The organism is Synechococcus sp. CCY 0621 (assembly GCF_019038465.1).
Taxonomy (GTDB): domain Bacteria; phylum Cyanobacteriota; class Cyanobacteriia; order PCC-6307; family Cyanobiaceae; genus Cyanobium.
Window position 1 is genome coordinate 1 of sequence record NZ_JAFKRH010000031.1, and the last position, 54532, is coordinate 54532.

Annotated in this window: 59 protein-coding genes and 1 tRNA gene (1 of these 60 cut by a window edge); 33 read left to right on the forward strand and 27 right to left on the reverse strand. The window is 70.0% G+C overall.

Annotated features, from left to right (window positions below):
• Window positions 1-639: photosynthetic reaction center family protein (locus KUG43_RS09240; RefSeq protein WP_502988598.1), on the reverse strand; the 639-nt coding region annotated here is incomplete at its 3' end.
• A 157-nt stretch (window positions 640-796) separates the two neighbouring features.
• Window positions 797-2194 carry a YcjF family protein gene (locus tag KUG43_RS09245; protein WP_353617986.1) on the reverse strand — a complete coding sequence of 466 codons (1398 nt, stop codon included), beginning with the start codon at window positions 2192-2194 and terminating at the stop codon, window positions 797-799.
• Window positions 2195-2330: 136 nt separating this feature from the next.
• Here KUG43_RS09245 and KUG43_RS09250 point away from each other — a divergent pair, with 136 nt between their 5' ends.
• The 4 genes from KUG43_RS09250 to KUG43_RS09265 all read left to right on the forward strand — a co-directional run bounded on the left by KUG43_RS09250 (window position 2331) and on the right by KUG43_RS09265 (window position 5417).
• Entirely contained in the window at window positions 2331-2897 is a 567-nt protein-coding gene (locus tag KUG43_RS09250) for a hypothetical protein (RefSeq protein ID WP_353617987.1), read from the forward strand.
• Between the two features lie 15 nt (window positions 2898-2912).
• On the forward strand, window positions 2913-3455 hold the full coding sequence (locus KUG43_RS09255; RefSeq protein WP_216908364.1) for a DUF8668 family protein: 543 nt from the start codon (window positions 2913-2915) through the stop codon (window positions 3453-3455).
• Window positions 3452-4489 carry a tryptophan--tRNA ligase gene (trpS, locus tag KUG43_RS09260; RefSeq protein ID WP_216908366.1) on the forward strand — a complete coding sequence of 346 codons (1038 nt, stop codon included), beginning with the start codon at window positions 3452-3454 and terminating at the stop codon, window positions 4487-4489. The genes KUG43_RS09255 and trpS overlap by 4 nt, the downstream gene beginning before the upstream one ends.
• A 382-nt stretch (window positions 4490-4871) precedes the next feature.
• Window positions 4872-5417: a glycoside hydrolase family 24 protein gene (locus tag KUG43_RS09265; protein ID WP_502988605.1), complete on the forward strand. Its 546-nt coding sequence runs from the start codon at window positions 4872-4874 to the stop codon at window positions 5415-5417.
• 6 nt (window positions 5418-5423) lie between these two features.
• Here KUG43_RS09265 and KUG43_RS09270 read toward each other — a convergent pair whose 3' ends face one another.
• A complete protein-coding gene (locus KUG43_RS09270) occupies window positions 5424-5957 on the reverse strand; it encodes a TM2 domain-containing protein (protein ID WP_286194593.1) in 534 nt (177 codons plus the stop codon).
• A gap of 119 nt (window positions 5958-6076) precedes the next feature.
• Here KUG43_RS09270 and thrS point away from each other — a divergent pair, with 119 nt between their 5' ends.
• The 7 genes from thrS to KUG43_RS09305 all read left to right on the forward strand — a co-directional run bounded on the left by thrS (window position 6077) and on the right by KUG43_RS09305 (window position 17342).
• Complete coding sequence (gene thrS / locus KUG43_RS09275; RefSeq protein WP_216908370.1) at window positions 6077-7891, forward strand: threonine--tRNA ligase; 1815 nt, start codon at window positions 6077-6079, stop codon at window positions 7889-7891.
• Complete coding sequence (gene glk, locus KUG43_RS09280) at window positions 7888-8919, forward strand: glucokinase (RefSeq protein WP_216908372.1); 1032 nt, start codon at window positions 7888-7890, stop codon at window positions 8917-8919. Before thrS ends, glk begins: the two co-directional genes overlap by 4 nt.
• A 53-nt stretch (window positions 8920-8972) precedes the next feature.
• Window positions 8973-9947: a homoserine kinase gene (gene thrB / locus KUG43_RS09285; RefSeq protein ID WP_216908374.1), complete on the forward strand. Its 975-nt coding sequence runs from the start codon at window positions 8973-8975 to the stop codon at window positions 9945-9947.
• A gap of 110 nt (window positions 9948-10057) precedes the next feature.
• Entirely contained in the window at window positions 10058-11653 is a 1596-nt protein-coding gene (locus KUG43_RS09290; protein WP_216908376.1) for an NAD(P)H-quinone oxidoreductase subunit 4, read from the forward strand.
• 61 nt (window positions 11654-11714) lie between these two features.
• Complete coding sequence (locus tag KUG43_RS09295; RefSeq protein ID WP_216908378.1) at window positions 11715-13829, forward strand: M3 family metallopeptidase; 2115 nt, start codon at window positions 11715-11717, stop codon at window positions 13827-13829.
• 73 nt (window positions 13830-13902) lie between these two features.
• Entirely contained in the window at window positions 13903-15153 is a 1251-nt protein-coding gene (locus tag KUG43_RS09300) for an NAD(P)/FAD-dependent oxidoreductase (RefSeq protein ID WP_286194594.1), read from the forward strand.
• Window positions 15150-17342 carry a dihydrolipoyl dehydrogenase family protein gene (locus tag KUG43_RS09305; protein WP_216908380.1) on the forward strand — a complete coding sequence of 731 codons (2193 nt, stop codon included), beginning with the start codon at window positions 15150-15152 and terminating at the stop codon, window positions 17340-17342. Before KUG43_RS09300 ends, KUG43_RS09305 begins: the two co-directional genes overlap by 4 nt.
• Here the strand turns inward: KUG43_RS09305 and KUG43_RS09310 are convergent.
• Genes KUG43_RS09310 through KUG43_RS09335 form a run of 6 tightly spaced genes read right to left on the reverse strand, consistent with a single transcriptional unit; the run spans window position 17304 to window position 22308 of the window.
• Window positions 17304-17852, reverse strand: a complete 549-nt coding sequence (locus KUG43_RS09310; RefSeq protein WP_216908382.1) for a tryptophan-rich sensory protein — start codon at window positions 17850-17852, stop codon at window positions 17304-17306. The two genes, KUG43_RS09305 and KUG43_RS09310, sit on opposite strands and share 39 nt — an antisense overlap.
• Complete coding sequence (locus KUG43_RS09315) at window positions 17849-18220, reverse strand: VOC family protein (protein WP_216908384.1); 372 nt, start codon at window positions 18218-18220, stop codon at window positions 17849-17851. The genes KUG43_RS09310 and KUG43_RS09315 overlap by 4 nt, the downstream gene beginning before the upstream one ends.
• 46 nt (window positions 18221-18266) lie before the next feature.
• Entirely contained in the window at window positions 18267-19646 is a 1380-nt protein-coding gene (glmU, locus tag KUG43_RS09320; protein ID WP_216908386.1) for a bifunctional UDP-N-acetylglucosamine diphosphorylase/glucosamine-1-phosphate N-acetyltransferase GlmU, read from the reverse strand.
• A gap of 29 nt (window positions 19647-19675) precedes the next feature.
• Window positions 19676-20602, reverse strand: a complete 927-nt coding sequence (locus KUG43_RS09325) for an MnmC family methyltransferase (RefSeq protein WP_216908388.1) — start codon at window positions 20600-20602, stop codon at window positions 19676-19678.
• Complete coding sequence (gene aroA / locus KUG43_RS09330; RefSeq protein WP_502988599.1) at window positions 20577-21923, reverse strand: 3-phosphoshikimate 1-carboxyvinyltransferase; 1347 nt, start codon at window positions 21921-21923, stop codon at window positions 20577-20579. The genes KUG43_RS09325 and aroA overlap by 26 nt, the downstream gene beginning before the upstream one ends.
• Before the next feature lie 55 nt (window positions 21924-21978).
• A complete protein-coding gene (locus KUG43_RS09335; protein WP_216908390.1) occupies window positions 21979-22308 on the reverse strand; it encodes a DUF2605 domain-containing protein in 330 nt (109 codons plus the stop codon).
• A 94-nt stretch (window positions 22309-22402) separates the two neighbouring features.
• On the opposite strand from KUG43_RS09335, the gene KUG43_RS09340 reads away from it, so the two are divergent.
• A complete protein-coding gene (locus KUG43_RS09340; RefSeq protein WP_216908392.1) occupies window positions 22403-23089 on the forward strand; it encodes a DUF547 domain-containing protein in 687 nt (228 codons plus the stop codon).
• A 3-nt stretch (window positions 23090-23092) separates the two neighbouring features.
• On the opposite strand, the gene KUG43_RS09345 is transcribed toward KUG43_RS09340, so the two are convergent.
• Complete coding sequence (locus KUG43_RS09345) at window positions 23093-23836, reverse strand: TIGR04283 family arsenosugar biosynthesis glycosyltransferase (RefSeq protein WP_216908394.1); 744 nt, start codon at window positions 23834-23836, stop codon at window positions 23093-23095.
• Between KUG43_RS09345 and ubiG the strand changes: the two genes are divergently transcribed.
• Window positions 23811-24596 carry a bifunctional 2-polyprenyl-6-hydroxyphenol methylase/3-demethylubiquinol 3-O-methyltransferase UbiG gene (ubiG, locus tag KUG43_RS09350; protein WP_286194595.1) on the forward strand — a complete coding sequence of 262 codons (786 nt, stop codon included), beginning with the start codon at window positions 23811-23813 and terminating at the stop codon, window positions 24594-24596. The two genes, KUG43_RS09345 and ubiG, sit on opposite strands and share 26 nt — an antisense overlap.
• On the opposite strand, the gene KUG43_RS09355 is transcribed toward ubiG, so the two are convergent.
• On the reverse strand, window positions 24565-25011 hold the full coding sequence (locus tag KUG43_RS09355; protein ID WP_216908396.1) for an RrF2 family transcriptional regulator: 447 nt from the start codon (window positions 25009-25011) through the stop codon (window positions 24565-24567). The genes ubiG and KUG43_RS09355 overlap by 32 nt on opposite strands.
• Complete coding sequence (locus KUG43_RS09360; protein WP_353617988.1) at window positions 25011-26585, reverse strand: UbiD family decarboxylase; 1575 nt, start codon at window positions 26583-26585, stop codon at window positions 25011-25013. Before KUG43_RS09360 ends, KUG43_RS09355 begins: the two co-directional genes overlap by 1 nt.
• A gap of 73 nt (window positions 26586-26658) precedes the next feature.
• On the opposite strand from KUG43_RS09360, the gene KUG43_RS09365 reads away from it, so the two are divergent.
• The 5 genes from KUG43_RS09365 (at window position 26659) to sds (ending at window position 31231) form a co-directional block, all read left to right on the forward strand.
• Window positions 26659-27414, forward strand: a complete 756-nt coding sequence (locus KUG43_RS09365; RefSeq protein ID WP_216908398.1) for a 2-phosphosulfolactate phosphatase family protein — start codon at window positions 26659-26661, stop codon at window positions 27412-27414.
• Between the two features lie 61 nt (window positions 27415-27475).
• Window positions 27476-28294, forward strand: coding sequence for a carbon-nitrogen hydrolase family protein (locus tag KUG43_RS09370; RefSeq protein WP_216908400.1), 819 nt, complete (start codon window positions 27476-27478; stop codon window positions 28292-28294).
• Between the two features lie 6 nt (window positions 28295-28300).
• Window positions 28301-29401 (forward strand): N-acetylmuramoyl-L-alanine amidase, encoded by a 1101-nt coding sequence (locus KUG43_RS09375; protein ID WP_216908402.1) that lies wholly within the window; start codon window positions 28301-28303, stop codon window positions 29399-29401.
• Window positions 29398-30222 carry a glutamate racemase gene (murI, locus tag KUG43_RS09380; protein WP_216908404.1) on the forward strand — a complete coding sequence of 275 codons (825 nt, stop codon included), beginning with the start codon at window positions 29398-29400 and terminating at the stop codon, window positions 30220-30222. The genes KUG43_RS09375 and murI overlap by 4 nt, the downstream gene beginning before the upstream one ends.
• Before the next feature lie 37 nt (window positions 30223-30259).
• Entirely contained in the window at window positions 30260-31231 is a 972-nt protein-coding gene (sds, locus tag KUG43_RS09385) for a solanesyl diphosphate synthase (RefSeq protein ID WP_216908406.1), read from the forward strand.
• Here the strand turns inward: sds and KUG43_RS09390 are convergent.
• The 3 genes from KUG43_RS09390 to KUG43_RS09400 form a co-directional block, all read right to left on the reverse strand.
• Entirely contained in the window at window positions 31225-31884 is a 660-nt protein-coding gene (locus KUG43_RS09390) for an HAD family hydrolase (RefSeq protein WP_216908408.1), read from the reverse strand. The two genes, sds and KUG43_RS09390, sit on opposite strands and share 7 nt — an antisense overlap.
• A gap of 14 nt (window positions 31885-31898) precedes the next feature.
• On the reverse strand, window positions 31899-32210 hold the full coding sequence (locus KUG43_RS09395) for a hypothetical protein (RefSeq protein WP_216908410.1): 312 nt from the start codon (window positions 32208-32210) through the stop codon (window positions 31899-31901).
• Between the two features lie 115 nt (window positions 32211-32325).
• On the reverse strand, window positions 32326-32778 hold the full coding sequence (locus KUG43_RS09400; protein ID WP_216908412.1) for a tryptophan-rich sensory protein: 453 nt from the start codon (window positions 32776-32778) through the stop codon (window positions 32326-32328).
• Between the two features lie 80 nt (window positions 32779-32858).
• Between KUG43_RS09400 and acs the strand changes: the two genes are divergently transcribed.
• Window positions 32859-34832 carry an acetate--CoA ligase gene (gene acs, locus KUG43_RS09405; protein WP_216908414.1) on the forward strand — a complete coding sequence of 658 codons (1974 nt, stop codon included), beginning with the start codon at window positions 32859-32861 and terminating at the stop codon, window positions 34830-34832.
• Between the two features lie 24 nt (window positions 34833-34856).
• On the opposite strand, the gene KUG43_RS09410 is transcribed toward acs, so the two are convergent.
• On the reverse strand, window positions 34857-35585 hold the full coding sequence (locus KUG43_RS09410; protein ID WP_216908416.1) for a DUF1350 family protein: 729 nt from the start codon (window positions 35583-35585) through the stop codon (window positions 34857-34859).
• Between the two features lie 31 nt (window positions 35586-35616).
• Window positions 35617-36081, reverse strand: coding sequence for a peroxiredoxin (locus KUG43_RS09415; RefSeq protein WP_216908417.1), 465 nt, complete (start codon window positions 36079-36081; stop codon window positions 35617-35619).
• A gap of 101 nt (window positions 36082-36182) precedes the next feature.
• On the opposite strand from KUG43_RS09415, the gene KUG43_RS09420 reads away from it, so the two are divergent.
• On the forward strand, window positions 36183-37049 hold the full coding sequence (locus tag KUG43_RS09420; RefSeq protein ID WP_216908419.1) for a 3'-5' exonuclease: 867 nt from the start codon (window positions 36183-36185) through the stop codon (window positions 37047-37049).
• Between the two features lie 111 nt (window positions 37050-37160).
• Entirely contained in the window at window positions 37161-37415 is a 255-nt protein-coding gene (locus KUG43_RS09425; protein WP_216908421.1) for a hypothetical protein, read from the forward strand.
• Between the two features lie 118 nt (window positions 37416-37533).
• On the opposite strand, the gene KUG43_RS09430 is transcribed toward KUG43_RS09425, so the two are convergent.
• The 7 genes from KUG43_RS09430 to KUG43_RS09460 form a co-directional block, all read right to left on the reverse strand.
• A tRNA-Pro gene (locus tag KUG43_RS09430) sits at window positions 37534-37607 on the reverse strand.
• A 14-nt stretch (window positions 37608-37621) separates the two neighbouring features.
• On the reverse strand, window positions 37622-37978 hold the full coding sequence (locus KUG43_RS09435) for a hypothetical protein (RefSeq protein ID WP_216908423.1): 357 nt from the start codon (window positions 37976-37978) through the stop codon (window positions 37622-37624).
• A complete protein-coding gene (locus KUG43_RS09440; protein WP_216908425.1) occupies window positions 37975-38136 on the reverse strand; it encodes a hypothetical protein in 162 nt (53 codons plus the stop codon). The genes KUG43_RS09435 and KUG43_RS09440 overlap by 4 nt, the downstream gene beginning before the upstream one ends.
• On the reverse strand, window positions 38133-38441 hold the full coding sequence (locus KUG43_RS09445; protein WP_216908427.1) for an MliC family protein: 309 nt from the start codon (window positions 38439-38441) through the stop codon (window positions 38133-38135). The genes KUG43_RS09440 and KUG43_RS09445 overlap by 4 nt, the downstream gene beginning before the upstream one ends.
• 11 nt (window positions 38442-38452) lie before the next feature.
• Entirely contained in the window at window positions 38453-39169 is a 717-nt protein-coding gene (gene msrA / locus KUG43_RS09450; RefSeq protein ID WP_216908429.1) for a peptide-methionine (S)-S-oxide reductase MsrA, read from the reverse strand.
• A 26-nt stretch (window positions 39170-39195) separates the two neighbouring features.
• Entirely contained in the window at window positions 39196-39474 is a 279-nt protein-coding gene (locus KUG43_RS09455; RefSeq protein WP_216908431.1) for a hypothetical protein, read from the reverse strand.
• 129 nt (window positions 39475-39603) lie between these two features.
• A complete protein-coding gene (locus KUG43_RS09460) occupies window positions 39604-41352 on the reverse strand; it encodes an ABC transporter ATP-binding protein (protein ID WP_216909014.1) in 1749 nt (582 codons plus the stop codon).
• A 55-nt stretch (window positions 41353-41407) separates the two neighbouring features.
• On the opposite strand from KUG43_RS09460, the gene KUG43_RS09465 reads away from it, so the two are divergent.
• From KUG43_RS09465 to KUG43_RS09515, 12 genes are all read left to right on the forward strand, one after another.
• Window positions 41408-41716, forward strand: a complete 309-nt coding sequence (locus KUG43_RS09465) for a DUF3288 family protein (protein WP_216908433.1) — start codon at window positions 41408-41410, stop codon at window positions 41714-41716.
• A gap of 195 nt (window positions 41717-41911) precedes the next feature.
• Window positions 41912-42952: an anthranilate phosphoribosyltransferase gene (gene trpD, locus KUG43_RS09470; protein ID WP_216908435.1), complete on the forward strand. Its 1041-nt coding sequence runs from the start codon at window positions 41912-41914 to the stop codon at window positions 42950-42952.
• Window positions 42949-44130 carry a glutamine-hydrolyzing carbamoyl-phosphate synthase small subunit gene (gene carA, locus KUG43_RS09475; protein WP_216908438.1) on the forward strand — a complete coding sequence of 394 codons (1182 nt, stop codon included), beginning with the start codon at window positions 42949-42951 and terminating at the stop codon, window positions 44128-44130. The genes trpD and carA overlap by 4 nt, the downstream gene beginning before the upstream one ends.
• 68 nt (window positions 44131-44198) lie before the next feature.
• The gene (locus KUG43_RS09480) at window positions 44199-44582 is read left to right on the forward strand and encodes an STAS domain-containing protein (protein ID WP_216908440.1); all 384 of its coding nucleotides are present in this window, start codon (window positions 44199-44201) and stop codon (window positions 44580-44582) included.
• 16 nt (window positions 44583-44598) lie between these two features.
• Window positions 44599-45006: a Mini-ribonuclease 3 gene (locus tag KUG43_RS09485; RefSeq protein ID WP_216909016.1), complete on the forward strand. Its 408-nt coding sequence runs from the start codon at window positions 44599-44601 to the stop codon at window positions 45004-45006.
• Entirely contained in the window at window positions 45003-46682 is a 1680-nt protein-coding gene (gene rlmB, locus KUG43_RS09490; RefSeq protein ID WP_286194596.1) for a 23S rRNA (guanosine(2251)-2'-O)-methyltransferase RlmB, read from the forward strand. The genes KUG43_RS09485 and rlmB overlap by 4 nt, the downstream gene beginning before the upstream one ends.
• Window positions 46683-46742: 60 nt before the next feature.
• Window positions 46743-46994, forward strand: coding sequence for a DUF1816 domain-containing protein (locus tag KUG43_RS09495; RefSeq protein WP_216908441.1), 252 nt, complete (start codon window positions 46743-46745; stop codon window positions 46992-46994).
• 30 nt (window positions 46995-47024) lie between these two features.
• Window positions 47025-48497, forward strand: a complete 1473-nt coding sequence (gene gatA / locus KUG43_RS09500; RefSeq protein WP_216908443.1) for an Asp-tRNA(Asn)/Glu-tRNA(Gln) amidotransferase subunit GatA — start codon at window positions 47025-47027, stop codon at window positions 48495-48497.
• A gap of 73 nt (window positions 48498-48570) precedes the next feature.
• Window positions 48571-48699 carry a hypothetical protein gene (locus tag KUG43_RS17055; protein WP_286194597.1) on the forward strand — a complete coding sequence of 43 codons (129 nt, stop codon included), beginning with the start codon at window positions 48571-48573 and terminating at the stop codon, window positions 48697-48699.
• Window positions 48696-49088, forward strand: a complete 393-nt coding sequence (locus tag KUG43_RS09505; RefSeq protein WP_216908445.1) for a hypothetical protein — start codon at window positions 48696-48698, stop codon at window positions 49086-49088. The genes KUG43_RS17055 and KUG43_RS09505 overlap by 4 nt, the downstream gene beginning before the upstream one ends.
• A gap of 200 nt (window positions 49089-49288) precedes the next feature.
• Window positions 49289-49726: a hypothetical protein gene (locus KUG43_RS09510; protein ID WP_216908447.1), complete on the forward strand. Its 438-nt coding sequence runs from the start codon at window positions 49289-49291 to the stop codon at window positions 49724-49726.
• Window positions 49727-49797: 71 nt separating this feature from the next.
• Complete coding sequence (locus KUG43_RS09515) at window positions 49798-53325, forward strand: DNA polymerase III subunit alpha (RefSeq protein ID WP_216908449.1); 3528 nt, start codon at window positions 49798-49800, stop codon at window positions 53323-53325.
• Here the strand turns inward: KUG43_RS09515 and KUG43_RS09520 are convergent.
• The 3 genes from KUG43_RS09520 to ruvA form a co-directional block, all read right to left on the reverse strand.
• The gene (locus tag KUG43_RS09520; RefSeq protein WP_216908451.1) at window positions 53305-53724 is read right to left on the reverse strand and encodes a PAM68 family protein; all 420 of its coding nucleotides are present in this window, start codon (window positions 53722-53724) and stop codon (window positions 53305-53307) included. The genes KUG43_RS09515 and KUG43_RS09520 overlap by 21 nt on opposite strands.
• Before the next feature lie 10 nt (window positions 53725-53734).
• On the reverse strand, window positions 53735-54004 hold the full coding sequence (gene rpsO / locus KUG43_RS09525; RefSeq protein ID WP_216908453.1) for a 30S ribosomal protein S15: 270 nt from the start codon (window positions 54002-54004) through the stop codon (window positions 53735-53737).
• Between the two features lie 77 nt (window positions 54005-54081).
• On the reverse strand, window positions 54082-54532 hold the 3' portion of the coding sequence (ruvA, locus tag KUG43_RS09530; RefSeq protein ID WP_216908455.1) for a Holliday junction branch migration protein RuvA. The gene runs 203 nt beyond the window's last position; only the last 451 of its 654 coding nucleotides appear in the window; its start codon lies beyond the right edge, outside the window — the gene reads right to left on this strand; it ends in the stop codon at window positions 54082-54084.

Genomic DNA, 54532 nt, shown 5'->3' on the forward strand with positions numbered 1-54532 from the left:
CATGGCGGAGAACAGGGAGCCACCGAACACACCGGCCACACCCAGCATGTGGAAGGGGTGCATCAGGATGTTGTGCTCAGCCTGGAACACCAGCATGAAGTTGAAGGTGCCGCTGATGCCGAGGGGCATGCCGTCGGAGAAGGAGCCCTGGCCGAAGGGGTAGATCAGGAACACCGCGAAAGCGGCCGAAAGTGGCGCTGAGTAAGCGACGCAGATCCAGGGGCGCATGCCCAGGCGGTAGGAGAGCTCCCACTGGCGGCCCATGTAGGCCGAGATGCCGATCAGGAAGTGGAAGACCACCAGCTGATAGGGGCCACCGTTGTACAGCCACTCATCGAGGCTGGCGGCTTCCCAGATGGGGTAGAGGTGCAGGCCGATGGCGTTGCTCGAAGGAACAACGGCACCGGAGATGATGTTGTTGCCCTGGATCAGGGAGCCGGCGACGGGCTCACGGATGCCGTCGATGTCGACGGAGGGCGCCGCGATGAAGGCGACGATGAAACAGATGGTGGCGGCCAGCAGGCAGGGGATCATCAGCACACCGAACCAACCGACATAAATGCGGTTGTTGGTGGAGGTGACCCAGCTGCAGAAGCTTTCCCAGCTTCCGGAGCGGCCGCTGCGGAGGGCAGTGGTCATGGAAGTAAGACGGGTGGAAGAGTTCAGGAATACCTCCACGAGGGAGGTCGATTCACATTAAGTAACGCCTTTCTGGATGCGGCGATCCCGCAATGATCCTTCAGGCAATCGGCCTGCGGCTCAATGAAAAGTCATGAAGAGACTTCATGAACATTCTTTATGGGCTGGCTGGCAGGGAGCCGCTCGCCGGCGACGCCAGCTGCTGGCCGAGCCAGTCGCGTCCCTGCTGCAGGAACCCCGGCCAGTCGAGCTTTTCGGCCTCGGCCGCCCGCGCCACCAGCAGGGGCGCCTCCCGCTTGATGCGCTCCAGGTCAGGCGCCTCCACGCCAGCCGAGAGGGCCAGCACATCGGCCATGGCATGGCTCACCACCCGGGTGAGGTAGGCCGCGCTCAGGGCCTGAAGCGCCCCGCCCACCAGCCAGGTGGCGCCGTGGAGACGCACCGCCGCCGCCAGGGCCTGGCTGCTCCACTCCACCACCCCCAGCAGCAGCGAGGCCTTGGCCAGCTCGACGGCGGCGGCCTTGAGCTGCTCCACGCTCCAGGGGCAGTCCCAGAGACGGGCCATCTCCTGCAGCATCAGGCCGTTGGCCGCTGCCAGCACCACCAGATCCAGCGAGGGCAGGGGGGCGGCGAACACCCCCGCCGCCACCAGCCACTGGGTGCGCTGCTGCAGCTGAACGAGTTGTTGCCGCCGCAGGCGCTCCAACTCCGCCTGCCAGTGGCGGTGCAGCTCTTCGCTGCGCCGCAGCGGGGTGCCCCGACGCAGGGCCGTGGCTTCGCTGTTCAGCCAATGGCCCAGCGGCTGCAGGCTGTCGATCAGGCTTTCGGGGTTGCCATCCCAGGGCAGCAGCCGCTCCGGCACGGCGGCCGGCCATTGGGACACCAGTTCGGCCGTCAGGCCCTGGAGGTCGCAGGGAGCGTCCGGTTGCACCAGCAGCCAGATCGGCTGTCCCGCCGGTACCGCCTCCAGCCAACGCAGATCGGCCGCCCGCAGGGGAGTTTTCAGGTGAAACAGCACCACGTCGGCGGCGGCCAGGCCGTCCGGCCAGCGGCGCTCCGGGCTCACCGCCGGCAGGGCTTCGCCCCAGCGCAGGCAGAGGGCCAGCCGGCCGCGCAGGGCCCGCTGCAGCTGGGGCGCCCAGGCGGGGTCCGGTGCCATGGAGCCCACCAGGGCCAGATGCAGACCGCTCCGGGCCCCCTCCTCGCGCAGGGCGGCGAGGGCCTGTCGGCGTCGCGCCTGGCCCGCGCCGGGTTCCCCTTCCAGCTGCTCGAACTGGAGCAGCAAGGCGTCGCAACGCCGCAACCAGGCCTCGAAACTGCTCGGCAACGTGGGCCCCGCCAGCCGGGAGGGCCGCCGCCCCAGCCACCACCAGCCGGCGGCGAGCCCCGCCAGTCCCATCAGGCCCCAGCTTTCTCCGGGCAGCGCCCGCAGGATCAATTCGCCCCCCAGCACGCCCCCGCCCAGCAGCAGGGCCTGCCGGCCCCAGCCGGCGGACAGCGCTGAGGACAGCAGCGAGGACAGTGCGGCTGGGCGCAGGGGATCCTGGGGCGTCACGGGGGGCTGCCGGCGGCGATGCCTCTCTAGCTCAGAAGTGCTGGGGCTCACACCCCCGACCAGCTCCCTTCAGCCGACGCCCCTGCAGACCCCGGCGGGACGCAGCATGATTTGTGGTGTCGTCCGGGTCCCCACCGTGCCGTCTTCCGATGCCCGTGCCGGCCTGGCCGCGACGGTGGATGGCCTCTTCCTGCTGGAAGACCATCTGCAGCAACTGCGCCGCGCCCACGAGGAACTGCGCCGCTCAGACCATTGGCATGGCGGCCTGCCGGTGCTGTTGCTGGAGCGCTGCTGGCTGCGCCTGAGCCGGGTCTCGGTGGAGCATCTCGCCCAGCGGCTGCCCCCGGATTGCAGCCAGGAGGCCCCCGAGTTGTGCCGTTACCGGGAGCTGGTGGCGGCCGGCCTTTCGGCGTGGGAGGCCGAACGGGTCTGCTGGGAGGACTTTGGAGCCGACGCCTGCCGGGACGCCCTGCGCAACTACTGGACCGCCCAGGAACGGGGGACCCAGGGCTGGACCCTGGAGACCTACCTTGAGCTTCTCCAGCAGTACCGACAGCGCTTCGCCCTGGAGAGCCCACGGCCCGTGCCGCTGCTGGTGCTGGCCCGGCGGGAGGGCCCAGCACGGCTGGGCAGGCATCGGCTGCTGTGGCTGGGCCCTGGGACGGCCGGCGGTCGGCCGTCGATGCGCGACACTTGCCCCTGATTGCAGGCTGCGGCCATGGGCGACGACACCAACACCCCTCAACCCGTGGGCTCCGGCCGGGGGGACTCCCCCGAGCGCGGCGGCCGTTCCGGGCCGAACCGGGAGCCGGGCGGCTTCCGCATCCGCCTCAGCGATAACGAGCTGCAGGCGGCCCGCGCCCTCCAGGACGCCTTCGGCCTGCGCTCCACCGTGGCGGTGCTGGGATTTGCCCTTCGCACCCTGGCCGACCAGCTGGAGAAGGGTCAGCTCGAGGCCCTGGTCGCCGAGTACAAGGCCCAGGCGGGCTCCCGCGCCCCCGTCTCCCGCGGTGGTGGTGAGCCACGCCGCGTCATCGGCGGCGACGGCCAACCCCGCTCCGGCGGCCGTGGCGGCCAGGGAGCCGTCCGCATCGATCCCTTCGCCCGGCCCAGCAAGCCCCCGCTCCCCGTCGAGGTGAGTGAGCCCGAAGCCCCTGCGGAGGAGCAGGCGGCTGAAGCGACTGCTGAGGCCGACGAGGTGGCTCCGGACGCCGTCGCTGAGCCTGCCGAAGCTGAGGTCGACGCCACCCCGGACGCGTGAACCAGACCAGCACCGCGCCGGCGCGGCCCCGGGTGCTCTCCGGCGTCCAGCCCACCGGCGCCCTGCACCTGGGCAACTGGCTCGGGGCGATCCGCAACTGGGTGGATCTGCAGGACAGCCACGAGACCTTCTTCTGCGTGGTCGACCTGCACGCGATCACGGTGCCCCACGATCCGAAGCGCCTGGCCGAGGACACCCTCACCACCGCCGCCCTCTACCTGGCCTGTGGCATCGACCCGCAGCGGGCCACGGTGTTTGTCCAGAGCCAGGTGAGCGCCCACAGCGAGCTGTGCTGGCTGCTCAACTGTGTGACGCCGCTCAACTGGCTGGAGCGGATGATCCAGTTCAAGGAGAAGGCGCTCAAGCAGGGCGACAACGTCTCCGTCGGGCTGCTGGATTACCCGGTGCTGATGGCCGCCGACATCCTTCTCTATGACGCCGATCGCGTGCCGGTGGGGGAAGACCAGAAGCAGCACCTCGAACTGGCCCGCGACATCGCCCAGCAGCGCATCAACGCCCGCTACGCCCCCGACCCGGAGCACCCGATTCTCAAGGTGCCCGAGCCCCTGATCCTGAAGGAAGGCGCACGGGTGATGAGCCTCACCGACGGCAGCGCCAAGATGAGCAAGAGCGATCCCAATGAGGGTTCCCGCATCACCCTGCTGGACCCTCCTGAGCTGATCACCCGCAAGATCAAGCGGGCCAAGACCGATCCGGTCATGGGCCTGGAGTTCGGCAACCCGGAGCGGCCGGAGGCCGACAACCTGCTGGGGCTCTACGCCCTGTTGTCCGGCGTCGGCCGCGAGCGCGCGGCAGCGGAGTGCGCCGCCATGGGCTGGGGTGGCTTCAAGCCCCTGCTGGCGGAGGCCACGGTGGAAGCCCTGCGGCCCGTGCAGCAGCGCTACGCCGAGTTGCGCAGCGATCCGGCCAGCCTGGAGGCCGTTCTGCGGGACGGACGGGAGCGGGCTGCGGCCGTGGCCGGAGCCACACTGCAGCGGGTGCGCGGCGCCCTGGGATTTCTGGCAAAGAATTGAAGCGTTGCGACGTTCCGATGGCAAGACGCTGTCGCAAAGCGCGAATCATTCGTTGTGTATTGATCACCACAGCTGATCGTTTAGCGAGGTTGTAGGGCGTCATGGGTGGTGCCGGGTTGGCGCGGGCGGCGGCCAGCAAGGGGTCGGCGATCGCCCGCTCCTAACTGAAGTTTTGCTGAGAGATGGTCTCCCGCCAGGGCGGCCCATGCACGTTGGGCCCCGTTCTGTCCAGTACGGGCGCAGGGGTCTCGCTTTCGGGGGCTGGGCCTGGGCAAGGTCAGGGTCCCCTGACGACCGCTTGCCCTTGCGTCGCCCTTTCCAGTCACCGCCGAAGCCCCACCAGCACGGCCCGCTCGCCCTGGTGCTGCTGCTGCTGCTGCCGATCGTGCAGCGGCCGTCCGCGCCGGTGCCCCCGGCGGCGACGCCGCACGTGGTGCAGTCCGCAGCCCCTTACGGCATCACCCCCGAACGGCGGGCCCTGCTCAACACGATCCGCTTCGCCGAAGGCACCTGGATCGGTGGCAGCCAGGAGGGTTACCAGGTGCTCTACGGCGGTGATCGCTTCAACGATCTCAGCCGCCATCCGGACATCGTCGTGCGGCGCCGTTACGCCAGCGCCGCCGCCGGGGCCTATCAGTTCCTCCCCACCACCTGGGACCAGGCCGCCTCGGAGCTCCAGCTCCGGGATTTCCGTCCCGCCAGCCAGGATCAGGCAGCGCTGCACCTGGTGCACGAGCGGGGGGCGCTGCAGCGCTTCGATCGCCATGGCCTGACGGCTGAGGTGCTGGCGCGGCTGGCGCCGGAGTGGGCCTCCCTGCCGACGCTTGATGGTGTCAGTCACTACGGCCAGCCGGTGAAGGACCGCAGCGAGCTGCAGCGCTTCTACCAGCGGGAACTGGAGCGGCTGCGCCGGCTCGCCAGCGCCTGAGCGGGCTCAGGGTTCCCGGTAGACCACCCGTCCCCGTTCGTCATTGCCCACATCGAGCAGGTCGCTGATCAACAGCTTCTCGATCTCGGCACTGACCACGCTGCTGTTGGCCTGGGGGGGCAGGTGGAGTTCCAGCAGCGCATCGTTGAGGGTGAAGCCGGCCTTGCCGGCCCGTCGGGCCAGTTGCAGCAACTGCCGTTCGATCGGTGGATAGGCCGCCGTGTCGCTCCCGGCCAGGGCTTCCTCCAGCAGCAGGGACTGGTTGGCCTGACGCACCATGTCCGGCACCAACACCAGATCCAGCAGCTGGCCGATGCCGCAGAGCCCGAAGGTGAGCAGCCAGAGGGTGCCGCTGAGGGGTTTGCGGTTGTAGAAGCGCGGCAGGCCGCACAGCCCCACCAGGCAGGTGCACCACAGCAGGTAGCTGAGGGCGACACTGCGCCGTTCGGCGGCGCGGTTCAGTGCCAACCCCGCGGGGCGGCTGGGGGCTGGCCGCTGTTCCGGGCTCTGGACGGGTCCTGGCGTGGGTTGGGCAGCCATCACGGTGCTCAGCTCCCCCAACTTAGGGCCGCTGCTGGGCGTCAAAGGTCCCCGGTGGCGGCGTGGGGGGAGGGGCCCACCGGTGGGCCTCGATACCATGCCTTCAACAGGTGCCCTTTATGACGTCCGCGCCCCCTTCACCGGTGCCACCGGCCTCCAGCGCCGCCATCGCGCTGCCGAAAACCAGCGAAAGCCCCCAGTTGCTGCGGATCCGCCACTCGATGAGCCATGTGCTGGCGATGGCGGTGCAGAAGCTGTTCCCCCGAGCCCAGGTCACCATCGGTCCCTGGACAGAGAGCGGCTTCTATTACGACTTCGACAATCCGGATCCCTTCACCGAGGCCGACCTGAAGGCGATCCAGAAGGAGATGGGCAAGATCATCGCCCGCAAGCTGCCTCTGGAGCGGATCGAGGTGAGCAGGGAGGAGGCGGAGCGCCGCATCCGGGGCCAGAACGAGCCTTACAAACTGGAGATCCTGGCCGGACTGACCGAGCCGATCACCCTCTACACCCTGGGGGACCAGTGGTGGGACCTCTGCGCCGGTCCCCACGTGGCCAACACCGGCGAGCTCCATCCCAAGGCCTTCGCCCTCGAGAGCGTGGCCGGGGCCTACTGGCGCGGCGACGAGAAACGCGCCCAGCTGCAGCGCATCTATGGCACCGCCTGGGAGACCCCGGAGCAACTGGCGGAGTACAAGCGGCGCAAGGAAGAAGCCCTGCGCCGCGACCACCGGCGCCTCGGCACCGACCTGGATCTCTTCTCGATCGAAGAGGAGGCGGGCGCTGGCCTGGTGTTCTGGCACCCCCGCGGCGCCCGCATGCGCCTGCTGATCGAGGACTTCTGGCGTGCGGCCCACTTCGAGGACGGCTACGAGCTGCTGTACACCCCCCACGTGGCCGACCTCAGCCTCTGGAAGACTTCGGGCCACCTCGACTTCTACAGCGAGAGCATGTTCGGCCCGATGGCGGTGGACGAGCGGCAGTACCAGCTCAAGCCGATGAACTGCCCCTTCCATGTCCTCACCTACGCCAGCCGGTTGCGTTCCTACCGGGAGCTGCCGATCCGCTGGGCCGAGCTCGGCACGGTGTACCGCTACGAACGGCCCGGGGTGATGCATGGACTGATGCGGGTGCGCGGCTTCACCCAGGACGATGCCCACGTGTTCTGTCTGCCGGAGCAGATCTCCGATGAGATTCTGCGGGTGCTGAACCTCACCGAGCGCATCCTCTCCACCTTCGACTTCCGCAGCTACGAGATCCACCTCTCCACCCGACCGGAGAAGTCGATCGGCGAGGACGCCGTCTGGGAACTGGCCACCGCCGGCCTGGTGGAGGCCCTGGAGCGCAAGGGCTGGGCCTACAAGGTGGACGAAGGGGGCGGGGCCTTCTATGGCCCCAAGATCGACCTCAAGATCGAGGACGCCATCGGCCGGATGTGGCAATGCTCCACCATCCAGCTCGACTTCAACTTGCCGGAGCGCTTCGATCTCCACTACGTGGCGGCCGACGGCAGCCGCTGCCGGCCGATCATGATCCACCGCGCCATCTTCGGCTCCCTGGAGCGCTTCTTCGGCGTGATGGTGGAGAACTACGCCGGCGATTTCCCCTTCTGGCTCGCCCCCGAGCAGGTGCGGCTGCTGCCCGTCACCGATGAGGCCCTCCCCTGGGCCGAAGAGCTCAAGGGCCAGCTGGCGGCCGCCGGCATCCGCGCCGGCATCGACCACAGCGGCGATCGGCTGGGCAAGCTGATCCGCAACGGCGAGCAGATGAAGATCCCCGTGCTGGGGGTGATCGGTGCCCGGGAGGCCGAGACCCGCAGCGTCAGCCTGCGCAGTCGCCGCCAGGGGGATCTGGGCAGCGTCGAGGCGGATGCTCTGGTGTCCGCCGCCTCGGCAGCCAATGCCGGCCGGCTGGCCACCCTGGCCCTGGCATGACCCTCCTGCTGGCGGGCGACATCGGTGGCACCAAGACCCTGCTGAGCCTCTGGCGCTCTGGCAGCGACGGGCTCGAACGGCTGGTGGAGGAGCGCTTCGTCTCGGCGGCCTGGGACGACCTGGCTCCGATGGTGCGCCACTTCCTGGCCACCGCCGGAGTGGCTGGCGGAACGCCTCCCGCCGCCGCCTGTTTCGCCGTGGCCGGACCGGTGGAAGGGGGGCAGGCCCAGCTCACCAACCTCCCCTGGCGCCTCGACACGGACGGCCTGGCCCGCAGCTGCGGTCTGGCGAATCTGGAGCTGGTCAACGACTTCGCCGTGCTCATCTACGGCCTTCCCCATCTCGAGGCCGCCCAGGTGGCGCCCGTGCGGGAGGGTCGCCGCGACCCGCAGGCGCCACTGCTGGTGCTGGGGGCCGGCACTGGGCTGGGGGTGGCCATGGGCCTGCCCACCGGCGCTGGTCTGCGGGCCATCCCCAGCGAAGCGGCCCATGGGGAATTCGCCCCCCGGTGCCAGCCGGAGTGGGAGCTGAAGCAGTGGCTTAAAGACGATCTGGACCTCGAACGGGTCTCGATCGAGCGGGTGGTCAGCGGTACGGGCCTGGGCCATGTGGCCCGCTGGTTGCTCGGCTGCCGCCACCCCGACGGCGACCATCCCCTCAGCGCCAGGGCCCGGCTCTGGCGCGACGCCGGCGATGGGCCCGCACGCGCCGACCTGCCCGCCGAGGTGGCCATGGCCGCCGCCGCCGGCGACCGACTGGCGGCCGACGCCCTGGACCTGTGGCTGGGTGCGTATGGCAGCGTCTGCGGTGATCTGGCCCTGGCCTCCCTGAGTCGGGGTGGGCTCTGGCTGGCGGGGGGCACGGCCGCCAAGCTGCTCGACAGCCTGCGCACGCCCTCCTTCCTGGAGCCCTTCCTGAACAAGGGCCGGCTGCGCTCCACCCTGGAGCCCATGCCGATCACCGCCGTGCTGGATCCGGGGGTGGGCAGCTTCAGCGCCGCCTGCCGGGCCCGGATGCTGCTGGGCTGAGGCCAGCACAGCAAAGCGTCGGCTGCAACACTGAGCCCAACGACAGGTCACGTATGGTCCGGCCCCAGATCGGCCAGGGGGTGGTGGTGGAGGTTCCGGCCACCACAGCCAACATCGGCCCGGGATTCGACTGCCTCGGCGCTGCCCTGGCGCTCGGCAACCGCTTCGAACTGCGCGTGATCGAGGGGGGCGGTGAGCGCTTCGAGCTGATCATCGAGGGCCCGGAGGGGGCCCACCTGCGTGGCGGACCCGACAACCTCGTCTACCGCTCGGCCCAGCGGGTCTGGCGGGAGGTGGGCCTGGAGGCCGTGGCCCTGGAGGCGCGGGTGCAGCTGGCCGTGCCACCCGCCCGGGGTCTGGGCAGCAGCGCGACCGCCATCGTGGCGGGCCTGATCGGCGCCAACGCGCTGGTGGGGGAGCCGCTCAGCCGGGAAAAACTGCTGGAGCTGGCCATCGACATCGAAGGCCATCCCGACAATGTCGTTCCTTCTCTGCTGGGGGGCCTGTGCCTGACGGCGCGGGCCGCCTCCCATCGCTGGCGGGTGGTGCGCTGCGAGTGGAACCCACTGGTGAAGGCGGTGGTGGCGATTCCCACGATCCGGTTGAGCACCAGCGAGGCACGCCGCGCCATGCCCCGCAGCATCCCGATCAGCGATGCGGTGATGAATCTGGGGGCCCTCACCCTGCTGCTGCAGGGGCTGCGCACCGGCAACGGCGACCTGATCGCCGATGGCATGCACGACCGCATCCACGAGCCCTACCGCTGGGGGCTGATCCAGGGGGGCCGTGCCGTGCGTGAAGCGGCCCTGGAGGCCGGCGCCTGGGGCTGTGTGATCAGCGGCGCCGGACCCAGCCTGCTGGCCCTGGCCCCCGCCGGCTGCGCCGAGGCGGTGGGGGAGGCCATGACCCGCGCCTGGCAGGGGGAGGGGGTGAGCAGCCACAGCGCCGTGCTTGGAGTCCAGGATGGCGGCAGCAGCTGGGCTCCCCTGGCCGAGGGGAGCCGCCCACAGGCCATCGCGGGCGACTAGAACAGCCCCGCTGAGTAGATCTACTCAGCTGATAGGCTCTGCCGCTTCGGGGCAACCTCCCTGGAGGCCGCCTCGACCGCCATACTTCCTGCCTGGAGCACCCCTCAGTGATGGACGCCAGCCTGCCTCTTTCGCTCGCGTCCTCTTCGTTACCTTCCGTCCTGCCTGAGGGTGGTGCTTTTCCCTGGCTCAGCCTGATCGTGCTGCTGCCAGCCACCGCGGCGCTGGTGATGCCGCTGCTGCCCGGTGATGGCAGCGATCCCCGCCTGCCACGCACGTTTGCCCTGGGGGTGCTCGGGGTGGATTTCGCCCTGATCCTGTGGGTGTTCGCCCGCCATTTCGATGGCGGCCTGTCGGAACTGCAGCTGGTGGAGCGGGTGTCCTGGGTGCCGGCCCTCGGCCTGGAGTGGTCCCTGGCGGCCGATGGTCTCTCGGCCCCGCTGGTGGTGCTCAGTGGGCTTGTCACCCTGTTGTCGGTGGCGGCCAGCTGGAACATCCGCCTCAAGACGCGCCTCTATTTCGGGCTGCTCCTGGTCCAGGCCACCGCCCAGAGCCTGGTGTTCCTCTCCCAGGATTTCCTGCTGTTCTTCCTGGCCTGGGAGCTGGAACTGGTGCCTGTCTACCTGCTGATCGCCATCTGGGGCGGCAAGCAGCGCCAGTACGCCGCGACCAAGTTCATTCTCTACACCGCCACCGCCTCCCTGCTGATCCTGATCAGCGGCCTGGCCCTGGCCCTCTCCGGCGATAGTTTCACCCTCAACCTCAGCGAACTGGCGGCCCGCTCCCCCGGGGGCACCTTCGGCCTGCTCTGTTATCTGGGCTTCCTGGTGGGTTTCGGTGTGAAGTTGCCGATGTTCCCTCTGCACACCTGGTTGCCCGATGCCCACGGCGAGGCCAACGCGCCGGTGTCGATGTTGTTGGCGGGCGTGCTGCTGAAGATGGGGGGCTATGCCCTGCTGCGCTTCAACGTGCAGATGCTTCCCGAGGTGCATCTGCGCCTGGCCCCGGCCCTGATCGTGCTCGGCATCATCAACATCGTCTATGGGGCGCTGAACGCCTTTGCCCAGGACAACGTCAAGCGCCGCATCGCCTGCAGTTCGGTGAGTCACATGGGCTTCGTGCTGCTGGGCATCGGCGCCATCGATGCCCTCGGCATGAGCGGCGCCATGCTGCAGATGATCAGCCATGGCCTGATCGCCGCGGCGATGTTCTTCGTCACCGGCGTCTTTTACGAGCGCACCGAAACCCTCTCGATTCCCAACATGGGTGGCCTGGCCAAGGTGCTGCCGATCACCTTCGCCTTCTTCCTGGCCAGCTCCCTGGCCTCCCTGGCCCTGCCGGGAATGAGCGGCTTCATCAGTGAGATCACCGTCTTCCTCGGTGTCACTTCCTACGAGGGCTTCACGATTGGCTTCCGTGTCATCGCCATCTTCCTGGCCGCCATCGGCCTGGTGCTCACCCCCGTCTATCTGCTTTCCCTGTGCCGGCGGGTCTTCTTCGGTCCACGCATCCCGGCGCTGGCGGTGGTGGGCGACATGAAGCCCCGCGAGCTTGTCATCGGACTCACCCTGCTGGTGCCCACCCTGGTGATCGGCTTCTGGCCGCGGGTGGCCATCAACCTGTACGAGGCCAGCACCAACGGCCTGGCGTCCGAACTGGCCAGCCATGGGGCCGTGGCCATGGGACGGTTGGCCGCCCTCGGCTGACCCGCCATCCGGCACCGGGGTGGGCTGAAATGGGGTCTTCCATCGAAGCGGCCACCCGGCGATGACCAGCACCCTCCAGAGTCCCCCTGCCCTGCTGGCCGGAGAGGGTCTGCCCCGCTTCGAGGCCATCACCCCCGACCAGGTGAGGGCCCACATCCCTGAACTGCTGAGCGGCCTGCAGGCGGAGCTGGACCGGGTGGAGACCGACCTGGCGGCGGCCGCCGCCGCGGCGCGGCCCCTGAGCTGGGCTGAAGTGATGGATCCCCTGCACCGCCTGGGCGAACGGCTGCGCTGGAGCTGGGGGGTGGTGAGCCACCTCAACGGCGTCTGCAACAGCCCCGAACTGCGGGAGGCCCACGCCAGCCAACAGGCGGCGGTCGTGGCCTTCGGCAACCGTGCCGGCCAGAGCCGGGTGCTGTTCGAGGCCCTGCGGACCCTGCAGAGCCAGGGGGGGCTGGATGCCACCCAGGAGCGGATCCTCACGGCGGAACTGCGGGACATGGAGCTGCGAGGCGTGGGCCTGGAGGGCGCCGCCCAGGAGGCCTTCAACGCCGCCAGCCAGGAGCTGGCGGAGCTGGCTACGGCCTTCGGCAACCGGGTGCTGGATGCCACCAACGGCTGGACCCTGAAGCTCACCGACCCGGACGAGGTGGAGGGACTGCCCGAAAGCCTCAGGGAGCAGCTGGCCCAGGCCGCCCGCGACGCTGGCGATGGCCAGGCCACGGCCGCTGCGGGGCCCTGGTTGCTGGGGCTCGACATGCCCCGCTTTGGCCCTTTCCTGAAGTACAGCCGCCGCCGCGACCTGCGTGAAATCGCCTACAAGGCCCATGTGAGTCGCGCCTCGGGCGAATCCGATGGCAACTGGCCGGCGATCGAGCGGATTCTCACCCTGCGTCGGCAGCAGGCCCAGCAGCTCGGCCATGGCTCCTGGGCCGAGGTGAGCCTGGCGTCCAAGATGGCCGGCTCAGTGGCGGAGGTGGAGGCCCTGCTGGAGGACCTGCGCACCGCGGCCTACCCGGTGGCCCTGCTGGAACTGGAAGCGTTGCGCGCCTGCGCGGCCCGGGAGGGGGCGGCTGAAGCGGCGGATCTCAAACCCTGGGACGTCAGCTTCTGGGCCGAGGTGCGACGCCAGGAGGCCTTCGATCTCGACAGCGAGGCCCTGCGGCCCTGGTTCCCCCTGCCCCGGGTGCTCGATGGGCTGTTCGGCCTCTGCGATCGCCTGTTCGGCATCCACATCCACCCCGCCGATGGCGAGGCGCCCGTCTGGCATCCGGATGTGCGTTTCTTCCGCGTCGATGACGCCGGCAGTGGCGAGCCGCTGGCGGCCTTCTATCTGGATCCCTACAGCCGGCCGGGCAGCAAGCGCGGCGGCGCCTGGATGGACGAGTGCCTTGTGCGCTCGCTGGATGCCGCGGGGCAACCCGTGCTGCCGGTGGCCTACCTGATCTGCAACCAGAGCCCGCCGGTGGGTGAGACCCCCAGCCTGATGACCTTCGAGGAGGTGGAGACCCTGTTCCACGAATTCGGCCACGGGCTCCAGCACATGCTCACCACCGTCGAGCGCCCCCAGGCGGCCGGCATCAACAACGTGGAGTGGGATGCCGTCGAGCTGCCCAGCCAGTTCATGGAGAACTGGTGCTACGACCACGCCACCTTGATGGGCATGGCCCGCCACTGGCAGAGCGGCGAACCGCTGCCGGAGGTGGAGTTCGCCAAGCTCCAGGCCGCCCGCACCTTCATGGGCGGTGCCGCCACGCTGCGACAGGTGCACTTCGCCCTCACCGACCTGCGGCTGCACAGCCAATGGACGCCGGAGTGCGGCAGGACGCCGGAGCAGCTGCGCCGGGAGATCGCCACCACCACCACCGTGCTGGAGCCGATCGAGGAGGACGCCTTCCTCTGCTCCTTCGGCCACATCTTTGCCGGTGGGTACTCCGCCGGCTACTACTCCTACAAGTGGGCCGAGGTGCTCAGCGCCGATGCCTTCAGCGCCTTTGAGGAGGTGGGCCTGGAGAACGAGGCGGCGATCCAGGCCACCGGCCGCCGCTTCCGCGAGACGGTGCTCAGCCTCGGTGGCAGCCGCCACCCCGGCGAGGTGTTCGAATCTTTCCGGGGCCGGGCCCCCAGCCCGGAGGCCCTGATCCGGCACTCGGGGCTGGTGGCGGCCGGGGGCTGAGGGCGGTGGCCTCGATAGCCTGATTCGGGACATATCCATACCCGGTGATGCCCCCTCCCCTGGCCGGAGACAGATGATCGGAGCCCAGCGAATCCTGGTGCTGGGCGCTGGCTTTGCCGGACTCTGGAGTGCCCTTGCGGCCGCTCGGCAGCTTGACTTGATGGGGATCGGCCCTGACACCATCGAGGTGCTGCTCGTCAACCGTGATGCCTTCCATGGCCTTCGCGTGCGCAACTACGAGGCCGACCTCTCGTCGCTGAGGATTCCGCTGGAGGCGGTGCTGGCTCCTGCCGATGTGCACTGGCTGGTGGGGGAGGTGGGCCACCTGGACACGGCCGCCCACACCGTCAGCGTGCTGAGCGAGGCGGGCCCCCAGGACCTTGCCTACGACCGGCTGGTCTTTGCCCTGGGCAGCCAGCTGCTGCGGCCTCCGGTCCCCGGCCTGGCCGAGCACGGCTTCGATGTGGACACCTATGCCGGCGCCTCCCGGCTCGCGCAGCACCTGGAGGCCCTGGCGGAACGTCCCGAGGGTCCGGGCCGCTTCACGGCCGTGGTGGTGGGGGCCGGCCTGACCGGAATCGAGGCCGCCTGCGAGCTGCCGGCACGGCTGCGGGCCGTGCAGGAGCGCGCCGCTCTGGCCGGGCCGGTGCGCGTCGTGCTGGTGGACCACAACCCCCAGGTGGGCTCCGACATGGGGGACTCGGCCCGGCCCGTGATCGAAGAGGCCCTGGCCGCCCTGGGCGTGGAGCTGCGGCTCGGGGTCCGGGTGGACGGCCTCGATGGGTCGTCGATCCGCTTCGATTCCGGCGAAGTCATCGCAACGGAGACGGTGCTCTGGTGTGCCGGCATGCGGGCCAGTCCGCTGGCGGCCGGCTGTGGCGTGCCCACCGATGCCCTCGGCCGGCTGCCGGTTGACGCCGCTCTGCGGGTCGAGGGGCTGAGCGGTGTGTTCGCCGCCGGTGACAGTGCCCGCCTGGCCCTGGAGGACGGCCACAGCACGGTCATGTCCTGTCAGCACGGCCGGCCCATGGGCCGGTTCGCCGGGCACAACGCCGTCTGCGATCTTCTGGGTCTGCCGCTGTTGCCGCTGCGGATCGACTGGTACACGACCATCCTGGATCTGGGTCCCTGGGGGGCCCTTTACACCGAGGGCTGGTACCGCCAGGTCGTCGCCACCGGGGAGACGGCCAAACGCACCAAACGGCTGATCAATGGCGAGCGCATCGTCCCGCCCCTGACCGGGGACCGGGCTGAAATCCTCGCCGCTTCGGCTCCGGTGGTCCAGCGCCCACCACCGCTCCAGCCCGAGGGGAGGCAGCCGTGAGCTCCCCAGCCCAGGAGGTTCCCCCCGGCGCACCCTTTGGGCGCCTGCTGGCGATTGCCCTTGTGCTGGCTGGGGTGATCCTGTTCTTCAGCCAGGGGTGGTATCGCCAACTGGATCTCGCCGCCCTGCAGGCCTCCCGTGCCCAGCTCGTGGCCTGGCGCCAGGCGGCCCCGCTGGCCACCGCCGCCGGCTACCTGCTGGTGTACGTGCTGGTGACGGGTCTCTCCCTGCCCGGCGCCACCGCGCTCACGCTGGCGGGCGGCGCCGTCTTCGGCCTGCTGCAGGGCACGGTGCTGGTGTCGCTGGGATCCACCCTCGGCGCCACCGCGGCCTGCCTGCTGGCCCGCACCCTGCTGCGGGAGCCGGTGCGGCGCCGCTTCGGCCACCGCCTGGGGCCGATCGAGGCGGGCGTCCGCCGTGACGGGGCCGCCTATCTGCTCAGTCTGCGGCTGGTGCCGGTGGTGCCGTTTTTCCTGGTGAACCTGCTGATGGGCCTCACCCCCATGCCCCTGCGTTCGTTTGCCGTCGTGTCCCAGCTAGGCATGCTGCCGGCCACCTTCGTCTACGTGAACGCTGGCACCCAGCTGGCCCAGCTCACCAGCCTGACGGGCTTGCTCTCGCCGGCCCTGGTCGGTTCCTTCGCCCTGCTGGGCCTGCTGCCCTGGATCGTGAAGCTGCTGCTGGGCCGCTGGCGGCTCTGGCGGCTTTACCGCCCCTGGAGCCGCCCCCGCCACTTCGATCGCAACCTGATCGTCATTGGTGCCGGGGCGGCTGGCCTCGTCACCGCCTACATCGCCGCGACGGTGCGGGCCAAGGTGACCCTGATCGAGCGGGCCCGCATGGGCGGCGACTGCCTCAACACCGGCTGCGTGCCCAGCAAGGCCCTGATCAGCTCCGCCCGCCTCGCCGCGCGCCTGCGCCATGCCGACCGCTATGGCCTCAGCTCCCTCGAGCCCCAGGTGGATCTGCGCCAGGTGCTGGAGCGGGTGCGGCAGAAGGTGGCGGCCATCGCCCCCCACGACAGCGTCGAGCGCTACTCCGCCCTGGGGGTGGATGTGCGGCTCGGCCAGGCCCGCCTGATCAGCCCGTGGGAGGTGGCGATCACCGCCGCCGATGGCACCGAGACCGTGCTGTCAGCCCGCGCCATCGTGCTGGCCACCGGTGCCGCCCCGGTGATCCCTGCGCTGCCCGGCATCGACACGGTGCGGGTGCTCACCAGTGAGACCCTCTGGGACGCCCTGGCGGAGCACCCATCCCCTGGGCCCAGCCTGGTGGTGCTGGGCGGCGGCCCGATCGGCTGCGAGCTGGCCCAGGCCCTGGCCCAGCTGGGCCTACCGGTGACCCTGCTGCAACGCAACGCCCGGCTTCTGCCCCGGGAAGATCCTGAGGTGGGGGTGCTGGTGCGCGAGGCGCTGGAGCGCGACGGCGTGCGTGTTCATACCGGTTGCCGGCTGGAGCGCGTTGAGCCTGGGCCAACCGGGGGCGTGCGGGTGCTGGCCGCGGTGGACGGCGCCGCCCTCCGCTTCGAGGCCGACGAGCTGCTCTGCGCCGTGGGCCGCCAGGCCCGGCTGGAGGGCCACGGCCTCGAGGCCCTGGGCATCCCCACCGGTCGCACCATCATCACCAGCCCCCACCTGCAGACGCTTTACCCCAACATCTACGCCGCCGGAGACGCGGCCGGCCCTTGGCAGTTCACCCACACGGCGGCCCATCAGGCCTGGTACGCGGCCGTGAACGGGTTGTTTGATCCGGTGCGCTTCGCCGTCGATGGCCGCGTCATTCCGCGCACCACCTTCACCGATCCGGAGGTGGCCCGGGTGGGGCTGTGCGAGTCGGAGGCGGTGGAGCAGGGGGTGGCCTTCGAGGTCACCCGCTTCGAGCTGGCCGAGCTGGATCGGGCCATCGTCGAATCGGCCGAGATCGGCTTCGTCAAGGTGCTCACCGTGCCGGGCAAGGACAGGATCCTGGGGGTCACGATCGTGGCGGAGCAGGCCGGGGAGCTGCTGGCTGAATTCGTCCTTGCGATGAAGTGGAACCTGGGCCTGGGCAAGGTGATGGGCGCGATCCACGCCTATCCCACCCTCGCCGAAGCCAACAAGTACGCCGCCGGGGCCTGGAAGAAGGCCCATGCCCCCCAGCGCACCCTGGCCCTACTGGAACGGTTTCATACCTGGCGACGGGGCGGCTGAAAGGAACGGGTCGACGTTGTGCAGGGCCACGCTCACCGCCACGGCACTGGCCAGCAGCAGCCACAGCAGCCGCAGGCCGATCAGTCCGGCGGCGGGCCGATCCAGCTTGGCCGCCGCCACCACGCTCACGGCGGCAACCCCCAGCCCCGCCACCGTATCCACCGCTGCCAGCACAGGGCTGTGCAGCCAGAAGAACAGGGTGGTGAACACGGCGAACAGCAGCCACCCCACCCCTTCCGAGACCAGCACCATGCCCCGGCGCCTGCCGGCGCCGTCTGGCACATCCAGGTTGGCCACCCGCGCCAGAGCCACCAGGGAAGTGATGTTCAGCACCAGCCAGAGGGGGGCGAACAGCCAGTCCGGCGGGGCGTAGGGGGGCAGGCGGAAGCTGGTGTAGAAGGCGGCGTCGCCCAGCACCCCCGCTGGCCAGAAGCTGACGGCATTGGCGGCCACAAGGATTGCGGCGCCATGCCACCAGCGGAAGCTGGCGGCATGGACCGATGGCGTCATGCCTGGGAGTGGAGCCCGATCGTGTTGCCTTCGGTGTCGAGCACCAGGCTCATGAAGCCGTAGGCGCCGATCGACATTTTCGGCTTGAGCACCGTGCCACCGGCGCCGGCCACCCGGCCTTCTTCCACGGCGCAATCGTCGCAGTGGAAATAGATCAGGGTGCCGCCACCCCCCGGGGCCATGCCCTCCATTTTCGCCAGGGCGCCCCCGGCCCCCACCTGATCGTTCTGCATCGGGAAGGCGAAATACTCCATGCCCGCATCGGGCAGGGGCTCCAGCGTCAGCTCGAAAACGCTCTCGTAGAAGGCCCGGGCCCGGGCCATGTCGTTGACGTAGAGCTCGAACCAGATGACGGGGTTGACGGCCATGGGTCCAACGATGTCCTGGGCTGAGATTAGGCCAGGTATCCGGGATTCAGCCCGCCACCCCCTGCTGCTGGCGGGGGGTGGGTCCGGCGGTCCAGTTCTCCTTCACCAGCTGGCGGGCCCGGCCCAGGGCCAGGGCCCCGGCGGGCACGTCCTTGGTGAGGGTGGAGCCCGCCCCCACCGTCACCCCCTCCCCGAGGGTGATCGGTGCCACCAGCACCGAATTGGCTCCGGTCTTGCTGCCGCCACCGATCACGGTGCGGTGTTTGCGCACCCCATCGAAGTTGGCGGTCACCGTGCCGGCGCCGATGTTCACCTCAGCGCCCAGGTCGGCGTCGCCCAGGTAGCTGAGGTGGTTGGCCTTGCAGCCCTCCCCCAGCTGGCTGTTCTTGACTTCCACGAAATTGCCGATGCGGCAGCCTTCGGCCAAGTGGGCCCCGGCCCGCAGCTGGGCGAACGGCCCGATGACGCAGCCGCGTTCCACGTGGCTGTCGCGCAGTACCGAATGGATCACTTCCACCTCGGCGGCCAGCTGGCTGTTCTCGATCAGGCAGCCGGGGCCGATACGGCAGCCCTCGCCGATGCTGCTGGCTCCACGGAAATGGCACTGGGGCTCCACCAGCACGTCGCGGCCGAAGCGGGTGTGCTCACTCAGGGTGCAACTGGCCGGATCGGTGAAGCTCACCCCCTCCGCCATCCAGTGGCGGCGTAGCCGGTCCTGCAGCACCGCCTCGCAGTGGGCCAGCTGCTGGCGGTCGTTGATGCCGGCCACCTCGTCCGGGTCGCCCACCTCCATGTGCATGGCTGGCCGCAGCAGGGCCACGGTGTCGGTGAGATAGAGCTCGCCCTGGTCGTTGTCGCTGCTCAGGCTGGGCAGCACGGTGGCCAGGCGGGCCCAGTCGAAGCAGTAGATCCCCGCATTGGTGAGGGTGTTGGCGAGCTGCTCGGCATTGCAGTCACGGTGCTCCACGATGCCGCTCACCTGGCCCGCCCCGTCGGCGAAGACCCGGCCGTAGCCGCTGGGGTCCGCCAGCCGGGCGGTGAGCAGGGTCACGGCGGCACCACTGGTCCGATGGGTGGAAAGCAGGGATTCCAGGGTCTCCGGCCGCAGCAGGGGCACATCGCCGTTCAGCACCAGCAGCTCGCCTTCAAAGCCCTCCAGCGGCCCGAGCAGTTGCTGCACCGCATGGCCGGTGCCGTTCTGGGGCTGCTGCAGCACGAACTCCAGGCCCTCGATGCCGGCGAGGGTGCGCTCCACCCGTTCCGCCTGGTGGCCCACCACCAGCAGCTGGCGGTCGGGGGCGAGCCGGTGGCAGCTGGCCAGCACCCGTTCCACCAGGGTGGCGCCGGCCAGGGGCTGGAGCACCTTGGGCAGGGCACTCTTCATGCGGGTCCCTTTCCCGGCGGCCAGGACGGCAACGGCGAGCATCGGCGGCGGCGGGGCGACTGCGCCGGAATCTACCGGTGCCCTTCGGAGCAGCCCAGTCCGCCGGGATCCGCCGGCGGCCGCAGTCTCCCCGGTGGGGCGGGGCTGCGCTGCTGCTCCTGCCGCCTCCGCTCCAGGATCTCGGCGGCGCTGGCGTTGCCGCGGGGGTCCCGGTAGGGCAGGCCGGCACGGCTGGCGAGGTGCTCCCGTTCGAAGGGCTCCAAAGCCCGCAGGGCCGGATGGGGGGCCAGGGGGGTGAGGCTGGCCACCGTTCCGGCGCTCCAACGCCCGGATCCGCCCCCGGACGGCCGGATCGCCTGCACGTCCAGACCCAGATCCATCAGGCAGCGCCGCACCGCCGCCGCAGAGCTGTAAGTGAGCAGACGGCCATCGGGCCGCAGCAGCCGCCCCAGCCGCTCCAGGAACTCCTTGCTCCACAGCTGGGGGCAGCGGGTCGGGGAGAAGGCATCCAGCAGCACCAGGTCGCAGCGACCCGCCTGGGCGGCCAGCAGCTCCGGCAGCCGGCGACGGGCATCGCCGAGCCGCAGGCGCGGGCCCTTGCTGAGCCCCTCCAGCCGCCGAATCACCGCGGCCGGCCACTGGGCCCGGAAGCCGGCATCCGCCAGGGCCAGGCCCAAAGGCCGCTGGTCCAGTTCCAGGCCCCACCAGTCCAGCTCCAGGCCTGCGGCCGCCGTCGCCGCGAGCAGCGCCGCCGTGTTGGTGCCGGTGCCGACGGCCACCTCCGCCACTCGCAGCTGCCGGCCGGGGGCGAAGCGTTCCAGTGCCGCCGGCCGAACAAACTTCTCCCGGGCTTCCCGCAGGGCACCGGCCGCATGGTGGAAGCCTTCCTCGACACCGCGGCTGTAGAGGCTGAAGCTGCCGTCGCGCCCCAGCCGGGGCAGCAGCTCCGGCGCCGGGAGTGTCTCTGCCGGTTCAGTGGCGCAGGCGGGCCAGGTCATCCCAGAAGCCGGGGTAGGAGACGGCGGCCGCCTCCGGCCGCCCCAGGCGGGTGTCGCCGCGGGCCACCAGGGAGGCCACCGCCAGGCTCATCGCCACGCGGTGATCGGTTTCGCTGTCCACCTCGGCCCCATGCAACGGGGTGGGCCCTTCGATGCTGAGGCCATCGGCGTGCTCCTCGAGCCTGGCCCCCATTGCCGTCAGCTGGCGGGCCATCACCGCCAGGCGGTCGGTCTCCTTCACCCGCAGCTCGGCGGCGCCGCTGATGCGGCTCAGCCCTTCGGCGCAGCAGGCCGCCACCGCCAGCACGGGGATCTCATCCACGAGGCGGGGGATCATCGACTCCTCGATGCGGAAGGCCCGCAGTGGGCCGTGCTGCACCCGCAGATCCCCGACCGGCTCACCGGCCACATCACGGGCATTGAGGACGCTGAGGCGGGCGCCCATGGCCGTCAGGACATCCAGGATGCCGGTGCGGCTGGGGTTGAGGCCCACGTTCTCGACCGTGAGATCGGCCCCCGGGGTGATCGCCGCCGCCACCAGCCAGAAGGCGGCGGAGCTGATGTCGCCGGGCACCACCACGGTCTGGCCCCGCAGGGCCGGACCGGGCCGCACGGTGATGAACCGCCCCTGGTCGCCATCCACCACCAGGTCGGCGCCGAAGGCCCGCAGCATCCGCTCGCTGTGGTCGCGGGTGGGGGCCGGTTCGATCACGGTGGTGGGCCCGTTCGCCGTGAGGGCGGCCAGCAGCAGGGCGCTCTTGACCTGGGCCGAGGCCACCGGCGTGCCGATCACGCTGCCATGCAGGCTCTGGCCCTGCACAGCCAGGGGGGCCAGGTTGCCGTCCTCGCGCCCCTGGATGCGGGCCCCCATCTGGGCCAGGGGAACGCCCACCCGCCCCATCGGCCGGGAACGCAGGGAGGCATCACCGCTGAGCACGAAGTGGCGCCCCGCCCGGCCGGCCAGCAACCCCAGCATCAATCGCATGGTGGTGCCGGAATTGCCGCAGTCGAGCACGTCGGCGGGTTCCTGCAGCCCGTCGAGGCCGACGCCCTCGACGGTCACCACCTGGCCGGCGGCGATCGGCGAGACCGTGACGCCCATGGCCCGCAGGCAGGCGGCGGTGCTCAGGGGGTCTTCGGCTGGCAGCAGCCCTTCAATGCGGGTGGTGCCCTCGGCGATGGCCCCGAACAGGAGCGAGCGGTGGGAGATCGATTTGTCTCCGGGCACCGTGACGCGGCCCCGCAGGCTGCCTCCGGCCGGCAGCACCAGGGGCGCCGGCGGGGCGGCCAGGCTCGGATCGACACCCGCGGAGGAGGACAAGAGCTGTTGCGCCAACTGGAGGGATCCTATGGAGCGGCCGGTTCCGGCCCCCCGTTCAGGGTCGGATGCCGATCGCCCGCAATTTGGCCGACAGGCTCCAGACCTCCACCACCAGCCGGTGCCAGGGAGTGATCGTTTCCATGGACAGGCCCATGGGCTTGGGAGCGGCGGCCCGTAGCGACCGGGCCGCTGTCAGGGATAGGCGGGCTTCATCGAGCCGCTGGCGCAGGTCGGCTTGCTCAGCGGCGGCCATCACCGTCTGCGGGCAATGCTCCAGCAGCAGCAGACCGCGTTCGAAGGACTCGGCGTAGTCCTGCAGCAGTGGCACCAGGATCTCCTCCAGCAGCGGGCCGGTGGGATCGGGCAGGGAGGGGGCGGCAACCATGGGACCAGCGTAGGAATCGTTGCCGTGGCGCTCCCGGTACGGATCTCCAGTCACTGGCAGGGGCATGGAACGATGGGTCTTGAAGAGTTTCCCGATGATCGATGTCGCCGCCTGGGATGGCCTGCTCCGCTGCCACGTGGACGACCGTGGGCGGGTGGATTACGCCACCTGGCAGCGCCAGGGTGCGGCGGAACTGGAGGGCTGGCTGGCCGACCAGCGGCCCTTCGATCCTGAGCCTGACTCCAGCGCCGAAGCCATGGCCCTGTGGATCAACCTCTACAACGCCTTGGTGATCCGCCAGGTGCTGGCGCGCTTCCCGTTGGCCTCGATTCGCCCCACCATCGCGGCGGTCCCCAACTGGCCGGCGTTCCTGGCCTTCTTCTCACGGCCGGTGATCAGCCTCCAGGGCCAGCCCCTCAGCCTCAACCGCATCGAGCACGCGATTCTTCGGCCCCGCTTCGGCGACCCTCGCCTCCATTTCGCCCTGGTCTGCGCCGCTGTCGGCTGCCCCCTGCTGCGGCCTGAGGCCTACCGGGCCGAGCGGCTTGAGGCCCAGCTGGAGGAGGACGCCCTGCGCTTCCTGCAGCATCCGCACAAGCTGCGCTTCGATCCGGTCAACGGACGTCTGTTCGTCAGCCGGATCTTCCAGTGGTACCGCCACGACTTTCTGGCGGTGGCCCCCTCCATCGCCGCCTACGTGGGCCGCTATCGCCCGGAGCTGGCCCTGCCGGCGGATGTCAGGCTCAGTTACCTCCCCTACGACTGGACCCTCAACGGTTGAGGCTCAGTCGCGGATGTCGCCGTAGAAACGCTTCAGCCGTGGGGCCGGCATGCCCAGGCCCCACAGCAGGCCGATCCACAGGTAGACCCCGGTGGCCTTCCAGGACCCCCAGCGCGCCACCCGGCGGTCGGAGGATTCCACCACCCGGTTGAGCTGACGGATGCGGCCCAGCCGGCCCAGGCGCTCGCAGAGATCGGCGTCCTCCATGATCGGCAGGCTGTCGTCGAAGCCCCCGCAGCGCTCGAAGTCGCGCCGCCGGCAGAACATCACCTGATCACCGAACAGCACCCGGAACCCCTTCAGGACGTAGCGATGGGGCCGGAACAGCAGCGCTGCGTAGTGGGTCTTGAGGGCGTTGTGCAGGCTCACGCCCCAGCGGGTGCTCCGGGCACCCCGCATCAGCGCGATGAAGCCCCCGCAGCTGGTGGCCGGATCGGCCAGGGTGCACCTCACCAGCAGCACCAGATCCGACGGCACCAAGGTGTCGGCGTGAAGGAAGCAGAGGATCTCGCCGCGGGCCTCAGCTGCCCCCCGGTTCATCTGCACCGCCCTCCCCACTTGCTGGCAGCAGATCACCCGGCAGCCGTGCACGTGGGCCCTGGCCAGGGTGGCATCCGTGCTGCCGCCATCCACCACGATCACCTCATCGGCAGCCGGATCGAGGATCTCCAGCTGGTTGAGGGTGCGTCCCAGGTGACCGGCTTCATTGAGGGTCGGGATAATGATCGAAACCGACGGCGCCGTCACCTTGTTGCGCAACAACCTCTCATTCTACGATCAACAGGCGGCCGTCTGGTGGGATGAGAACGCCACCATCTTTCCGCTCCGTCAACTCAATCCACTGCGCTTTCTCTGTTTTGATCAGTTTGTTGCCCAATGGAGAGATCTTCGCGTCCTGGATGTGGGCTGTGGCGGCGGCTACACCTGTGAATTCCTGGCGCGCCGCGGCGCCCGTCTGAGCGGCGTCGACCGTTCCGGTCCTTGCATTGATGCGGCCCGGAGCCATGCGGCCGAGGTGGGTCTGGCGATCGATTACCGGGTGGGACTGGCGGAGCAACTCCCTTTCGCCTCCGAACGTTTCGATGTGGTGATCTGCGTCGATGTGCTGGAGCATGTCGATCGTCCGGCCGCCGTGATCGCGGAGATCGCCAGGGTTCTGGCCCCCGGAGGAATCTTCTGCTTCGACACCATCAATCGCACCTTCCGCTCCCGGCTCACCATGATCTGGCTGCTGGAGACGCTGCTGCGGCTGATACCGGCCGGGGTGCACGACTGGGAGCGATTCGTGACACCGGAGGACCTCGAGGGTTGGCTGCTGGCCCGCGGCTTCAGCGCCATCCGGATGCAGGGCATGGATCTCTTCGGCCGTGGTCCGCTGCGCACCCTGGGCCGGCTGCTCCACTACCTGCGCACCGGCGGCTTCCAGGTGGCCTTCGACCAGGATCTGGACGTGATGTTCATCGGAACGGCCCGGCTCAGCCCAGCAGCAGTCCCCCGGATTCGCTGAAGGCCGCCTGGGCGCTGCGCAGATCAAAGAGCAGGTCCTCCAGGGTCAGCCGGTCCAGTTCCCGCTCCAGGGCCTGCAGCAGGCGTCGGTTGAGCACCCGGGTCACGCGGTCGCTGGGCTGGGGGTCTTCCTCCGGCTCCGTGGCGGCCATCAGGCTGGCGGCCGGGGCGTCCACCGCCGCCAGGATCGCCGCCAGGGGCAGGTTGGCGGGCAGGCGCCGCAGCCGGTAGCCCCCCTGTCGGCCGCGCCGTGACTCCACCAGCTCAGCCCGGCGTAACTTGAGCATCAGCTGCTCCAGCATCGGGGCGGGCAGGTCCTGGGCCAGGGCCAGTGCGTTGACCGACTGCCAGCGCGGCGGATCCAGGGCCAGCTCCAGCAGGGCCTTGAGGGCGTAGATGCCGCTGCGGCGCAGCATCAGCGTCCGGCGGCCAGGCGCTCCAGCACGTGCTCCAGGGTGTACCCGAACAGGGCGGGATCCGGCTCGCCCTGGCCCAGATCGTCGAGGCCCAGTTCTCCCCAGCGACCATCCACCCGCGCCTCCAGGGCGGCATCCCGGCCCAGGGCCTGGCCCCAGTCGTGGCGCTTCTCCGGACCGATCTTGGTGGTGGCATCAATCGCCAGCCGCCCCCCTAGCCCCAGCCGTTCGCTGGCGAAATCGAGCGAGTCGAAGGGGGTGTCCTCCAGCACGAACAGGTCGCGCTGCGGATCCACCTGGGCGCTGATCGCCCAGATCACCTGGCGCGGATCGCGGATCGCGATCGATTTGTCGACCACCACCACGAACTTGGTGTAAGTGAACTGGGGCAGGGCGCTCCAGAAGGCCATGGCCGCCCGCTTGGCCTGGCCCGGATAGGCCTTGTCGATGGCGATCACCGCCAGCTTGTAGCTGAGGCCCTCCATCGGCAGGAAGAAGTCGACGATCTCGGGAATCTGCTGGCGCAGGATCGGCGTGTAGATGCGGTTCAGGGCGATCGCCAGCATGGCCTCTTCCTTCGGCGGACGGCCGCTGAAGGTGGTCAGGAAAATCGGCTCACGGCGCTGGGTGACGCAGTGGAAGCGCACCAGGGGCGAGTCCTCTTCACCGCCGTAGAAACCCATGTGGTCGCCGCAGGGACCGTCGGGGAGAACCTCGCCAGGGGTGATCGTGCCCTCCAGCACCACCTCGCTGTGGGAGGGCACCTCCAGATCGAGGGTTTTGCAGCGGGCCAGTCGCACGCCCTCACCGGCGTAGAGCCCGGCGAACAGCCATTCGCTCAGCTGCACCGGTATCGGCGTGGCCGCCGCCATCACCAGCAGCGGGTGCACACCGATGGCCACTGCCACCTCGAGCTTGCGGCCCATCGCCGCCGCCTTGCGCAGGTGCCGGGCGCCGCCCCGCACGCTCAGCCAATGCACGGTGGCGCTGTTGATCGACTGGCGCTGCAGCCGGTAGACGCCGACGTTGGGCACGCCGGTTTCGGGGTCCTTGGTGATCACCAGCCCGAGGGTGATCACCCCGCCCGCATCCCCCGGCCATGGGCGCAGCAGCGGCAGGGACTCCAGGTTCACCAGATCGCCTTTGAACACCTGCTGGTGGCAGGGGGGGGTGAGGTCGAGGTCGGGCCGGGCCCGCACCAGATCCCAGAACACCCCCCCGAACTTCATCACCTCCTTGAGGCCCTTCGGCGGCCGGGGCTGCTGCAACAGGGCCAGGCGTTCACCAAGGGCTTCGAGCTCCTCGGGCCGTTCCATGCCCATGCTCCAAAGCACCCGTTCCACCGTGCCCATCAGGTTCACGGCCACCGGCATGGGGGAGCCGATCACGTTCTCGAACAGCAGGGCCGGGCCGCCCATGGCCAGCACCCGATCGGCGATGGCCGCCAGTTCCAGATCCGGATCCACCGGCGCCGTGATGCGCCGAAGCTGGCCGCGCTTCTCCAGCAACGCCAGGAAATCGCGCAGATTGCGCTGCCGCCCGAGCGCCTTGCCGCTCCCGATTCCTTCAGCCACCACCCTCGCCACCGTCGTCCTGCGCCGTCGAGCTGCTGCCTACTGTGACGCACCCCCGTAGCGATCGCGTCCCGTGCTGCTCTCCTACTTCCACACCTCCGAAGCCGTTCCCCCTCTGCGTTCTCCCGAGGAGGACGGCCCCGACGCGGCCGTGGTCATCGACGTGCTGCGGGCCACGACCACCATCGCCTGGGCGCTCCAGAACGGGGCCGAGGCGATCCAGGCCTTCGCCGATCTCGGCGCCCTCGAAGCCGCCGCCGCCGACTGGCCGGCCCCTCGCCGGCTGCGGGCCGGGGAGCGGGGCGGCAAGCGGGTGGAGGGCTACGACCTGGGCAACTCCCCCCTGGCGGTCACCCCGGAGCGGGTCGAGAGCAAGCGCATTTTCCTGAGCACCACCAACGGCACCCGCTCCCTCGACCGGGTCCAGGCGGTGCCCCTGCTGATCACCGCCTGCCTGCCCAACCGCACCGCCGTGGCCAGGCGCCTGATCGAGCGGCAGGCCCTGCGGGTGTGGATCGTGGGCAGCGGCTGGGAGGGGGACTACTCCCTTGAGGACAGCCTGGCGGCGGGGGCCGTGGCTTCGGCCGCGATCGAGCTGGCGGTGGCCCCCCACATGGGGGTGCGCTGCGCCAACGACGAGATGCTGGCGGCCCTCGCCCTGTGGCAGCAGTGGCGCCATGACACCGAGACCTGCCTGCGCAGCGCCAGCCATGGCCAGCGCCTGATCAGCCTCGGCAACCACGACGCCGATTTCGCCTGCTGCGCCGCCGTGGACAGCCTGGAGATCGTGCCGATCCAGGCCGAACCCGGGGTTCTGCGCGCCAGCTGAGCCGCGCCTTGCCCCCCTTGGCGGGTCCCTTACGATTCGCCGGTCTTGGTGTGGTCCGGCGGTGAGCAGTTTTCTGGCAGCGGCGCTGCAACTCACCAGCACGCCGGATCCGGAGGCCAATTTCGCGGCGGCGGAGGAGCTGATCGAACTGGCGGCCCGCCGCGGCGCCGACCTGGTCGGTCTGCCCGAGAACTTCGCCTTCATGGGCGACGACGCCCGCCGGCTGGAGCTGGCACCGGTCCTGGCCGAACGCTGCAGCCGTTTCCTGGTCACCATGGCTCGCCGCTACCAGGTGACCCTCCTGGGAGGGGGGTTTCCGGTGCCGGCCGGGGAGGGCCAGACCTTCAACCGCGCCGAGCTGGTGGGCCGGGAAGGCCAGCTCCTGGCCCGCTACGACAAGATCCACCTCTTCGATGTGGACCTGCCCGACGGCATCACCTACCGGGAGTCCGCCACGGTGCAACCCGGCCACGAGCTGCCGCCGGTGGTTGATGTGCCAGGGCTCTGCCGCGTCGGCCTGTCGATCTGTTACGACGTCCGCTTCCCCGAGCTCTACCGCCAGCTGGCTGGTGCCGGTGCCCAGTTGCTCATGATCCCGGCCGCCTTCACCGCCTACACCGGCAAGGACCACTGGCAGGTGCTGCTCCAGGCCCGGGCGATCGAGAACACCGCCTACGTGCTGGCGCCCGCCCAGACCGGGCTCCACTACGGCCGCCGCCAGACCCATGGCCATGCCCTGGTGATCGACCCCTGGGGCACTGTGATGGCCGATGCGGGGGTGGAGCCGGGTCTGGCGATGGCCCCGGTCGACATGGCCCACGAGGCCAGGGTCCGTGCCCAGATGCCGAGCCTGCAGCACCGTCACCCGGCCCTTTTCTGAGTGTCCATGGGAGTGCGTGCGTCGCGATTCGCCTGGTTGCTGAGCTTGCCCCTGCTGCTCGGGGCCCTGCCCGCCCAGGCGGCGAGCGCCCTTTCCGCCTGGCGCCTCAGCCGCGAGGGGGTGCTGGAGCTGCGCACCTCCCCGGGGGTCCGGCTGCAGGCCTTCTACGAGGAAGGTTCCGGCCCCACCGGCCCCCGGGTGTGGGTGGACCTGCCCGGTGCCCCCCAGCGCAGCCGTTCGGTGCCCGTCGGCGGTCTGGTGCGGGAGGTGCGCATCGGTCGGCCCGATTCAGGCACCACCCGGCTGGTGCTCGAATTCAGGCCCGGCACCCGCCTGGATCCGCGCCAGCTGCGGCTGGTGGGCACGTCCCGGGATCGTTGGCGCCTCACCCTCACCGGCCTGCCCCTCAGCGGCTTCACCCGCAACGTCGGCGAGGGCGACATGGACGCGACAACGTCCAGCTGGACCGCTTCGCGCCCCAGCGGCTACGGCAGCAGCGGCCGGGCCACCTCCGGCCGGCCCCTGTCCTCCGATGGCCTGCCCGTCGTGCCCCGGGGCCGCTTCCGGGTGGTGATCGATCCGGGTCACGGCGGACCCGATCCGGGGGCCGTGGGGATCGGTGGGCTGCGGGAGACCGACGTGGTGCTGGATGTGAGCCTGCAGGTGGCCCAGCTGCTCCAGACCCGGGGGGTGCAGGTGCTGATGACCCGCACCTCGGACGTGGACGTTGACCTGCCCCCGCGGGTGTCGCTGGCCAACAGCAGCAACGCCGACGTGTTCGTCAGCATCCATGCCAATGCCCTGAGCATGGCCCGCCCTGATGTGAACGGGGTGGAGACGTTCTATTTCCAGTCAGGCAGCTCCCTGCGACTGGCCCAGGCGATCCAGTCCCGCATCATGGCGATCTCGCCAGGCACGCCCGATCGCGGGGCCCGCCCGGGCCGTTTCTTCGTGATCCGCCGCACGGTGATGCCGGCGGCGCTCGCGGAGATGGGTTTCGTCACCGGTCGCGTCGACGCCCCCCGCCTGGCCGATCCCAATTTCCGCCGCCGCCTCGCCGTGGCCATCACCGCCGGCATCCTCGACTTTCTCCAGGGGGCCTCGTGAGCCTGCTGGTCGGTCTGTTCGACAGTGGCCTCGGCGGCCTGACAGTGCTGCGCCAGGTCCATGCCCTCTATCCCCACTCCCCTTGCCTCTACCTGGGGGACACGGCCCGGGTCCCCTACGGACAGCGCTCGAAGGAGGAGATCCGGGCGATCGCCTCGGAGGTGGTGCACTGGCTGCGCCTGCAGGGGGTGGGGGTGCTGGTGATGGCCTGCAACACCTCCAATGCCCTGGCCCTTGACGTGGCCGTGGGCGAAGCGGGCGTGCCGGTGGTTGGCCTGATCGACAGCCTGGCCAGCGAACTGACCAGCGACCACGTCGGGGTGCTGGCCACCCCGGCCACCGCCGCCAGTGGTGCCTACCGGCGCTCGATCCAGGCCTGCCGCCCCTCGGCCCGGGTGCTGGAGATGGGCTGTCCCGCCTTCGTGCCCCTGATCGAGGCGGGCGATCTGCAGGCCCCTGAGCTGCGCGCCGCCGCCGCCCGCTACCTGGCCCCGTTGCTGGAGGCGGAGGTGGACACCATCGTGCTGGGCTGCACCCACTACCCGCTGCTGCGGGCCCTGCTGGCCGAGCTGCTCCCCCCGGATGTGCAGCTGGTGGACCCGGCCCTGGCGGCCGCCCAGCGCCTCGGTCCCCTGCTGGCCAGCCTGGGCGATTCCCCTGAGGTCGACCAGGCGGTGGAGTCGGTGCGGCCGCCCCTGGAGCGCACCCGTTTCTGTGTCACCGGGCCCGCCGAGGCCTTCGCCACCGCGGCAGCGGCCTGGCTGGGAAGCCGCCCGGCGGTGCGCAGCGTCAGCCTGCAGTCGCCCACCCGCGCCTATTGAGGCACGGCCCCTAGGATCCATTCATCGTGGAGGTGACGTGGCGACGGTTGCAGAGTTGCTCCAGCCGGTGGAGTCCGACCTCGATGCCCTGCTGGCCGATTTGCGCAGCCTGATCGGCGCCGGCCATCCGATTCTTCAGGCCGCTGCCGAGCACCTGTTCGCGGCCGGTGGCAAGCGGTTGCGACCGGGCATCGTGCTGTTGCTGTCGCGGGCCATTGCCCCCGATGGGGGCCTCAGCCCCCGCCACCGGCGGCTGGCGGAGATCACCGAGATGATCCACACCGCCTCTCTTGTTCACGACGACGTGGTGGATGAGGCGGCCACCCGCCGGGGCGTGGCCACGGTGCACAGCCGCTTCAACCATCGCGTTGCCGTGCTGGCTGGCGATTTTCTCTTCGCCCAGGCCAGCTGGCACCTGGCCAACCTCGATGATCTCGAGGTGGTGAAACTGCTCTCCCGCGTGATCATGGACCTGGCCGATGGCGAGGTGCGCCAGGGGCTGTTCCGCTACGACACGGGCCAGAGCTTCGAGACCTACCTCGAGAAGAGCTACTGCAAGACGGCGTCGCTGATCGCCAACAGTGCCCGCGCCGCCGGGGTGCTCACCGGTCTGCCCGAACCGCGCCTGGACGCCCTGTATCGCTTCGGTCGCCAGCTCGGCCTGGCCTTCCAGGTGGTGGATGACATCCTCGATTTCACCGCCAGCGACCAGCAGCTCGGCAAGCCCGCCGCCAGCGATCTTGCCTCGGGCTACCTCACCGCCCCGGTGCTCTACGCCCTTGAGGAGCGGCCCGCCTTGGCCGGGTTGATCGAGCGGGAGTTCTGCGAAGCCGGCGACCTCGACCAGGCCCTGGCCATGGTGCGCGGCTGCGAGGCCATCGGCCGTGCCCGTGCCCTGGCCGAGGGCTTCGCCCGGGAGGCCCACGAGGCGATCGAGTGGTTGCCCCCCTCGGAGCCCCGCAGTGCCCTGCGCGCCCTGCCGGAATTCGTGCTCAGCCGTCTTTACTGATCCAGCTCCACCTCTGCCAAAGAGTTGAGGCAGATCACACCTTCGGGGTAGGCCTGGCAGCCCACCCCTTGGGGGAGCAGCACATGCACCCGGCAGCCGGCGCCCAGGGCGGCGGCCACACCGGCGCTGGAATCTTCGAAGGCCCAGCACGCCGTGGGTGCCACCCCCAGGCGCCGGGCCGCCAGCAGGAAGGGGTCGGGGGCGGGTTTGCCGCCGCCCAGGTCCGGGTCATCGCCATGGACCCGTTCGCGGATCAGGGCCATCCAGGGGTGGGGGGCCACCTTCATCGCCACCGCCTGGTGTGCGCTGCTGGTGGCCAGGGCCATGGGGATCCCCAGGGCCGCGCAACGACGCACCAGGGCCTCGGCGCCGGGCATGGCCGGGGCCGTGGCCAGCAGGGCTTCGGCGATCGGCTGACGCACGGCCAGCAACTCCTGGACGCTGAGCGGCGGCCCGCCGGCGGCAACGATCCACTGCTGCACCTGGCTGGCGCAGTCGAGGCGCCGCCGGCCCCGCAGACTGAGCAGTTCGGCCCCAGAGAGGGGGCGGCCGAAGCGGCTGGAGGCCTCCTGCCAGGCCCTGGCATGGGAGGGCTCGGTGTCCAGCAGCAGACCGTCGAGATCGAACAGGCAGGCGGCGGGTCGCTGGGGCATGCCCCCAGCCTGCATCAGGACGGATCGTTCTCGGGGTAACGGTCCTCCAGCGCGGTTTCCAGGGTGGTGAGCAGCAGCACCAGGGCGGCCCGCTCATCGAGCTCGCTGCCGCCCACCTCATGGATCCAGCGGTGGCAGAGGGCCTCGATCTGCTGGAACAGACCGGTGCCGCCCCGCAGCAGGGTCATCACCTTCTCGACGTTGTCCTCATCGATGTCCGGCGGCAGACCCACCACGTAGCGGCGACCGTCGTCCCCCACGTAGGTGAGGTTGCCATCGGCGTCGCGTGTCGGGCCGGCATGGGGCGTGATGGGCTGCTCCTCCATGGCCTTCCGCTCCATTCCCTTGGGTTCGCCCCCTGGCTAACGCCGCCGGGCGAACTTGCCAAGCAGCGATGAGCAGCCCTGATCGGCCCGATCGGTGCTTCAGGGCCTGAGGGCCTCAGCGGTTCAGCCGCTGCATCCGCCAGGTCACGAAGGTGCCGATCGGGCTCCAGAGCAGGAAGGGCAGCAGCAGCAGGCTGGCGGGCCGTGACACGGCCAGCAGCGCCAGCGCCAGGCCCAGTCCCCAGAGCCAGCCGGCCAGGCCCGCCGCCGTTCCCCAGGCGAGCCGCCGGGTGCGGCAGATCAGCAGCGTGTAGCTCTGCACCAGAACGAGCAGCACCAGGAAGCCCACCATGGCCAGGGGCGCCGTCACCCCACCAGCCCACCAGCGGATCAGGGCCGAGGCGTAGAAGCAGACGTAGACGACCGACCAGATCACGGGGATCCAGCGCTCGAAGGTGAGCCAGCGCGGCCGCCGCAGCCGCAGGAACCAGGCGAACTGCTGGCGGCTCGGGGTCAGGACGGCGATCACCAGGCCCATCACCAGCAGGATCGTCAGCCAGGCAGGCATGGGAAGGGAGCCGTGTCCCTCCAGCGTGGCCTGTCTGCGGTTGAATGCACCATGCCCCAGCCCGCCCGGCAGGCTTTGCCATGACCCAGGACTCCTCGCCCACGATCGAGTCGGTGCTTCAGGAACAGCGGCAATTCGATCCGCCGCCCCAGCTGGCCGCCGCGGCCCGCATCGGTTCGATGGCCGCCTACGACGCGCTGGTGGCGCGCGCCCAGGCCGATCCCGATGGCTTCTGGGGGGAAGCGGCCCGGCGCGAGCTGCACTGGTTCGTGCCCTTCGACACGGTGCTCGACTGGAGCAACCCGCCCTTCGCCCGCTGGTTCGAGGGGGGCACCACCAACCTGTCCTACAACTGCCTCGATCGCCATCTGGATGGCCCCCGCGCCGACAAGACGGCCCTGATCTGGGAAGGTGAACCGGGCGACGTGCGCCGCTTCACCTACCGCGAACTGCACGCCGAGGTCTGCCGCGCCGCCAACGCCCTCAAGGCCCTCGGTGTGGGCAAGGGGGATCTGGTGGCCCTGTACATGCCGATGGTGCCGGAGGCGGCCATCGCCATGCTGGCCTGCGCCCGCATCGGGGCTCCCCACTCGGTGGTGTTCGGCGGCTTCTCGGCCGAGGCCCTGCGTGACCGCCTGATCGACGGTCAGGTGAAGCTGGTGATCACCGCCGACGGCGGCTTCCGCAAGGACAAGGCCGTCTCCCTCAAGCCGGCGGTGGATCAGGCCCTGGATGAGGGCTGCCCCAGCGTGGAGCACGTGCTGGTGGTGCGCCGCACCGGCGAGGCCACCGGCTTCGAGGCGGGTCGCGACGTCTGGTGGCATGAGCTGGTGGATGGCCAGAGCGCCGACTGCCCGGCCGAGCCCATGGCCAGCGAAGACCGCCTCTTCGTGCTGTACACCTCCGGCTCCACCGGCAAACCCAAGGGGGTGGTGCACACCACCGCCGGCTACAACCTCTGGGCCCATCTCACCTTCCAGTGGATCTTCGACATCCGCGAGGACGACATCCACTGGTGCACCGCCGATGTGGGCTGGATCACCGGCCACAGCTACATCGTTTACGGCCCCCTTTCCAACGGCGCCACCACCCTCATGTACGAGGGGGCACCGAGGCCCGCCAAGCCGGGGGCCTTCTGGGAGGTGATCGAGAAGCACCGGGTGACGATCTTCTACACCGCCCCCACCGCCATCCGCGCCTTCATGAAGAGCGGTCGCGAGGTCCCCGACCGCTACGACATGTCCAGCCTGCGGATCCTCGGCACCGTCGGCGAGCCGATCAATCCGGAAGCCTGGATGTGGTATCGCGATGTGATCGGCGGCGACCGTTGCCCCGTGGTGGACACCTGGTGGCAGACCGAGACCGGCGGGGTGATGATCAGCCCCCTGCCTGGGGCCACCCCCACCAAGCCCGGTTCGGCCACCCTGCCCCTGCCGGGCATCGTCGCCGATGTGGTGGATCTGGAGGGCAACAGCGTGCCGACGGGGCAGGGGGGCTACCTGGCGGTGCGGCGCCCCTGGCCCGGCATGATGCGCACCGTGCACGGCGATCCCGACCGCTTCCGGCGCAGCTACTGGGAGCACATCCGGCCCGCTGATGGGAGCTACCTCTATTTCGCCGGCGACGGCGCCCGTCGTGACGCGGATGGCTATTTCTGGGTGATGGGCCGGGTCGATGACGTCATCAACGTCTCCGGCCACCGGCTGGGCACGATGGAGATCGAATCGGCCCTGGTGAGCCACCCGGCGGTGGCGGAGGCCGCGGTGGTGGGCCGGCCCGACGATCTCAAGGGGGAAGGGATCGTGGCCTTCGTCACCCTGGATGTGGGTGTGGACGGCGACGCGGCCCTGGAGGCGGAGCTGCGCCGCCACGTGGGCCTGGAGATCGGGCCGATCGCCCGGCCGGATGTGATCCGCTTCACCGATGCCCTGCCCAAGACCCGCAGCGGCAAGATCATGCGCCGGATCCTGCGCTCCCTGGCCGCGGGCCAGGAGGTGAGCGGCGACACCTCCACCCTGGAAGACCGTTCGGTGCTCGACCAGCTGCGGGTGTGAGGCTCTTCGTCCGTCCGGATGGCCTCAGGTCGTTCGGGACCAGGTGCTGATCTGCTCGGCCAGCCGCTCCATGCCCCGCTGGCGGGCCGGATCATCGGCCCATTCCCCCAGGAACTGCTTGCGCAGGCCGCCGCTGGCCGGGGTGAGGTGATCCCCGGGCAGCTCGACCAGGCTGGAGGCATCGCCGGCCCTGGCCTGCAGCACGCCGATCAGCCGGCCGCTCTGGTCGATGCTGTCGCGGCTGAAGCGCACCAGCAGGTTGCGGGGCTGGCGGTAGCTGCTGCCGATCTGGAGCAGGGTGTCCTCCGGGGAGGGGCTGAACTCGCTGCGGAAGCGGAATTGCTGGCCCAGCTCAGCCAGGAAGGGGATCGAGCGCTCGGCCGAGAAGTTGTTGAAACTGAGCGCCACCAGGCCATCACAGCGGCGGCCGCCATCGGGGGCGAGCAGGTGCAGCTTGCAGCCGAGGCTGTGGCCCAGGCGGATCAGGGTGGCGTCGGCCGGCCCGGCCTGCTGCTCCCGCACCTGGCGGAACAGGCGCCAGGCGGCGTTGGCCTGGGCCTGGTGGTCGAAGCCCGGCACGTAGCTCCAGGCATGGATCCGCCAGCCGCGGGCGGCCAGGGCCTCGAGAAAGCGCCGGTAGCTCAGCTGGGGGGTGGCGGCCAGGTAGCTGCCGCCGATGAACTCGATCAGCCCCAGGGGCCGGCCCGTGGGCTCCAGGGTCCAGAGCTCCCCCTGCTGTCGCCACAGTGTCATCGGCCCTGTCCCTCCCTAGGCACGGCGTGGCTCAGGACGCCTGGAGGCCCCGCAGGGCCTCGAGGGCCTCGCGCCGGTGGGCCGGGCCGTCGAGCAGGTTGTTGAAGACGTGGCGGACCACCCCCTGGCCATCGATGACGTAGGTGACCCTGCCGGGCAGCAGGCCCAGCACGCTGGGCACGCCGAAGGCCTTGCGCAGCCGGTTGCCGCCATCCACCAGCAAGGGGAACGGCAGCCGGTGACGGTTGGCGAAGCGCCGGTGGCTGGCGGCATCGTCGCCGCTGACGCCCCACACCGCGGCCCCGAGCTCCTGCAGGTCGGCGTAGCTGTCCCGGAAGGCGCAGGCCTCCATGGTGCAGCCGGGGGTGTCGTCCTTGGGGTAGAAGAACAGCACCAGGGCCCTGCCGTCCAGCTGGTCACTGCGCCGTTCCGTGCCGTCCTGGTCGGGCAGGGCGATCAGGGGGGCGGTGTCGCCGGGGGCGAGGGCTGGAGCCACGGAAGGCGGGGAGCACTGGGGGTTCGCCCAGCCTAGGAAGCACGGCCCCGGTGGGGCCTTGCCCGGCTTGCGACGATGGTGATGCGTGTGGACGGCGCCCGATGCAGGAGCAACCCGGTCTCTGGCAGCAGAACGATCTGCTGGGCATGGCCGCGCCGGTTCCTGTCGAGCCGCCCCCCGCCGCCGCGATCCGCCCGGCCCCCCTGTCCCTGCCGGCCTGTGCCGGCCGCCCAGCACGGGCCCTGCCCCGGGTTCCGGAGACCCTGCTGATCCTCGACACGGAGACCACCGGACTCTCCAGCCTGCAGGGCCAGTGCATCGAGGTGGGGGCGATCCTTTTCCATGTGCCCCACCGGGCCGTGCTCACCCAGGTGTCGTTCCTGATGCCCTGCGCCGCTAACGCCGCCGAGGGCATCAACGGCATCCCCGCCGCCGTGACGCGCCTGGAGCAGCCCTGGCAGGACGCCCTGGCCTGCTTCCGGGCCATGGTGGCAGCCTCTGAGGCCCTGGTGGCCCACAACGTCGCCTTCGACCGTCAGTGGTTCGGCCTGGGGCCGCTGCCGGTGCTGGATCGCCCCTGGATCTGCTCGATGGAGGACATCCGCTGGCCGGCGGAGCGCCAGCTGCGCAGCACCCCTTCCGTCCGTGATCTGGCCCTGGCCTACGGCGTGCCGGTGTGGGCGGCCCACCGTGCCCTGACCGACTGCATCTACCTGGCCCAGGTGTTCGAGCGCTGCACCGACCTGGAGGCCCTGTTGCAGGCCGCCCTGGAGCCCCGCAGCCTCTACCGGGCAGACCTTCCCTATGCCGAGCGTCACCGCGCCCGGGAAGCTGGCTTCCGCTGGAACGAAGCGGTGCCAAGGGCCTGGAGCCGACGACTGAGCCGGCGGGAGGCGGAGGCCTTGGCCTTTCCGGTCCAGTTGGTGCCCGATCCCTCCGCCACCGAAGTCCTGGCCAGAAGTGCCTGAGGCCGGCGCCAGATCTTCCGTTTTTGTTTCGATGGTTGAAGCAGATCCGGTGATCCGGGGCGCTTCGCCGCCGCCTCCCCACCCTTGGAGTGTTGTTTCGGCGCCGCCGTCATGGTCACCCGGCTGCCAACCAGCTCCGGTGAGGGCGCCGAACCCGCGCAGCATCGCGTGCGCCGCTGGCAGACGGCCCGCACCTGGGCACGGCTGATCCGGGAGGCGGAAGCCCTCTGGCGGGTTGATGTCCGTGCCCTGCGCCGCCTGGCCTCCCAGGAGCTGTTCCAGCTGGTGCAGGAGGTGCCGCCCCGCCTGCGTCGGCGCGTCAACCTCTGGCTGGTGCGCTTCAACGTCGCCACCCGGCTGCACTGACGCTTCGCCAGGCTCCGGCAACGCGATCCGGGCCAAAAAAAATCAGCTGATGGGACCAGCTGAAGGAACGAACAACAACCGACGGCCCTTGGGCGGAACGTTCGGTCGACCGGCTGAATCGGAGCGGCGGGATTCGAACCCACGACCCCCACTACCCCAAAGTGGTGCGCTACCAAGCTGCGCTACGCCCCGGCGGAATGAAGCTATCACAGCGTCCTGGGGGTGCCGCGGCGTCTGGACAGGCGCCGCATCAGGCGATTGGTGAGGCGCTGGCGCCCCATCACCGTGTAGCCACAGAGACGCTCGCGCCGGGCCATCAGCCGCAGCTCCGCCAGCCCCATCGTGGCCAGCTGCAGTTCCGGCAGCCGCTGCCAGGCCATCGACGGCAGGGGCAGCTCGGAGCCTTCCCGACCCTCCCTGAAGCCCTTCAGGGCGCCGCCGGCCATCCATTCCGGTACCAGCACGAACAGCACGGCCAGCAGGCCGTAGAGCTCCACCAGCCCCTTTGGCAGCGGATGCAGCTGGCGCCTGGGCTCGTCCCGGTCCTCGGCGGGGTCTTTCACGAGAGGAAGGTCGGCGCCTGGGCACTGGGCCCCTGGCGCCACTGCAGCGGCGGTTCGCCGGAGGGATGCAGACGCACGGTCCAGAAGGCCAGGGCGAAGCAGATCCCGACGGCGGCGATCAGGGCCACGATCACCACCCGATCGGAGAGGGGCTTCATACCTGTTCGCTGCGTACGCAGATGCGTCGACTGGGCAGCTGTTCGAGGGTGAGTTCATCGCCGCGCAGGATCACCCGCAGGCTCTCGTTCTGGTAGCGAAGGCCCGGAGCGTCCGATTCCTCCCGGAACAGGGTCGACCGGGTGCGGCCGGCGATCAAGGAGGCCTGGGAGGCGTTGCGCTCCAGCACCACCGAGACGCGGTCACCGCAGAGGAACCGTTCGCGGATGTCGTAGTTCTCCCACCAGGGGGACTGCATCGCCAGCAGGGGAAGGAGTCCGAGCGCGAGCAGCGGGGGGGCGGCCATGGAGGGGGCGATCAGACGAGGGCGATCGGCGCATTGTCGCCGCGAAGGACGCAATGGGGGATGGCCCAGTCATAGCTTTCCCACACGCTGGCGGGAAGGAGATAGGTGGCGCCGGGGAAGGGGCCGAGGCGGAGGCCCGTGGGCTGGGCGGAGCAGTAGGGGCGGCTTCCGGGCTTGGCCAGGTACTGCTGGTGGTAGGGCTCGGCGAAGTGGAAGCGTCTGCCGGCGCCGATCTCGGTGGTGATGGCTCCAGCCCCGGCGGCATCGAGAGCCGCCTGGTAGGCCTGGCGGCTGGCCTCGGCGAGGGCCAGCAGGGCGGGATCGTCCACGAAGATGGCGGATCGGTACTGGCTGCCGCGGTCATTGCCCTGGCGGTTGCCCTGGGTGGGGTCGTGGCACTCCCAGAACAGCTTGAGCAGATCGGCGAAGGAGACGCGCTCCGTGTCCCACACCACCCGCACCACCTCGGCATGGCCGCTGCGGCCGCTGCAGACCTGCTCGTAGGTGGGGGAGGCCAGCTGGCCACCGGCATAGCCCACCGCGGTGGTGACCACTCCGGGCAGGCGCCAGAAGCCCTTCTCCGCCCCCCAGAAGCAGCCGCAGCCGAACTGGGCCTCCGCCTGGGCCTCCGTCAGCGGGGCCGCCAGCGGGGTGCCCAGCACGGCGTGGACGCCCGCGGTACCCGTGTTGCCAGCGCTGCCCGAAGGGCTGTTGAAGAGGCCGAACAAGGTGATGTGCCGTCAGGGACCCAACCCTAGGAAGCCCCCTGACGGTCCTGTTGCGGCACCAGGGCGATGTGGTTGAGCAGGGTGGTGATGAAGGCGAACAGCAGGAAGGGCAGCGACAGCACCAGGATCAGGCCCACCCCCACCAGGGCGAACAGGGGCCGGCTCGCCCCCATCAGGGCCAGACCCGCTGCCAGGCTCACGAAGATCACGGCCATCCAGATCAGCACCTGGCCGTAGATGTCACCGAAGGTCAGGGTGCAGCGAACGTTGAGCGTCTGGCTGAGGGGCGACGGGGTGGGGGCCATGGGAACGGCGTGGCAGGCGGTGAGGGAACCACGGCCCTTCCAGGTAAGCCCAGCCACCGCCCCTCGATGGTGGAACTCAACAACTGTTAGAAACCTCGCCCAGCTGGCGCCAGGGGCTCTGCGGTCCGCTCAGGCAGCCTGCAGCTGGCGAACCGCCTCTTCCCGGTCCCAGAGACGGCGGTAGGTGCCCTCCTGCTGCAGCAGGTCGTTGTGGTGGCCCTCCTGGACGAGGTGACCCCCTTCCAGCACCAGGATCCGGTCGCAGGCTGCCGCCGCCGAGAGCTGGTGGCTGATCATCACCACCGTGCGGCGCTGCTCCTCGCGCACCGAACGCAGAATCCCTGCCGCCGTGTTGTTGTCGACACTGGCCAGGGCGTCATCGAGCACCAGCAGGGGGGCCTCGACCAGCAACGCCCGCCCCAGGGCGGTGCGCTGGCGCTGGCCGCCGCTCAGGGTGATGCCCCGCTCCCCCACCAGGGTGCGGTAGCCATCGGGGAAGCCCTTGATGTCCCCCTCCAGCCGGGCCTGGCGGGCGGCCTCCTCCACCCGCTCCATGCCGGCCTCGGGATCGCCGTAGCGCAGGTTGTCGGCCAGGCTGGCGGTGAACAGGTACCCCTCCTGGGGCACCAAGGCCACCTGGCGCCGCAGATCGCCCAGCTGCAGCCGGGTGACGTCGACCCCATCGAGGAACAGCTGGCCGGCGGGCACTTCCACCATCCGGCCCAGGGCCCGGGCCAGGGTGGTCTTGCCGCAACCCACAGGCCCCACCACCGCCACCAGCTCACCGGGGTGGATTTCGAAGCTGAGGTCCTCCAGCGCCGGCCGCTCCGCCCCCGGGTAACGGACCGTGAGTCCCCTGGCCACGACGGCGCCGAGGGCCGGGCGACCGGGGGACAGGGGATCGGCGGGCGACACGATCGCGGGGGGGTGGCTGAGCAGGGCTTCGACCCGCTCCAGGCTCACCTGGCCGGTCTGGAAGGTGTTGAGCGTGAAGCCCAGCAGGGCGGTCGGGAAGACCAGGCGCTCCACGAACAGGATCAGGGCCACCAGATCGCCGATGCTGAGCCGACCGCTTTCCAGCTGGCCGCTGCCCAGGGCCAGCAGCAGCAGCAGGCTGAGGGAGGCGATTCCCTCCAGCAGGGGAAACAGGGTGCTGCGGGTGCGGGCCAGGGAGAGCTGGGCATCCAGATACACCTTGTTGAGGTCGGCGAAGGCCTTCTCCTCGGTGGCCTCCTGGCCGTAGATCTTGATGGCGCCGATGCCGCTGAGATCCTCCTGGACCAGATCGCTGAGGTTGGCGAGCACCTCCTGCTGGCGGCGCTGCTGCTTCATCATGCGGCCGCCGAACAGGCGCACCACCATCAGCATGCCGGGGTAGAGGGACACCGCCGCCAGGCTCAGCAGGGGGTCGATCGCCAGCATCGCCGGCAGGGTGAGGGCATAGGCCAGCACCGTGTTGGTCAGGCTGAGCAGGGCGAAACCCAGCAGCCGCCGGATGTTCTCCACATCACTGGTGGCCCGGCTGATCACCTCGCCGCTGCCGGTGGTCTGCACCCAGCCGGGGTCCTGGGTGAGCACGTGGTCGAAGATCCGCTCCTTGAGGCTCGCCTCCACCTGCCGGCCGACCCCGAACACCAGCATGCGCGAATAGAGGCGGGTGGCCCCCATCACCGTGGCCATCACGATGATCAGACCCGCCACACCGAGCACATCGCCGAGCACGAAGCCGGGCTTGAGCGCGTTGATCGTCTGCCGCACCACCAGGGGGATCGCCACCCCGAGCAGGTTGACCACCACCAGGGCGCCGGCCCCCACCAGCACCGTGCGCCTGTGGGGCCGGAGGTAGCGCCCGATCAGATCCAGCCGCAGGGCGCTCATGCAGGACGGACGGGACATCGGGAGCCCCTAACCTAGGCATCGCTCCCCAGGGTCCATGGACGACCAGAACCATCCCCTCCATGCCAGCGACCGGGAGACGGTCGACAGGCTGCTGGCGGTGGAGCGCCCCCAGGACGAGCACCTGGTCGATGCTGCCAGGCTGCAGATGCGCTACGCGGGTTTCCCCGGAGCCGCCGACATCCGCGATGACCTGGACAAAATCCTGCGGCTCTGGGGGCTGGACGGCGAGGCGCTCCATGGCCGTACCCGCGCCATCTGGGCAGCAGGGTTCCGGCCGGGCGCCGCTCCGGTGGCTGAGGCGGTGGGTTCCGGTTTCGATACCTCCTCCGACGACGCCGGCTGAGCCGGCAGGCGCCGATTATCGGCCTGTTGGTCAGAATGGAGCTCCTCAGGCGATAGTGGTGGCGTCCCCATCACCCGGCCCGGTGTGCTCTGCACCCGGGCTATTTTTTTTGGGATCCTGCTTTCCGTGGCCTGAATGGCCTCAAGGGCTGAAGCTGCGTCCCTTAAGTTGCCGCTGACGGTTCAGCTTTCGGTGATGCCTGCCTCTCCCGCCTGGCCCCAGTTGCTGGAGCAGCTTCTGTGCGGCCAGGACCTCCAGGCCGACCAGGCCGAGGCCCTGATGCGGGGCTGGCTGGCCGGTGCCATCGATCCCGTGCTGACCGGGGCGTTGCTGGCGGCCCTACGGGCCAAGGGCACCAGCGGTGAGGAGCTGGCGGCGATGGCTGCCGTGCTGCGGGAGGCCTGCCCCCTGCCAGGAGAGCGGCCACCGCTGGAGCTGATCGACACCTGTGGCACCGGCGGCGCCGGCGCCGACAGCTTCAACATCTCCACGGCCGTGGCCTTCACGGCGGCCGCCTGCGGGGCCCATGTGGCCAAGCATGGCAACCGCAGTGCCAGCGGCCGCGTCGGATCGGCCGACGTGCTCGAGGCCCTGGGCCTGCAGCTGGGGGCCCCGCTGGCGACGGTGGTGGAGGCCCTGCCACGGACCGGCGTGACCTTTCTGTTCGCCCCGGGCTGGCACCCCGCCCTGGTGGGGATGGCCCCCCTGCGCCGCAGCCTCGGCGTGCGCACCGTCTTCAACCTGCTCGGACCGCTCGTCAATCCCCTCACCCCCGAGGCCCAGGTGCTGGGTGTGGCCCGGCCCGACCTGCTCGATCCGATGGCCGACGCCCTGCGTCGCCTCGGCCAGCGGCGCGCCATCGTCGTCCATGGCCATGGCGGCCTGGATGAAGCCACCCTCTCGGGTCGCAGTGAGCTGCGCCTCCTGGAGGACGGCGTGGTGCGCAGCGAGTGGCTCGATCCTGCGGCCCTGGGGTTGGCGCCCGCCGATCTGGAGGCGCTCAGGGGCGGGGATGTGGTGGCCAATCGTCTGATCCTGGAGGACGTTCTGCAGGGACGGGGCACCCAGGCCCAGGCGGATGTGGTGGCCCTCAACGCTGCCCTGGTGCTCAAGGCGGCCGGGCTGGAGCCGTCCATCGCCGCAGGCCTGGTACGGGCTCGCCAGGCCCTGGCTGATGGCAGCGCCTGGGCGAGGCTGGAGGCGCTGCGGGCCGCGCTGTCGGGGTCTGAAGGATGATCAGGGTTCCTGCCGACGCCACCCTGGACACCCCTCAGGAGGGCCCTGCCGTGCCCAGACCCGCCGTGCTTGTCCTGGCCGATGGCACCGTGCTGCGGGGCCTGGCCTGCGGGGCCCGTGGTCGCGTCTGCGGCGAGGTGGTCTTCAACACCGGCATGACCGGTTACCAGGAGGTGCTCACCGATCCGAGCTACGCCGGCCAGCTGATCACCTTCACCTATCCGGAGCTCGGCAACACCGGCGTCAACGGCGAGGATCTGGAGGCGGACAAGGCCCATGCCCGCGGCTGCATCGTGCGTCAGCTTGCCCCTCGACCCAGCAACTGGCGCTGTGAGGAGACCCTCGACGACTGGCTGAGCCGCCAGGGGGTGGTGGGCATTCGCGGCGTCGACACCCGTGCCCTGGTGCGCCACCTGCGCGAGGGCGGCGCCATCAATGGCGCCATCGCCAGCGACGGCACCGATCCAGCCACCCTGCTGCAGGAGGTGCTGGCCACCCCGGCCATGGATGGCCTCAACCTCGCGGCCCGGGTCAGCACCAGGGAGCCTTACACCTGGCGCCGCCCCTGCTCGGCCCCCTTCGACACCAGGCTCCAGCCCGCTCCAGAGCGCCCCTACCGGGTGGTGGCGATCGATTTCGGCATCAAGCGCGCCATCCTCGAGCGTCTGGTGGCCCACGGCTGTGAGGTCACCGTGCTGCCGGCCGATGCCTGCCTGGAGCAGGTGCTGGCGCTGGAACCGGAGGGGGTGTTCCTCTCCAACGGCCCGGGGGATCCAGCCGCGGTGCGAGAAGGAATCGGCCTGGCCCGCGACCTGCTGCAGCAACCGCAGTTGCCGGTCTTCGGCATCTGCCTCGGCCACCAGATCCTTGGTCTGGCCCTCGGGGGCCGCAGCTTCAAGCTCGGCTACGGCCACCGCGGCCTCAACCACCCCTGTGGCTCCCCCGGTTCGGTGGAGATCACGAGCCAGAACCACGGCTTCGCCCTCGATCCGGATTCCCTGCCGGCCGAACGGGTGCGGATCACCCACCGCAACCTCAACGACCACACGGTGGCGGCGCTGGAACTGCGCAACCAGCCGGTGTTCGGCATCCAGTACCACCCCGAGGCCAGTCCCGGTCCCCACGACGCCGACCACCACTTCGCCCGGTTCGCGGCGCTGATGGCGGAACGGCGCTGAATCGGCACGTTTCATTGCGGTTGCCGCATTCGGGATAGGGGTCTCTACAGTTCGGCGCGTTCAACACCTTGAGGATTGGGGCCATCACCGACCTGCAGCGACTGACCGTCTCCCTGAGAGGGGGCAGCGAACGGCGGGAAGAGTGCCTGCTGTTCAGTTTCACGGGCCAACTGGACGCCTACTCCGACAAGCAGTTCACCGAGTTCATCAGCGAACGGCACAAGGGGGACAGCCTCCCTGTGGTCATCGACCTCAGCCGCATCGATTTCATCGACTCCTCCGGACTCGGTGCCCTGGTGCAACTCGCCAAGCTGTTCAACGAGAGCTCCCGCCAGTTCCTCGTGGTCGGCAACGCCCGTGTCGTCCAGACCGTCAAGCTGGTGCGCCTGGAGGCCTTCCTGCACCTGCAACCCGATCTGGACTCCGCCCTTGGCAGCCTCGCCCCCGCCTGAGGGGCCTGGCCACTGGCTGGCCTCCGTACCCGCCCAGGTTCCCGCCACACCCCTGGCCACGGCCCAGCTGGCCTGGTTGGGGGATGCGGTCTGGGAACTGCACCAGCGGCTGAGGCACTGCCGGCTACCCGCCCGGGCGGCCGACCTGCACCGGGCCGTGGTGGCGGAGGTGCAGGCCGAAGCGCAGGCGGAAGCCCTGCGGCGTCTGGATCCCCTGCTGAGTGAGCTGGAGCGCCGCCTGGTGCTGCGCGGCCGTAACCAGGCGGGACGGGGTCCCCGCCGCGGCGCCCCCAGGGCCTATGGGCAGGCCACGGGATTTGAGACGATGCTGGGATGGCTTTTTCTGCAGGACCCCAGACGGCTGGCTGAGCTGCTGGACCATCTCGAGAAGACCGAACCCTGTCCCCCCTCCGCCAGCCCATGAGTCCCTCCCCTGACCGCCGCGGCGATCGCCGCCCCGACCGGCGTCCTGACCGTCGCCCCGATTCCGGTGCCGACCGCACACCCCGCCGCCTCGGCTCCGGGGCCGGTGGCCGCCCCATCAGCCGCGGTACCGGCTCCGCCCGCCCCCGGCGCCCTGGAGAGGCCTACAGCCGTGACAAGCCTCCCTTCGATCGGGAGCGTGGCGGAGAACGGGGTGAGCGCGGCGGTGAGCGGCCCGGCGGCTCCGACCGTTCGGCCGGCAGCCCCTACGGCCGCCGCCCCTACGAGGGCCGCCCAGGGGCCGATCGCCCCGACGACTCCCGCGGTGGTGCCGGACGGCCTACCCGCGAGCGTCGCGGTGGTGACCGCTTCATCCCCGCCCGCCCCTCCTTCGGCCGCCCCGTTCCGGGCCGTGGTGGAGCCGGACGACCGACCACCGGCCGTCCCATCCCGTCGCGGACCGGACCGGCCCGCCGCGGCCCGGCCCTGTTCCGGGACGCGGACCGCGCCCCGCGGACCTTCCAGGGACGCAGCGGACCGGAGCGGCCGGAGTCCGACGGCTCCGATGTCGATTTCCGCGGCGCCGCGGACGCCTTTGCCGCCGCCGCTCCCAGCGACCTGATCTGGGGCCGCCACACGACCCAGGCCACCCTGGAGAGCGGCCGGCCGATCCATCGGGTGTGGTGCACGCCCGAAATGCGCTTCAACCCGCGTTTTCTGCAGCTGCTGCGGGAGGCCAAGGCCTCCGGCGTGCTGGTGGAGGAGGTGACCTGGGCGCGCCTGGGCCAGCTCACCGGTGGTGCCGTGCACCAGGGCATCGTGCTGCAGCCCGCCGCTGCCGAGACCCTCGACCTGACCAGCCTGATCGAAGGCTGCCGCAGCATTGGTGAGGCCCCCCTGCTGATCGCGGTGGATGGCCTCACCGATCCCCAGAACCTCGGGGCCATCGTCCGCAGCGCCGAAGCCCTCGGGGCCCACGGCATGGTGCTGCCCCAGCGCCGCAACGCCGGCCTCACCGGCTCGGTGGCCAAGGTGGCCGCTGGCGCCCTCGAGCACCTGCCGGTGGCCCGGGTGGTCAACCTCAACCGGTCCCTCGATGCCCTCAAGCAGGAGGGCTACCGCGTGGTGGGACTGGCGGAGGAGGGCACGGTCAGCCTGGAGGAGGTGGACCTGGAGGGCCCCCTGGTGGTGGTCACCGGTTCGGAAGGCGATGGCCTGTCGCTGCTGACGCGCCGGTCCTGCGACCAGCTGGTGCGCATTCCCCTGCGGGGCGCCACCCCGAGCCTCAACGCCTCGGTGGCCACGGCGCTGCTGCTCTATGAAGTGGCCCGTCGCGGCTGGATGCGGGGCCTGACGGGCACCGCCCCGGCCCCCAGGATCGTGCGCCCCTCGATGCCGGCTCCACCCGACCCCGAATTGCCTGAGGCCCCTGAGCCCGCCGCGTTCGAAGCGCCGGCCGAGCCACCCGCCTGGCAGCACCAGGAAACCCCGGGCGAGAGCGAGCCGGAACCTCCTGTGGAGAGCGAACTGGAAGGACCGCTCGCGTCAGCTGCCAGCGGTCTGCCGGAGGCAGCGCTCCAGGACTCTGTTGCGGAAACTGCCCAAGAGGACTCCCTGGAGACCCTGCCCTACCCGCCCGCGTCGGGCCCGGGCTTCGAAGGCGACATCCGCCTCTGAACCCAGCGGGGGGTGGCCCCGACCGCCCCCCAGAATGGCCACCTCGCAACCCCCTCCTGTATGAATCCACTGCTCTGGCCCACGCGCGGCATCGCCAATGGGCTGGGCCTGGCCTGGTGGGCGCGGGTGGAGACCCGCTCCCCCGACGCGGTGTACTGGTTCGGCCCCTTTGTGCGCAGGCAGACGCTGGAGCGGGCGCTGCCGGCGTTCCTCGACGATCTGCGGGCGGAGTCGCCAGCGTCCCTGGAGCACCAGTGCCTGCGCACCGGCCGCCGTGAGCCGTTCACCGAATCTCCCGATCTGGCCGACTGATAGCGTCCATCGCAGCTGGCTAGCGGTTGGATGGGCATCGCCGAATGGCGGGAGCAGCTTCGGCGGGGCGAGGTGTCGGCCCGGGAGCTCACGGATCGCCACCTGGCGCGTATCGCGGCGGTGGACCCCACGGTGCATGCCTTCCTGGAGGTGACCAGCGAGCGGGCCAGGGCCGATGCCGACCGTATCGACGCGGCCAGGGCCGCCGGTGAGCCGCTGCCCCCCCTGGCGGGCATCCCCCTGGCCATCAAGGACAACCTCTGCACCAAGGGCATCCGCACGACCTGCTCCAGCCGCATGCTGGAGAACTTCGTGCCCCCCTACGAATCGACGGTGACCGAGCGGCTCTGGAGGGCCGGTGCGGTTCTGCTGGGCAAGACCAACCTCGATGAGTTCGCCATGGGCAGCTCCACCGAGACCTCCGCCTTCGGCGCCAGCCGTAACCCCTGGAATCCGGACCGGGTGCCCGGGGGCAGCTCCGGCGGCAGTGCGGCGGCCGTGGCCGCCGGTGAGTGCATCGGTTCGCTGGGCTCCGATACCGGCGGCTCGATCCGCCAGCCCGCCAGCTTCTGCGGTGTGGTGGGTCTCAAGCCCACCTACGGCAGGGTGAGCCGCTGGGGTCTGGTGGCCTTCGCCTCCTCCCTCGACCAGGTGGGCCCGTTCAGCAGCAGCGTGGCCGATGCCGCCGAGCTGCTGCAGGTGATCGCCGGGGAGGACCCCCGCGATGCCACCTGCCTGAGGGCGCCGGTGCCCGATTTCTCCGCCGATCTGGAATCACCCATCAAGGGTCTGCGGGTCGGGCTGATCCGGGAATGCTTCGACCAGGAGGGGCTCGATCCCGAGGTGAAGGCCTCGGTGCTGGCGGCCGCCGCCCAGCTGGAGGCCTTGGGCTGTGAGCTGGTGGATGTGAGCTGCCCGCGCTTCAACGACGGCATCGCCACCTACTACGTGATCGCCCCGTCGGAGGCCTCCGCCAACCTGGCCCGCTACGACGGCGTCAAGTACGGCTACCGGGCGCCGGCCACCGAAGCCGGCAGCGACGGCCTGGCGGCCATGACCGCCCGCAGCCGGGCCGAGGGTTTCGGCGAGGAGGTGCAGCGGCGCATCCTGATCGGCACCTACGCCCTCTCCGCCGGCTACGTGGATGCCTACTACCGCAAGGCCCAGCAGGTGCGCACCCTGATCCGCCGCGATTTCGACCGCGCCTTCGAGAGCGTCGACGTGCTGCTGACCCCCACCTCGCCCACCACCGCCTTCCCCAGCGGCGCCCACGCCGGCGATCCCCTGGCCATGTACCTGGCCGACCTGCTCACCATCCCCGCCAACCTGGCCGGCCTGCCGGCCATCAGCGTGCCCTGCGGCTTCGATGCCCAGGGCCTGCCGATTGGCCTGCAGCTGATCACCGGAGTGCTGGAGGAGCCCAAGCTGCTGCGGGTGGCCCACCAGTACGAACGGGCGGCGGCGGTGATGGCCACCAGGCCCGAGGCGGCTCTGGTGGCCTGAGCAGCACCATCGCCTTCCTGGGTGAGACCGACGGCTCGTGCCTAGGGCCTACCACGACCGGGTGTCGCTGACCATGGAGGCGGACGAAACGGCCATTCGCGAGGTGCTGGAGCTGTTTGCTGCGCTGGCTCCACTGCAGTACACCTCAGCGGCGCAATACCGCGCCAGCTGGGACGCCTGGCAGCCGGATACCCAAGGTTGATCGTCGCGGCCCCTGCCGTCTGGGCGGATCAGGACAATGTCCGCTGCCTGAGATCCATTGGCGTGCAGCCACTGCTTCGAATCCAGCTTGGCCTGGATGCAACCAACGATTCCAGCGGCCACGTTCTGTACCAGGGCCGCCAGGGGGCCATCCCGTTGAAATTGTTGAAGGTGACGGAGCTGAGAAGGGGCGCAGGGGGGAGGCCATCGGAGTTCGAAACCCAATGGATGGAAGCGACGGCCCCCCGATTGTCAGGACGCTATGTCTATACCCATGAAGGGGCGATGATCGATGACTTTCACTACATCCGCAACGATGGAAGGATCGTCCAGTTCGTTGATGATTCCGATGCACTGGAGGCCGGCCGGTGCAGCTGGGCACCGCCCTAGGCAGCCCCGCTCAGGGATGGTGGGCTGCGGCTCCATGAACACGGTTGCATCACATCGGCCACGGATCGGCCGCACGGCTCTCGCTGCGTGGCCCTGCGGCCTGACTAGAGAGAAGTATGGAACATCCAGAAGATCAATTTCCCCAAGACCGCCGTCCCCAGGATCGGCAGAACCGGTATTGGCTGGCTCTGGTCACCGCCGTGGTGTTGGCGGTGACCGGTTTCGCCATCCTCAACAACCAGCATCAGCAACGGCTTCAGGCCGAGGCCCAGACCCAGGCGGCCCAGGATCAGGCCAACCAGGAGGCCATGCAACGGATGGAGGGCGAAATCGCGCTCAAGAATGAACTGGAATCCGCCTCGCAGCGCGAGGCTGCCCTGCAGTTGCAGCTCAGGGAGATGGACGCCGGAGCGAGCCGGCTCCAGGCCGCCGATGGCCAGCAGCAGGCCAGGCGCCAGCAGGCGGAGCGGGACCTGCAGGAGCTCCGAACCCAGCGAGCCAAGCTGGAGAAGCAGGTCGACTGTGAGCGGATTCAACTGACGGTGAACCAGCTCACGGCCAAGGGCGACACCGACCAGGCCAGCAAGCTCCAGACCCTGTGGGCCATGCCCTGCCCCAATCTCCAGGCGGCCAGGTAGCCAGGGCACCAGATCTGGTGGTGTCCCCGGTAAGGTAGCCGCAACATGTGGTGGCGCTGCCCTCCGACGCCGTGGCTTTCGTTCCGCTCCACAACCACAGCGACTACAGCCTGCTGGACGGGGCCTCCCAGCTGCCGGCGATGGTGCAGCGGGCCGTGGAGCTGGGCATGCCGGCCCTCGCCCTCACCGACCACGGGGTGATGTACGGCGCGATCGAGCTGCTGAAGCTCTGCACCAAGGCGGGCATCAAGCCGATCATCGGCAACGAGATGTACGTCATCAACGGCTCGATCGAGGATCCCCAGCCGAAGAAGGAGCGTCGCTACCACCTGGTGGTGCTGGCCCGCAACGCTGTCGGCTACCGCAACCTGGTCAAGCTCACCAGCATCAGCCACCTGCGCGGCATGCGCGGCCGGGGAATCTTCGCCCGGGCCTGCATCGATAAGCAGTTGCTGCAGCAATACAGCGAGGGCCTGATGGTGGCCACCGCCTGCCTCGGCGGCGAGATCCCCCAGGCGATCCTGCGGGGGCGCCCCGATGTGGCCCGGGACGTGGCCGCCTGGTACAGGGACGTGTTCGGTGACGACTTCTACCTGGAGATCCAGGACCACGGCGGCCTCGAGGACCGCATCGTCAACGTGGAGATGGCGCGGATCAGCGCCGAACTGGGCATTCCCCTGGTCGCCACCAACGACGCCCATTACCTGACCAGCAACGACGTCGAGGCCCACGACGCCCTGCTGTGCGTGCTCACCGGCAAGCTGATCAGCGATGAGAAGCGCCTGCGCTACACGGGCACCGAATACATCAAGAGCGAGGCCGAGATGGCCCAGCTCTTCGCCGACCACCTGGAGCCGGAGGTGATCGCCGCCGCCATCGCCACCACCGCCAAGGTGGCCGAGAAAGTGGAGGACTACGACATCCTGGGGCGCTACCAGATGCCCCGCTTCCCGATCCCCGAGGGCCACACCCCGGTCAGCTACCTCAGTGAGGTGAGCCACCAGGGTCTGCGCCGCCGCCTGTCCCTGGCCGACGACACCCCGATCGACCCGGCCTACGGCGAGCGGCTGGCCTTCGAGCTCCAGGTGATGGAGCAGATGGGCTTCCCCACCTACTTCCTGGTGGTCTGGGACTACATCCGCTTCGCCCGGGAACAGGGCATTCCGGTGGGGCCGGGCCGGGGCTCGGCGGCCGGTTCGCTGGTGGCCTATTCCCTCGGCATCACCAACATTGATCCGGTGGAGCACGGCCTGCTGTTCGAGCGCTTCCTCAACCCGGAACGCAAATCGATGCCTGACATCGACACCGACTTCTGCATCGAGCGCCGCGGCGAGGTGATCGAGTACGTCACCCGCCGCTACGGCGAGGACAAGGTGGCCCAGATCATCACCTTCAACCGCATGACCTCCAAGGCGGTGCTCAAGGACGTGGCCCGGGTGCTCGACATCCCCTACGGCGAGGCCGACCGCCTGGCCAAGCTGATCCCCGTGGCCCGGGGCAAACCGGCCAAGCTGGCCGAGATGATCGGCCCCGAATCGCCGGTGCCGGAATTCCGCGACAAGTACGAGAACGATCCCAAGGTGCGCCACTGGGTCGACCTGGCCCGCCGCATCGAAGGCACCAACAAAACCTTCGGTGTCCATGCCGCCGGGGTGGTGATCGCCGCCGAACCCCTCGATGAACTGGTGCCCCTGCAGCGCAACAACGACGGCCAGGTGATCACCCAGTACTTCATGGAGGACGTCGAAGCGATGGGCCTGCTGAAGATGGACTTCCTGGGGCTCAAGAACCTCACCATGATCGAGAAGACGATTGAACTGGTGGCCCAGGCCGAAGGGGAACGGCTCGATCCCGACGCCCTGCCGGCCAACGATCCGGGCACCTACGCCCTGCTGGCCCGTGGCGATCTGGAGGGCATCTTCCAGCTGGAATCCAGCGGCATGCGCCAGATCGTCCGCGATCTCAAGCCCTCTTCCCTGGAAGACATCTCATCGATCCTGGCCCTCTACCGGCCGGGACCCCTGGATGCGGGCCTGATCCCCAAGTTCATCAATCGCAAGCACGGCCGTGAAGCGATCGATGTGGCCCACGCCAAGTTGGAGCCGATCCTCAAGGAGACCTACGGGATCATGGTCTACCAGGAGCAGATCATGCGGATCGCCCAGGATCTGGCCGGCTATTCCCTTGGTGAAGCCGATCTGCTGCGGCGGGCCATGGGGAAAAAGAAGGTGTCGGAGATGCAGAAGCATCGCCACCAGTTCGTGGGCGGGGCCAGCGAACGGGGCGTGGACGCCGCCATTGCCGAGGCGCTGTTCGACCAGATGGTGCTGTTCGCCGAGTATTGCTTCAACAAGAGCCATTCCACTGCCTACGGCGCCGTCACCTACCAGACCGCCTACCTCAAGGCCCACCATCCGGTGGCCTACATGGCGGCCCTGCTCACGGTGAATGCCGGCACCACTGACAAGGTGCAGCGCTATATCGCCAACTGCCAGGCGATGGGCATCGAGGTGATGCCGCCGGACGTGAATGCCTCCGGCATCGACTTCACCCCCGTGGGCAAGAAGATCCTCTTTGGTCTCTCGGCCATCCGCAACCTCGGTGATGGCGCCATCCGCCAGCTGATCGAGGCGCGCGCCAGCGGCGGCCCCTTCCTGCACCTGGCCGATCTCTGCGACCGGATCCCGGGCCAGCAGCTCAACCGCCGGGCGATCGAGTCCCTGATCCACTGCGGTGCCCTCGATGGTCTCGAGCCCAAGGCGAACCGGGCCCAGCTGATGGCGGACCTCGATCTGGTGCTCGATTGGGCCAGCTCCCGCGCCCGTGACCGGGCCAGCGGCCAGGGCAACCTGTTCGACCTGTTCGGCGGCGGTGCGGACGCCTCCGAGGCCGCCGCTGCCGTGGAGGCTCCGGCGCCACCGCGTGCCGCTGCGGTGGCCGACTACCCCCCCACCGAGAAGCTGAAGCTGGAGAAGGAGCTGCTCGGCTTCTACATCTCCGACCACCCCTTGCGCCAGCTGGCCTCCCAGGTGCGCCTGCTCACGCCGATCGGCCTGGCCAATCTCGAGGAGATGGCCGATAAGGCCAAGGTGAGCGTGGTGGTGATGGTGAGCGAGATCCGCCAGGTGACCACCCGCAAGGGCGACCGCATGGCCGTGCTGCAGCTGGAGGACCTCACCGGCTCCTGCGAGGCGGTGGTGTTCCCCAAGAGCTACGCCCGCTTGGCCGACCACCTGATGGTGGATGCCCGCCTGCTGCTCTGGGCCGGTGTCGACCGCCGCGACGACCGGGTGCAGCTGCTCGTCGACGACTGCCGCAGCATCGAGGACCTGCAGCTGGTGATGGTGGAGCTGGCGCCGGAGCAGGCCGGCGACATCGCCGTGCAGCACCGGCTGCGTGAATGCCTCACGCGCCACCGCCCCGGCCAGGAGGAGGCTGGCGTGCGGGTGCCGGTGGTGGCGCTGGTGAAGCACCAGGACGAAACGCGTTTCGTGCGTCTGGGCGGCCAGTTCTGCGTTGCCGATGCGCCCGCGGCCGTCGAGACGCTGGCTTCAGCTGATTTCAGGGCCTGGCTGCGCTCACCCCTGGGGGCTGCCTGAGCCGGAGCCCGAGCTGCCCTGGCGCATGGCCCGCACCGAGCTCCGCACCCGGCGGATGTTGACGCCGATCTGCTCAAGGCCCAGCAGGCTGCCCGGGGCGTCCTCCCAGCTGGCGGAGAGCACCCCGTAACTGAGGCCCAGCAGTCCCAGCAGGAAGAAAGCGCCCGACCCCACCAGGGTGAGGCCGGGGGGAATGTCGGCCACACCGCGGCTGACCAGCAGATAACTGACCACGAACACGCCCATGCCCAGGACCGTGGGGGTGCCCGTGGCGACGGCGATACGCCGCACCATGCGGTTGGCCACCGCGTCGGGAATCACCTGCTGCCGTGGTGCCTTGACGGGCGGCCCGCCGGCAGCGGGTGCCGCGAAGGATTTCGGCTTCGGCCGACGGGCCATGGGACGTGCCTCAGCCGCGGATGCCGAGTTTCTTGATCAGTTCGGCGTAGCGGGTCTCGCTCTGGGCGCGGAGATAGCCGAGCAGGCGCTTGCGGCGACCGATCATCTTGAGCAGCCCCTGGCGGGAGGAGAAGTCGTGGATGTTCTTCTGCAGGTGGCCACTGAGTTGCTGGATCCGCTCGCTCAACATCGCGACCTGCACTTCCACCGAACCGGTGTCGGTGCCGTGGGCCTGATGGGAATTGATCAGTTCCTGTTTCTGGGTGGTGGAGAGCGGCATGGGCGGATCTGAGCCCGAACGGTGCAAACCAACACCTTAACGTGCGGCCCGTTGGCCTTCCTTTCGGCGCCGCCCCTTCAGGCCACGGCGCGGGACAACCAGCGCAGGCTTTCGCGGATCCAGTCATCGGCGCCAGCGGAGGCATCGATCCCGGCGGCGGCGACGGCCCGCAGGGCCCGGTGGATTTCCAGGGGCTCATAGCCGAGCGCCACCAGGGTGATCTGCACCTCCTCGCGGCAGGGGGCCGTGGGGCCGCCCGGTGTTTCGACGCCGCTGACCTCCTCCTCGTCCAGGGGATCCACCAGGCCGGCAAAGCGCTCCTGCAGGCGCGCCCGCAGCTCCACCGCAAGGCGCTCGGCCGTGCGCTTGCCCACCCCAGGCGCCAGGCAGAGACGGCGCAGGTCGGCGTGGACGATGGCACGCACAAGCTCGGGTACGTCCAGGGCGCCGAGCAGGCCCAGGGCCATCTGGGGCCCCACGCCACTCACGGCCACCAGCTCGCGGAACAGGTCCCGTTCCTGGCGGGCG

Coding starts and splice junctions, on each gene's coding strand:
- KUG43_RS09255 (WP_216908364.1), top strand. CDS start 2,913: ATGGGCGACGACACCAACACCCCTCAACCCGTGGGCTCCGGCCGGGGG.
- KUG43_RS09270 (WP_286194593.1), bottom strand. CDS start 5,957: ATGGCTGCCCAACCCACGCCAGGACCCGTCCAGAGCCCGGAACAGCGG.
- thrS (WP_216908370.1), top strand. CDS start 6,077: ATGACGTCCGCGCCCCCTTCACCGGTGCCACCGGCCTCCAGCGCCGCC.
- glk (WP_216908372.1), top strand. CDS start 7,888: ATGACCCTCCTGCTGGCGGGCGACATCGGTGGCACCAAGACCCTGCTG.
- thrB (WP_216908374.1), top strand. CDS start 8,973: ATGGTCCGGCCCCAGATCGGCCAGGGGGTGGTGGTGGAGGTTCCGGCC.
- KUG43_RS09290 (WP_216908376.1), top strand. CDS start 10,058: ATGGACGCCAGCCTGCCTCTTTCGCTCGCGTCCTCTTCGTTACCTTCC.
- KUG43_RS09295 (WP_216908378.1), top strand. CDS start 11,715: ATGACCAGCACCCTCCAGAGTCCCCCTGCCCTGCTGGCCGGAGAGGGT.
- KUG43_RS09300 (WP_286194594.1), top strand. CDS start 13,903: ATGATCGGAGCCCAGCGAATCCTGGTGCTGGGCGCTGGCTTTGCCGGA.
- KUG43_RS09310 (WP_216908382.1), bottom strand. CDS start 17,852: ATGACGCCATCGGTCCATGCCGCCAGCTTCCGCTGGTGGCATGGCGCC.
- KUG43_RS09315 (WP_216908384.1), bottom strand. CDS start 18,220: ATGGCCGTCAACCCCGTCATCTGGTTCGAGCTCTACGTCAACGACATG.
- glmU (WP_216908386.1), bottom strand. CDS start 19,646: ATGCTCGCCGTTGCCGTCCTGGCCGCCGGGAAAGGGACCCGCATGAAG.
- KUG43_RS09325 (WP_216908388.1), bottom strand. CDS start 20,602: ATGACCTGGCCCGCCTGCGCCACTGAACCGGCAGAGACACTCCCGGCG.
- KUG43_RS09335 (WP_216908390.1), bottom strand. CDS start 22,308: ATGGTTGCCGCCCCCTCCCTGCCCGATCCCACCGGCCCGCTGCTGGAG.
- KUG43_RS09340 (WP_216908392.1), top strand. CDS start 22,403: ATGATCGATGTCGCCGCCTGGGATGGCCTGCTCCGCTGCCACGTGGAC.
- ubiG (WP_286194595.1), top strand. CDS start 23,811: ATGATCGAAACCGACGGCGCCGTCACCTTGTTGCGCAACAACCTCTCA.
- KUG43_RS09355 (WP_216908396.1), bottom strand. CDS start 25,011: ATGCTGCGCCGCAGCGGCATCTACGCCCTCAAGGCCCTGCTGGAGCTG.
- KUG43_RS09375 (WP_216908402.1), top strand. CDS start 28,301: ATGGGAGTGCGTGCGTCGCGATTCGCCTGGTTGCTGAGCTTGCCCCTG.
- KUG43_RS09390 (WP_216908408.1), bottom strand. CDS start 31,884: ATGCCCCAGCGACCCGCCGCCTGCCTGTTCGATCTCGACGGTCTGCTG.
- KUG43_RS09395 (WP_216908410.1), bottom strand. CDS start 32,210: ATGGAGGAGCAGCCCATCACGCCCCATGCCGGCCCGACACGCGACGCC.
- KUG43_RS09400 (WP_216908412.1), bottom strand. CDS start 32,778: ATGCCTGCCTGGCTGACGATCCTGCTGGTGATGGGCCTGGTGATCGCC.
- acs (WP_216908414.1), top strand. CDS start 32,859: ATGACCCAGGACTCCTCGCCCACGATCGAGTCGGTGCTTCAGGAACAG.
- KUG43_RS09410 (WP_216908416.1), bottom strand. CDS start 35,585: ATGACACTGTGGCGACAGCAGGGGGAGCTCTGGACCCTGGAGCCCACG.
- KUG43_RS09420 (WP_216908419.1), top strand. CDS start 36,183: ATGCAGGAGCAACCCGGTCTCTGGCAGCAGAACGATCTGCTGGGCATG.
- KUG43_RS09425 (WP_216908421.1), top strand. CDS start 37,161: ATGGTCACCCGGCTGCCAACCAGCTCCGGTGAGGGCGCCGAACCCGCG.
- KUG43_RS09440 (WP_216908425.1), bottom strand. CDS start 38,136: ATGAAGCCCCTCTCCGATCGGGTGGTGATCGTGGCCCTGATCGCCGCC.
- KUG43_RS09445 (WP_216908427.1), bottom strand. CDS start 38,441: ATGGCCGCCCCCCCGCTGCTCGCGCTCGGACTCCTTCCCCTGCTGGCG.
- KUG43_RS09455 (WP_216908431.1), bottom strand. CDS start 39,474: ATGGCCCCCACCCCGTCGCCCCTCAGCCAGACGCTCAACGTTCGCTGC.
- KUG43_RS09460 (WP_216909014.1), bottom strand. CDS start 41,352: ATGAGCGCCCTGCGGCTGGATCTGATCGGGCGCTACCTCCGGCCCCAC.
- KUG43_RS09465 (WP_216908433.1), top strand. CDS start 41,408: ATGGACGACCAGAACCATCCCCTCCATGCCAGCGACCGGGAGACGGTC.
- trpD (WP_216908435.1), top strand. CDS start 41,912: ATGCCTGCCTCTCCCGCCTGGCCCCAGTTGCTGGAGCAGCTTCTGTGC.
- carA (WP_216908438.1), top strand. CDS start 42,949: ATGATCAGGGTTCCTGCCGACGCCACCCTGGACACCCCTCAGGAGGGC.
- rlmB (WP_286194596.1), top strand. CDS start 45,003: ATGAGTCCCTCCCCTGACCGCCGCGGCGATCGCCGCCCCGACCGGCGT.
- KUG43_RS09495 (WP_216908441.1), top strand. CDS start 46,743: ATGAATCCACTGCTCTGGCCCACGCGCGGCATCGCCAATGGGCTGGGC.
- gatA (WP_216908443.1), top strand. CDS start 47,025: ATGGGCATCGCCGAATGGCGGGAGCAGCTTCGGCGGGGCGAGGTGTCG.
- KUG43_RS17055 (WP_286194597.1), top strand. CDS start 48,571: ATGGAGGCGGACGAAACGGCCATTCGCGAGGTGCTGGAGCTGTTTGCT.
- KUG43_RS09520 (WP_216908451.1), bottom strand. CDS start 53,724: ATGGCCCGTCGGCCGAAGCCGAAATCCTTCGCGGCACCCGCTGCCGGC.
- rpsO (WP_216908453.1), bottom strand. CDS start 54,004: ATGCCGCTCTCCACCACCCAGAAACAGGAACTGATCAATTCCCATCAG.